The organism is Microcoleus sp. MON2_D5 (assembly GCF_036701905.1).
GTDB lineage: Bacteria > Cyanobacteriota > Cyanobacteriia > Cyanobacteriales > Microcoleaceae > Microcoleus.
In genome coordinates this window covers 1-57,671 of record NZ_JAUBRM010000031.1, presented here as the reverse complement: position 1 = coordinate 57,671, position 57,671 = coordinate 1, and the positions used below count along the sequence as shown (strand labels likewise).

At 46.1% G+C, this 57,671-nt stretch carries 48 protein-coding genes and 2 tRNA genes (1 of these 50 running past the window's edge); 19 read left to right on the top strand and 31 right to left on the bottom strand.

Annotation, left to right across the window (positions count from 1 at the left end; all coding sequences use genetic code 11):
* Together QUA47_RS13495 and QUA47_RS13490 are read left to right on the top strand one after the other, a co-directional pair.
* Positions 1-1,785 carry the 3' end of a response regulator gene (locus tag QUA47_RS13495; RefSeq protein ID WP_333431108.1) on the top strand. The gene continues 3,519 nt to the left of window position 1, outside the view, so the window shows 1,785 of its 5,304 coding nt (coding positions 3,520-5,304); the start codon falls outside the window, past its left edge; it ends in the stop codon at positions 1,783-1,785.
* 268 nt (positions 1,786-2,053) lie between these two features.
* Entirely contained in the window at positions 2,054-3,367 is a 1,314-nt protein-coding gene (locus QUA47_RS13490) for a Rid family detoxifying hydrolase (RefSeq protein WP_333431107.1), read from the top strand.
* Positions 3,368-3,726: 359 nt separating this feature from the next.
* Here the strand turns inward: QUA47_RS13490 and QUA47_RS13485 are convergent, their stop codons facing one another.
* On the bottom strand, positions 3,727-5,880 hold the full coding sequence (locus QUA47_RS13485; RefSeq protein WP_333431106.1) for a polyribonucleotide nucleotidyltransferase: 2,154 nt from the start codon (positions 5,878-5,880) through the stop codon (positions 3,727-3,729).
* A gap of 460 nt (positions 5,881-6,340) precedes the next feature.
* On the opposite strand from QUA47_RS13485, the gene QUA47_RS13480 reads away from it, so the two are divergent.
* Entirely contained in the window at positions 6,341-9,712 is a 3,372-nt protein-coding gene (locus QUA47_RS13480) for a DEAD/DEAH box helicase (protein ID WP_333431105.1), read from the top strand.
* Between the two features lie 57 nt (positions 9,713-9,769).
* Here QUA47_RS13480 and QUA47_RS13475 read toward each other — a convergent pair whose 3' ends face one another.
* Positions 9,770-10,039, bottom strand: coding sequence for a hypothetical protein (locus tag QUA47_RS13475; protein ID WP_333431104.1), 270 nt, complete (start codon positions 10,037-10,039; stop codon positions 9,770-9,772).
* Here QUA47_RS13475 and QUA47_RS13470 point away from each other — a divergent pair.
* A complete protein-coding gene (locus QUA47_RS13470; RefSeq protein WP_333431103.1) occupies positions 10,013-10,840 on the top strand; it encodes an SWIM zinc finger family protein in 828 nt (275 codons plus the stop codon). The two genes, QUA47_RS13475 and QUA47_RS13470, sit on opposite strands and share 27 nt — an antisense overlap.
* A gap of 151 nt (positions 10,841-10,991) precedes the next feature.
* On the opposite strand, the gene QUA47_RS13465 is transcribed toward QUA47_RS13470, so the two are convergent.
* Entirely contained in the window at positions 10,992-11,630 is a 639-nt protein-coding gene (locus tag QUA47_RS13465) for an HAD-IA family hydrolase (RefSeq protein ID WP_333431102.1), read from the bottom strand.
* A 254-nt stretch (positions 11,631-11,884) separates the two neighbouring features.
* On the bottom strand, positions 11,885-12,850 hold the full coding sequence (gene queG, locus QUA47_RS13460; protein ID WP_333431101.1) for a tRNA epoxyqueuosine(34) reductase QueG: 966 nt from the start codon (positions 12,848-12,850) through the stop codon (positions 11,885-11,887).
* A gap of 278 nt (positions 12,851-13,128) precedes the next feature.
* Here queG and QUA47_RS13455 point away from each other — a divergent pair, with 278 nt between their 5' ends.
* Together QUA47_RS13455 and QUA47_RS13450 are read left to right on the top strand one after the other, a co-directional pair.
* A complete protein-coding gene (locus QUA47_RS13455; protein WP_190661835.1) occupies positions 13,129-14,091 on the top strand; it encodes an orange carotenoid protein N-terminal domain-containing protein in 963 nt (320 codons plus the stop codon).
* Positions 14,092-14,445: 354 nt separating this feature from the next.
* On the top strand, positions 14,446-14,871 hold the full coding sequence (locus QUA47_RS13450) for a nuclear transport factor 2 family protein (protein WP_333216749.1): 426 nt from the start codon (positions 14,446-14,448) through the stop codon (positions 14,869-14,871).
* 354 nt (positions 14,872-15,225) lie between these two features.
* On the opposite strand, the gene QUA47_RS13445 is transcribed toward QUA47_RS13450, so the two are convergent.
* The 3 genes from QUA47_RS13445 to rsmH all read right to left on the bottom strand — a co-directional run bounded on the left by QUA47_RS13445 (position 15,226) and on the right by rsmH (position 19,289).
* Positions 15,226-15,648, bottom strand: a complete 423-nt coding sequence (locus QUA47_RS13445; RefSeq protein ID WP_006633914.1) for an ATP-binding protein — start codon at positions 15,646-15,648, stop codon at positions 15,226-15,228.
* A gap of 496 nt (positions 15,649-16,144) precedes the next feature.
* The gene (locus QUA47_RS13440) at positions 16,145-17,818 is read right to left on the bottom strand and encodes a SpoIIE family protein phosphatase (RefSeq protein WP_333287874.1); all 1,674 of its coding nucleotides are present in this window, start codon (positions 17,816-17,818) and stop codon (positions 16,145-16,147) included.
* Positions 17,819-18,386: 568 nt separating this feature from the next.
* Entirely contained in the window at positions 18,387-19,289 is a 903-nt protein-coding gene (gene rsmH, locus QUA47_RS13435) for a 16S rRNA (cytosine(1402)-N(4))-methyltransferase RsmH (protein WP_333431100.1), read from the bottom strand.
* A gap of 58 nt (positions 19,290-19,347) precedes the next feature.
* Here rsmH and QUA47_RS13430 point away from each other — a divergent pair, with 58 nt between their 5' ends.
* Positions 19,348-20,532 (top strand): NAD(P)H-quinone oxidoreductase subunit H, encoded by a 1,185-nt coding sequence (locus QUA47_RS13430; protein WP_006633911.1) that lies wholly within the window; start codon positions 19,348-19,350, stop codon positions 20,530-20,532.
* Positions 20,533-20,764: 232 nt separating this feature from the next.
* Positions 20,765-21,976 carry a class I SAM-dependent methyltransferase gene (locus tag QUA47_RS13425; protein ID WP_333431099.1) on the top strand — a complete coding sequence of 404 codons (1,212 nt, stop codon included), beginning with the start codon at positions 20,765-20,767 and terminating at the stop codon, positions 21,974-21,976.
* A 51-nt stretch (positions 21,977-22,027) separates the two neighbouring features.
* Here the strand turns inward: QUA47_RS13425 and QUA47_RS13420 are convergent, their stop codons facing one another.
* From QUA47_RS13420 to QUA47_RS13395, 6 genes are all read right to left on the bottom strand, one after another.
* On the bottom strand, positions 22,028-22,675 hold the full coding sequence (locus QUA47_RS13420) for a hypothetical protein (protein ID WP_333431098.1): 648 nt from the start codon (positions 22,673-22,675) through the stop codon (positions 22,028-22,030).
* A gap of 79 nt (positions 22,676-22,754) precedes the next feature.
* A complete protein-coding gene (locus QUA47_RS13415) occupies positions 22,755-23,888 on the bottom strand; it encodes a DNA cytosine methyltransferase (RefSeq protein ID WP_333431097.1) in 1,134 nt (377 codons plus the stop codon).
* A 96-nt stretch (positions 23,889-23,984) separates the two neighbouring features.
* Positions 23,985-24,755 (bottom strand): Uma2 family endonuclease, encoded by a 771-nt coding sequence (locus tag QUA47_RS13410; protein ID WP_333431096.1) that lies wholly within the window; start codon positions 24,753-24,755, stop codon positions 23,985-23,987.
* A 170-nt stretch (positions 24,756-24,925) separates the two neighbouring features.
* Entirely contained in the window at positions 24,926-26,203 is a 1,278-nt protein-coding gene (gene hisS, locus QUA47_RS13405) for a histidine--tRNA ligase (protein WP_333431119.1), read from the bottom strand.
* Positions 26,204-26,305: 102 nt separating this feature from the next.
* Entirely contained in the window at positions 26,306-26,587 is a 282-nt protein-coding gene (locus QUA47_RS13400; protein ID WP_190661939.1) for a hypothetical protein, read from the bottom strand.
* 34 nt (positions 26,588-26,621) lie between these two features.
* Positions 26,622-26,897 (bottom strand): photosynthetic electron transport-dependent transcriptional regulator PedR, encoded by a 276-nt coding sequence (locus QUA47_RS13395; protein WP_006633901.1) that lies wholly within the window; start codon positions 26,895-26,897, stop codon positions 26,622-26,624.
* Between the two features lie 60 nt (positions 26,898-26,957).
* Between QUA47_RS13395 and QUA47_RS13390 the strand changes: the two genes are divergently transcribed.
* Together QUA47_RS13390 and QUA47_RS13385 are read left to right on the top strand one after the other, a co-directional pair.
* Positions 26,958-27,158, top strand: a complete 201-nt coding sequence (locus QUA47_RS13390) for a hypothetical protein (protein WP_190734527.1) — start codon at positions 26,958-26,960, stop codon at positions 27,156-27,158.
* A gap of 181 nt (positions 27,159-27,339) precedes the next feature.
* The gene (locus QUA47_RS13385) at positions 27,340-28,317 is read left to right on the top strand and encodes a carbohydrate kinase (protein ID WP_333287888.1); all 978 of its coding nucleotides are present in this window, start codon (positions 27,340-27,342) and stop codon (positions 28,315-28,317) included.
* Between the two features lie 222 nt (positions 28,318-28,539).
* On the opposite strand, the gene QUA47_RS13380 is transcribed toward QUA47_RS13385, so the two are convergent.
* The 3 genes from QUA47_RS13380 to QUA47_RS13370 all read right to left on the bottom strand — a co-directional run bounded on the left by QUA47_RS13380 (position 28,540) and on the right by QUA47_RS13370 (position 32,178).
* Positions 28,540-29,028 (bottom strand): gluconokinase, encoded by a 489-nt coding sequence (locus QUA47_RS13380; protein ID WP_190661941.1) that lies wholly within the window; start codon positions 29,026-29,028, stop codon positions 28,540-28,542.
* A 222-nt stretch (positions 29,029-29,250) separates the two neighbouring features.
* Positions 29,251-30,009, bottom strand: coding sequence for a DNA-binding protein (locus QUA47_RS13375; RefSeq protein ID WP_333431095.1), 759 nt, complete (start codon positions 30,007-30,009; stop codon positions 29,251-29,253).
* A gap of 846 nt (positions 30,010-30,855) precedes the next feature.
* The gene (locus QUA47_RS13370; protein WP_333077709.1) at positions 30,856-32,178 is read right to left on the bottom strand and encodes a 3-isopropylmalate dehydratase large subunit; all 1,323 of its coding nucleotides are present in this window, start codon (positions 32,176-32,178) and stop codon (positions 30,856-30,858) included.
* 512 nt (positions 32,179-32,690) lie between these two features.
* Here QUA47_RS13370 and QUA47_RS13365 point away from each other — a divergent pair.
* The 3 genes from QUA47_RS13365 to QUA47_RS13355 all read left to right on the top strand — a co-directional run bounded on the left by QUA47_RS13365 (position 32,691) and on the right by QUA47_RS13355 (position 35,677).
* Complete coding sequence (locus tag QUA47_RS13365; protein ID WP_333431118.1) at positions 32,691-33,428, top strand: PEP-CTERM sorting domain-containing protein; 738 nt, start codon at positions 32,691-32,693, stop codon at positions 33,426-33,428.
* Between the two features lie 593 nt (positions 33,429-34,021).
* Positions 34,022-35,299, top strand: coding sequence for a S8 family serine peptidase (locus QUA47_RS13360; RefSeq protein ID WP_333287899.1), 1,278 nt, complete (start codon positions 34,022-34,024; stop codon positions 35,297-35,299).
* 123 nt (positions 35,300-35,422) lie between these two features.
* A complete protein-coding gene (locus QUA47_RS13355; protein ID WP_333431094.1) occupies positions 35,423-35,677 on the top strand; it encodes a hypothetical protein in 255 nt (84 codons plus the stop codon).
* Between the two features lies 1 nt (position 35,678).
* On the opposite strand, the gene sfsA is transcribed toward QUA47_RS13355, so the two are convergent.
* Positions 35,679-36,416 carry a DNA/RNA nuclease SfsA gene (gene sfsA, locus QUA47_RS13350; RefSeq protein ID WP_333431093.1) on the bottom strand — a complete coding sequence of 246 codons (738 nt, stop codon included), beginning with the start codon at positions 36,414-36,416 and terminating at the stop codon, positions 35,679-35,681.
* Between the two features lie 407 nt (positions 36,417-36,823).
* On the opposite strand from sfsA, the gene murJ reads away from it, so the two are divergent.
* Positions 36,824-38,437, top strand: coding sequence for a murein biosynthesis integral membrane protein MurJ (murJ, locus tag QUA47_RS13345; protein WP_333431092.1), 1,614 nt, complete (start codon positions 36,824-36,826; stop codon positions 38,435-38,437).
* Between the two features lie 74 nt (positions 38,438-38,511).
* Here the strand turns inward: murJ and QUA47_RS13340 are convergent, their stop codons facing one another.
* From QUA47_RS13340 to moaC, 3 genes are all read right to left on the bottom strand, one after another.
* Positions 38,512-38,814: a DUF3181 family protein gene (locus QUA47_RS13340; RefSeq protein ID WP_333219336.1), complete on the bottom strand. Its 303-nt coding sequence runs from the start codon at positions 38,812-38,814 to the stop codon at positions 38,512-38,514.
* 63 nt (positions 38,815-38,877) lie between these two features.
* The gene (locus QUA47_RS13335) at positions 38,878-39,135 is read right to left on the bottom strand and encodes a 2TM domain-containing protein (protein ID WP_006633890.1); all 258 of its coding nucleotides are present in this window, start codon (positions 39,133-39,135) and stop codon (positions 38,878-38,880) included.
* Between the two features lie 88 nt (positions 39,136-39,223).
* The gene (gene moaC, locus QUA47_RS13330) at positions 39,224-39,745 is read right to left on the bottom strand and encodes a cyclic pyranopterin monophosphate synthase MoaC (RefSeq protein WP_333431091.1); all 522 of its coding nucleotides are present in this window, start codon (positions 39,743-39,745) and stop codon (positions 39,224-39,226) included.
* A 78-nt stretch (positions 39,746-39,823) separates the two neighbouring features.
* Here moaC and QUA47_RS13325 point away from each other — a divergent pair.
* Positions 39,824-39,897, top strand: a tRNA-Arg gene (locus tag QUA47_RS13325).
* 95 nt (positions 39,898-39,992) lie between these two features.
* On the opposite strand, the gene QUA47_RS13320 is transcribed toward QUA47_RS13325, so the two are convergent.
* The 3 genes from QUA47_RS13320 to QUA47_RS13310 all read right to left on the bottom strand — a co-directional run bounded on the left by QUA47_RS13320 (position 39,993) and on the right by QUA47_RS13310 (position 44,555).
* The gene (locus QUA47_RS13320) at positions 39,993-41,237 is read right to left on the bottom strand and encodes an MFS transporter (protein WP_333431090.1); all 1,245 of its coding nucleotides are present in this window, start codon (positions 41,235-41,237) and stop codon (positions 39,993-39,995) included.
* 154 nt (positions 41,238-41,391) lie between these two features.
* The gene (locus tag QUA47_RS13315; RefSeq protein ID WP_190661880.1) at positions 41,392-42,579 is read right to left on the bottom strand and encodes a glycosyltransferase family 4 protein; all 1,188 of its coding nucleotides are present in this window, start codon (positions 42,577-42,579) and stop codon (positions 41,392-41,394) included.
* A 251-nt stretch (positions 42,580-42,830) separates the two neighbouring features.
* On the bottom strand, positions 42,831-44,555 hold the full coding sequence (locus tag QUA47_RS13310) for a DUF2079 domain-containing protein (protein ID WP_333431089.1): 1,725 nt from the start codon (positions 44,553-44,555) through the stop codon (positions 42,831-42,833).
* 53 nt (positions 44,556-44,608) lie between these two features.
* Between QUA47_RS13310 and QUA47_RS13305 the strand changes: the two genes are divergently transcribed.
* Complete coding sequence (locus QUA47_RS13305; RefSeq protein ID WP_333404315.1) at positions 44,609-45,847, top strand: histidine kinase; 1,239 nt, start codon at positions 44,609-44,611, stop codon at positions 45,845-45,847.
* Between the two features lie 54 nt (positions 45,848-45,901).
* Here QUA47_RS13305 and mutT read toward each other — a convergent pair whose 3' ends face one another.
* From mutT to QUA47_RS13270, 7 genes are all read right to left on the bottom strand, one after another.
* Positions 45,902-46,306, bottom strand: coding sequence for an 8-oxo-dGTP diphosphatase MutT (gene mutT, locus QUA47_RS13300; RefSeq protein ID WP_190733181.1), 405 nt, complete (start codon positions 46,304-46,306; stop codon positions 45,902-45,904).
* 160 nt (positions 46,307-46,466) lie between these two features.
* Positions 46,467-46,808: a DUF760 domain-containing protein gene (locus QUA47_RS13295; protein WP_190733183.1), complete on the bottom strand. Its 342-nt coding sequence runs from the start codon at positions 46,806-46,808 to the stop codon at positions 46,467-46,469.
* Positions 46,809-47,029: 221 nt separating this feature from the next.
* A complete protein-coding gene (locus QUA47_RS13290; RefSeq protein WP_333287912.1) occupies positions 47,030-47,989 on the bottom strand; it encodes an RNA polymerase sigma factor, RpoD/SigA family in 960 nt (319 codons plus the stop codon).
* Positions 47,990-48,694: 705 nt separating this feature from the next.
* On the bottom strand, positions 48,695-49,471 hold the full coding sequence (locus QUA47_RS13285; protein ID WP_333431088.1) for an RNA methyltransferase: 777 nt from the start codon (positions 49,469-49,471) through the stop codon (positions 48,695-48,697).
* A 73-nt stretch (positions 49,472-49,544) separates the two neighbouring features.
* Positions 49,545-49,626, bottom strand: a tRNA-Leu gene (locus QUA47_RS13280).
* A 264-nt stretch (positions 49,627-49,890) separates the two neighbouring features.
* Positions 49,891-50,979 carry an alanine dehydrogenase gene (gene ald / locus QUA47_RS13275; RefSeq protein ID WP_333431087.1) on the bottom strand — a complete coding sequence of 363 codons (1,089 nt, stop codon included), beginning with the start codon at positions 50,977-50,979 and terminating at the stop codon, positions 49,891-49,893.
* 103 nt (positions 50,980-51,082) lie between these two features.
* A complete protein-coding gene (locus QUA47_RS13270) occupies positions 51,083-51,928 on the bottom strand; it encodes a class I SAM-dependent methyltransferase (RefSeq protein ID WP_333431086.1) in 846 nt (281 codons plus the stop codon).
* Positions 51,929-52,364: 436 nt separating this feature from the next.
* Between QUA47_RS13270 and QUA47_RS13265 the strand changes: the two genes are divergently transcribed.
* The 3 genes from QUA47_RS13265 to QUA47_RS13255 all read left to right on the top strand — a co-directional run bounded on the left by QUA47_RS13265 (position 52,365) and on the right by QUA47_RS13255 (position 56,167).
* Positions 52,365-53,903 carry a DEAD/DEAH box helicase family protein gene (locus QUA47_RS13265; RefSeq protein WP_333431085.1) on the top strand — a complete coding sequence of 513 codons (1,539 nt, stop codon included), beginning with the start codon at positions 52,365-52,367 and terminating at the stop codon, positions 53,901-53,903.
* Between the two features lie 99 nt (positions 53,904-54,002).
* Positions 54,003-55,217, top strand: a complete 1,215-nt coding sequence (locus tag QUA47_RS13260; RefSeq protein ID WP_333431084.1) for a DUF790 family protein — start codon at positions 54,003-54,005, stop codon at positions 55,215-55,217.
* Between the two features lie 230 nt (positions 55,218-55,447).
* A complete protein-coding gene (locus QUA47_RS13255) occupies positions 55,448-56,167 on the top strand; it encodes a DUF2786 domain-containing protein (RefSeq protein ID WP_333431083.1) in 720 nt (239 codons plus the stop codon).
* 91 nt (positions 56,168-56,258) lie between these two features.
* On the opposite strand, the gene QUA47_RS13250 is transcribed toward QUA47_RS13255, so the two are convergent.
* Complete coding sequence (locus tag QUA47_RS13250; RefSeq protein WP_333431082.1) at positions 56,259-57,554, bottom strand: tetratricopeptide repeat protein; 1,296 nt, start codon at positions 57,552-57,554, stop codon at positions 56,259-56,261.
* Between the last annotated feature and the right edge of the window lie 117 nt (positions 57,555-57,671).

Sequence of the window (57,671 nt, the reverse complement as noted above, 5' to 3'; positions counted from 1 at the left end):
GATGTGAGCCAGCGGACTCAGGATTTCTACGAGCGGAGTCTTTTGGAGATTGCTTTGCTGGCAAACCGCCAGGGACACCGATCGGCCTGGCGCTCTGAGGATTCGGCGCACACTCGGGAAAGTGCCTGGAGACCGGAGGAAATGGACAGGTTTACTCCTTTCCACAGTTTGGCTCAGGAGATTATTGAGCTGATCGTGCGGGTGCGGGAGTCGGCGGCGGACATTGAGTTTTTGGTGGATGAGGCGGATCAGGTGACTCGCCAACTGCGGCAAGTTACTACTCAACTGCAAGAAGGTTTGACTCGCGCCCGGATGAAGCCGTTTGCGGAGACGACGGACAGGCTGTTCCGGGCGGTGCGGGAAATTGCGATTAAGTGCGGGAAGCAGGCTCAGTTGCAGGTTGAGGGTAAGGATATTCAGATCGACAAGATGATTGTGGATCAGCTATATGACCCGATGACTCATTTGGTGAACAATGCGATTACTCACGGGATCGAACCGCCCGAAGTGCGTCTGGCGGCTGGGAAGCCAGCAGTCGGCAGAATTACCATTCGCGCTTTCCACCAAGGGAACCAAACCGTGGTTTCGGTTTCTGACGACGGGGCGGGAATTGACCCGCAACGGGTGAAGGCGAAGGCGATTAAGCAGGGTATGCTGACGGCGGCTCAGGCTCAGAGGATGTCTCGCTCGGAAGTTTACGATTTGCTGTTTATGCCGGGTTTCAGCACTCAGGAACAGGCTACAGAGTATGCCGGCCGGGGAGTCGGTATGAATGTGGTGCAGACTTCCTTGCAGGAGATTCGCGGTACTGTGTCGATCGATTCAACCATCGGCAAGGGGACTGTGTTTACCATCCGTTTACCTCTGGTGTTGAGCATTTCTAAGGCTCTGACTTGCATTAGCGATCGAGCTCGCATTGCTTTCCCGATGGATGGAGTCGAGGATATGATCGATGTGCCTCGCGATCAGGTGACGACCGGGGCCGACGGTTTGCCTTGCATTGAGTGGCGGGGTCAAAGCTTGCCGTTCCGGCCGCTGCGGGATTTGCTGGCTTACAACCGCCATTTGGGCCGGGGCAGTGTTTACGGGTTTAATACTGACGATGACATGATTTCGGTGATCGTGCTGCGGTCTGCTGGCAATTTCTTGGCGGTGCAGGTGGATCAGGTTTCGACGGAACAGGAAATTGTGATCAAGCCGTTGGAAGGGCCGGTGCCGAAGCCGATCGGGATTGCTGGGGCCACGGTGCTCGGGGACGGTCGGATCGTGGCAATTGCGGACGTTCTGGAACTGATCGATTTGGCTACCGGAAGGCTGCGTAAGGACACTGGCGGTACGCTTTGGGATGAGAGCGAGAAGGCTACTAAGGAGGCGGAAATTGAGAAGACTGAGCCGACTGTGCTGATTGTGGATGACTCGATTACAGTGCGATCGCTCTTGTCGATTACTTTCGAGAAGTCTGGCTATCGTGTGGAAGAAGCTCGCGACGGTAAGGAAGCTTGGGAAAAGATGAAATCTGGTCTGCCTTGCGATATCGTTTTCTGCGATATTGAAATGCCGAGAATGGACGGTTTGGAACTACTTTCTCGGATGCAGAAGGATGCCGTTTTGTGTGAATTGCCGATCGCGATGCTAACTTCTCGCGGTGCTGACAGACACCGCCAAATGGCTTACAGTTTGGGCGCCAAAGGCTATTTCACTAAGCCTTATTTGGAGGAGCAATTGCTTGATGCTGCTTCTCGGATGTTGAAAGGTGAGGTTGTTGGTGCTCCGGTTGCTGTGTAATGTGTAAATCGGCGTTTATCTGCGGTTGAAAAAGGAAATTTGTTAACCGCAGATAAGAATTGATAGACGCGGATTAACGCAGATAATCTCTAATTCATCTGCGTTAATCTGTGTTTATCTGCCTATATCTGCGGTTGCAAAATTGGAATTTGTTAACCGCAGATGAAAATGGATTGACGCGGATTGACGCAGATGTTAGATCGCGCTTTCGGTTTTGGTGGTAGGCTGGGAAAGTGGGGTTTAGCGGAAGGGCGATCGAGGTTAATGTATGAAAGCTGAAGAACTTTTAGAAAAATACGCAGCAGGACAGCGCAACTTTCAAAAAGCAGACCTTAGAGAAGAAAACCTCAAAGGTGCGGACTTGAGTGGAATAGACTTATACGGTTCTAATCTATCTGGTGCAGACTTGAGTGAAGCAAATCTAACTCAAGTAAACTTTAATAGTGCCAATCTCATTAAAACATCCCTGACAAATGCTAATTTGAGCAGTTTAGTAGGCGCTTCTTCAGCAAATTTGAGTTGGGCAGACCTGAGTGGTGCAGATTTGAGTTGGGCAAACTTTAGTAGTGTTACTTTAAATTATGCTGACTTACAGCGGGCAAATCTGACAGGAGCAAACCTTAATAACGCTAAATTATTTCGTGCCAATTTAGACCAAGCAAATCTGAGCGGTGCAAGCTTAGATAGTGCTGACATACGTGTAGCTTCTTTGTATAAAGCGAACCTAAGTAAAGCGAATCTGAATAAGGCTGATTTGACTGAGGCATACTTGCTGGAAGCTGACTTAACTCTGGCAAATTTGAGTGAGGCAATATTGACATCGGCCAAACTTCAAAAAGCTAAATTCCAGAAAGCTAATTTGCACAAAGTTAATCTGTCAGAAATGAATTTAACTAATGCGAATCTAGAACAAGCAAAACTTGACAGTGCCGAGCTAAAATATGCTTGTCTTCGAGGTGCCAATTTAGAAAGAGCAAATCTGCGATCTTCTAATTTGATCGGAGCTAATATGATAGAAGCAAACTTAAAAAGGGCCGACTTTACTCTGTGTAACTCTTATGGCTGGAATATCAAAAATGCCGACTTAACTGGTGCTATAATGCCCGATGGAGAACTCTACCAGCCCGAAACCTCTGACGGAGAAATCTATCAGCCAGAAACTTCGGAAAAATTATCTCAAAAAGTGACATCTATGACACGCAAAATTATTCGTACTGACAAAGCACCCGCACCCGTGGGCCCTTACAATCAAGCCATTGCCGCTACGGGCACTATGCTGTTTGTAGCTGGTCAAATTGCGATCGACATTAGACTAAACGATATTGTCTACACTGACGACGTGGCAAAACAAACCGAACAAGTTATGGCAAATCTCGAAGCCATTCTCACAGAAGCCGGCGCTACTTGGTTGGATGTGGTAAAAACTACGGTTTTCCTCAAAGATATGAATGATTTTGCCGCTGTGAATGCGGTTTATGCGAAATATTTTGATGCGGAAACTGCACCGGCGCGCGCTTGTGTGGAGGTTTCGCGTTTGCCGAAAGATGTGTTAGTTGAGATTGACTGTATTGCTGTGATTTGATTTCATCTTCTTTGAGAAACCAGGCTTTTTCAATAAGCCTGGTTTCTGGATATTTGGTTTTTTTTTATGTTTCTGAGTGATTTAACCGCAGAGGGCGCTGAGGGCGCAGAGGAAGAGGGGAGAGAGATGAATAATTTGAAAGTTTATTTATAGCAACCGCCGAGGGTAAAGTGCGCGACTGTATTAACTTCTACAGCCGATCGCACTTTTGTCGATCTGTCGCTGTCGCGCACCTACTCCCAAATCAATCTGAAACTATCAGATTTAATCTCAATTAGCAATTAGCAATTACTAATTACGAGTTAGCAATTAGCAATTAGCAATTACTCTACAAGTAATTACCAATTACCAACTGTAAACTATTTATTCAACGCTTCGCGGGCGGCTACCGCTTCGTCGGGATGAATATTCAAGCGGGTCAAATTAATTCGACCTTTATTGTCAATTTCTCGCACTTTGACAATCACTTCATCGTTTACAGCTAACTCGTCTTCCACTTTGCCAACGCGGTAGTCCGCTAACTGGGAAATGTGAATCATGCCTTCTTTTCCGGGCAAAATTTCCACGAAAGCGCCGATCGGAATAATTCGAGTTACGCGGCCGACATACACGTCTCCTGCATTCAACTTGCGCGTCATGCCTTGGACAATGTTGTAAGCCCGCTGAGCTTTTTCGCTGTCGTTGCCAGCAATTGTCACGGTTCCGTCGTCTTCGATGTCAATTTTGACACCGGTTTCTTCGGTGATGGCTTTGATCGTTTTGCCACCAGGCCCAATTACCAAACCGATAAATTCCGGATCGATTTTCAGGGTTAGCAAACGCGGTGCAAACGGCGACATTTCCTTGCGGGGAGTGTCGATGGTTGCCAGCATTCTTTCTAAAATTTGCAGTCTGGCCGGTTTGGCTTGGCGGATGGCATTGGCAATCACATCTAAGGGCAAACCTTTGATTTTCATGTCCATCTGCAAAGCGGTAATACCGGTGTCGGTACCAGCTACTTTGAAGTCCATGTCGCCTAAAAAGTCTTCAATTGCCTGAATGTCAGTCAAAATTCGGACTTCATCGCCTTCTTTAATTAAGCCCATTGCCGCGCCGCTGACGGGTTGGGAAAGGGGAACGCCTGCATCCATTAATGCTAGCGTTGAGGCGCAAACTGAACCCATTGAGGTGGAACCGTCGGAAGAAAGGACTTCTGAAACTACGCGAATCACGTAGGGGAAATCTTCTTTGGATGGCAAAACCGGCAGCAAAGCGCGTTCTGCGAGGGCTCCGTGACCGATTTCTCGGCGTCCGGGCGATCGCATCGGCTTGGTTTCTCCTACCGAAAACGGCGGGAAATTGTAGTGGTGGAGGTAGCGTTTGTCTTGCTGCGGGTGCAAGTCGTCTCCTAAGTCTTGGGCGTCGCCTGGGGTTCCCAGGGTAGCTGCGGACAAGACTTGAGTCAACCCGCGATTAAACAACCCACTGCCGTGTACTCGCGAGGGCAGCACCCCTACGCGACAAGAAACTTGCCGCACCTCGTCTAGCTTGCGACCGTCTACACGGATGCCATCTTCGAGGATTTGCTGGCGCATGATTTTTTTGGTAACGTCTTTGAAAACGTTGCCGATCGCCTTGCTGTTGGCGGTGGCCGCTACTTTTACCGGGTCCTCTTCCGGGAGTTCGGCGATCGCAGCTTCGACTTCATTTGCCTTAACTTCGTCCAATGCTGCATTGCGCTGATTTTTGTCTGGTTCAAATTTAGACAAAATGGTGCGGATTGGGGCTTGGGCGCGATCGCGAATAAAGTTTTCCAGGGCCGAGTCTAGGGATGGGCGTTCCTCTACCACCAAATCGATCCCCAATTCCGCCATAATTTCGCGCTGCGCTTGAATCAAGTCACAGGCTGCTTCATAGCCGAAGTCGATCGCCTCGATGATATCCTGTTCGGGCAACTGGTTGGCGCCGGCTTCTACCATGATTACTCCGTCAGGAGAACCAGCTACCACGAGATCCAACTCGCCTTCTTTGATTTCGCTGTAAGTTGGGTTGATGATGAAATCGTCCCCTACCAAACCGACTCGCACTGCAGCCATCGGCCCGTAAAACGGCATTTTCGCCAGCAGTATCGCCACCGAAGCCCCCGTCACTGCCAAAACGTCCGGTGGCACTTGTTCGTCCATCGAAACCGTTGTGGCTACAACTTGGATGTCATCTCGCAGCCAGCTTGGAAATAGCGGGCGCAGCGGTCGATCGATCAAACGACCAGTCAAAGTCACTTTTTCTGGGGGACGCCCTTCCCGTCGCAAAAATCCACCGGGAATTTTACCGCCAGCGTAAAGTCTCTCTTCGTAATCCACCAACAGGGGCAGGAAATCAATTCCTTCTCTCCCCTGCGATCGAGTCGCTGTCACTAAAACCGCCGTGTCACCCGACTGAATCAAAACTGCACCGCCTGCTTGAGGCGCTAGTAAACCAATCTTCAGTCTAATATCCCGTCCATCGAAGGATATTGACTTGTCTATCTCTACCATGTAGCACTGCTTCCTTATCTACCACATTCTTTCTCTGTCGGGATCGTAACATTACCACAGGATGTTTGAGAGTCCGACGCCAAAAGACAGGGATAATCGCCTCGCGATCGACTGTCTGCGTCTCGATCGTAAGCATTTATACTGGAAAATTATTTTTTGCGGTCTGGGGTCGATTCTCCGGTCGATTCTCCGGTCGATCGCCCGCTAAACGCCTTCCATAGATGGTACTATGAATTTTCATTTGGGAATTGGGACGTTGAAGGAAGAAGGAAGAAGGATTTAGTTATCTAGGACAGGGAATAAGCCGTAAGGTGGTTAGGGCGCACCCTACATATACAGGTTCTACCTAATTCCTGTCTGGCTCAAAATATCCTTTGTTTGTTAAAAAAAATATTCATAAATCCCATATAAATGCTGTAGTCAACCTCGCAAATAAATAAAAATATCAGGGTAAAAAAAGATGGCAATTTTACACGGCAGTTGGCTACTTGACAATGAGAAAAGTTGCTTATTTATTTGGGGAGAAACTTGGCGAAAATTAGGGGCGATTGACACCACAGCGGGGATAAATATACAGCATCCCTTAGCAATGACCGAAGCTGAATTTAAGACTTTCCTAAATTCCTTGCAGCAGTCGGGAAAACTGGATTGGCAATTACCGGAAACCGCAGAAAATCAACCGGAAAAAAGCAAAAAAACTCGGCGATCGCCCAAAACTCAAAACGCAGAAATTACCGCCCCAAACTCCTCAATTCAAAGGGAAATTCGGGCGATCGCACTTCCCACCCAAATCTCAGAATCGAACGCAAATCTGATGCCGCAGCACTCAGCCGCAGCACTTGAGGAACCCGCTAAAACCGAGGATCTTTACCTTTATCCCTGGCAAGTCGAGGGTTTGTGTCTCAACCCTCAAGCAGCTTTTGTTTTCTTGCAATCACTACCGCTTAACAGTACGGAACCCGACTCTTTTGTCGGCTCAGATTTGCGTTTTTGGTCTCATATTGCTAGGTGGAGTTTGGATTTGTTGGCAAGATGCAAATTTTTGCCTGGATTGGAGAAACAGTCGGACGGTTCTGCTATTGCCAAATGGCAACCCCTGTTAGATAGTTCTACAGATACACTCCGCCTCGCCACTTTTGTCAAGCAAATGCCGACGGCTTGCAGAACATATCAATCGAAGGAAGAAGGAAGTTCGGCAACGGATTCTGTAACGGATGTAACGGATGTCAGGAAGAAGGAAGAAGGAAGAAGGAAGAAGGAAGAAGGAAGAGGGGAAAAGGAAGAAGAATCCAGTCAATTGCCTTTAGCGGTGGATTTGCCGATGGGGGCGGAGGAATTGGTGTTAGGCTTTTTGAGTAGTATTGTAGATAGTCAAGTGCGATCCTCTTCGAGGGCTGCGCTAACGGCTGGTAGCTCTACTTTAGACATCAAAACAGTTTCTCCTGTGCGCGACTGGCTGCAAGCTTTGCAGCAGGAATCTGGGATTGTGCAAGTAGAAACAGCAGCATTGGAAAACTTGGCAACCAAGCTGAGTGCTTGGACTGCACCGCTGCAAAACCAATTATCTCAACAAAGTCAATTTCGCACTTGCTTTCAACTCATACCACCAGCGCCCGGTAAAGCCAACTGGAATTTAAATTATTGCTTGCAAGCAGCAGATGAAACCGAATTTTTGGTAGACGCGACAACGGTTTGGAACAACTCTGTCGAGCGTTTGGCTTATGCGGGGCGGACAATAGAATTACCTCAAGAAACTTTGCTCAGCGGCTTGGGTTTAGCCTCGAAACTTTATCCGTTAATTGAACCGAGTTTGCAAGCACAGCGGCCTCAATCTTGCCAATTAAATCCGCTGCAAGCTTACGAGTTTATTAAGTCTGTAGCTTGGCGGTTTGCTGATAGCGGGTTGGGCGTAGTTTTGCCGCCGAGTTTGACAAAGACGGATGGCTGGGCGAGTCGTTTGGGTTTGAGCATTCAAGCGGAAACTCCGAAAGTGACTCCGGCGAAAGGTGGGTTGGGATTGCAAAGTCTGCTAAATTTTAAGTGGGAATTGACGATCGGCGGACAGCGCATTTCTAAGGCAGAATTTGACAGATTGACCGCTTTGAATTCGCCTTTGGTGGAAATTAACGGCGAGTGGGTGGAGTTGCGCGCGCCGGATGTGAAAGCGGCTCAAACTTTTTTTGCCAGCCGCAAAGAGCAAATGACTCTTTCTTTGGAGGATGCTTTGCGTTTGGCGTCGGGCGATACTCAGATGATCGAAAAATTGCCTGTGGTGAATTTTGAGGCTACGGGTCAACTTCAGGAATTGTTGAATACTTTGAGCGATAATCAAGCGGTAAGTGCGATCGCAACTCCGGCTAGTTTCCGAGGACAATTGCGGCCTTATCAAGCCCTAGGAGCAGGCTGGTTAGCATTTTTAGAACGCTGGGGTTTAGGTGCTTGTCTCGCGGACGATATGGGATTGGGGAAGACGATCGAGCTAATTGCTTTCCTCGTGCACTTACAGGAACAAGATTCTCTAGAAGCGCCAACATTACTGGTTTGTCCGACATCAGTATTGGGGAATTGGGAGCGCGAAGTCAAGAAATTTGGGCCGACGCTAAAAGTGTTAGTTCACCACGGAGACAAGCGCGCTAAAGGCAAAGCATTTGCGGCTGAAATTAAACGAAAGGATTTAATAATTACCAGTTATGCCCTGGTGTTTCGCGATGCGAAGGAATTTCAAGCCATTAAATGGCAAGGATTGGTTTTAGATGAAGCGCAAAATATTAAAAATTCCGAGGCGAAGCAGTCGCAAGCGGTGCGACAAATCGAGGCATCTTTTAGAATTGCGCTGACGGGAACTCCGGTGGAAAATAGACTGCAAGAATTGTGGTCAATTTTAGAATTTCTGAATCCCGGCTATTTGGGACCCCGCAATTTCTTTCAGCGCCGATTTGCAATTCCGATCGAGAAATACGGAGATAGGGAATCTTTGCAGACTTTGCGATCGCTCGTTCGGCCTTTCATCCTCCGCCGCCTGAAAACAGACAAAGAAATCATCCAAGATTTGCCCGAAAAACAGGAGATGACTGTATTTTGTGGGCTGGCGGCTCAACAGGCGGTATTATATCAGAAAATAGTCGAAGAGTCAATAGCGGAATTAGAATCAGCAGAAGGCATTCAGCGCCGGGGAATGATTCTGGCTTTGCTGGTAAAACTCAAGCAACTTTGCAACCATCCGGCACTTGTGAAAGCAGAAGCTAAGCCGAAAGAATTGGAGATTAAGAGTCAGGAATCGGGGAAATTGCAGCGGTTGGTGGAAATGTTAGAAGAGGTGATCGCTGAGGGCGATCGGGCTTTAATTTTTACTCAATTTGCCGAATGGGGAAAACTCCTGAAACCGCATCTAGAACAGCATTTAGGGCGAGAAGTTTTGTTCTTGTACGGAGGAATTCGGCAACAGCAGCGGGAAGAAATGATCGATCGCTTCCAGCACGACCCCCAAGGCCCGCCGATTATGATTTTATCTTTAAAAGCAGGCGGCACAGGTTTGAACCTAACCAGAGCCACCCACGTTTTTCACTATGACAGATGGTGGAATCCCGCAGTAGAAAATCAGGCAACTGACCGCGTATTTCGTATCGGTCAAACTCGCAACGTGCAAGTCCATAAATTTGTCTGCACTGGCACGTTAGAGGAGAAAATACACGATATGATCGAAAGCAAAAAAGCTCTAGCCGAACAAGTTGTCAGCGCCGGCGAAAACTGGCTCACCGAGCTAGATACAGACCAACTTCGGAATTTACTAATCCTCGATCGCAATGCTATCATAGAAACGGAAGAAGAATAATGTGCTTAATTTTCTTCGGTTTCGAGTGAGGACTTTAGTTCTCAACCATCAGAGGAATTACGCACTCTGACCACATAAACCGGGTTTTCTACCAGGATTAAAGGTTATAGTCCTGTTTTTTCGTAAAAAACCCGGTTTCTGACTCTCGCGACGATAACTAAAGCTTTCTTCCTCCTTCCTTCTCTCGCGACGATAACTAAAGCTTTCTTCCTTCTTCCTTCTTCCTTCTCTCGCGACGATAACTAAAGCTTTCTTCCTTCTTCCTTCTTCCTTCTTCCTTCTTCCTTCTTCCTTCGGCTTATGATTGACAGAGAATGGTGGACACAACAGTGGTTAGATTTAATCAATACCTACCGCTTCAAAAAGCGCTTAGAACGTGGCTGGCAGTACGCGCGCGAAGGTAAAGTTCTCAGCATTAAATTTCCCAATCAAGAAGTAATTGCCATAGTTCAAGGAACCGATCCAAAACCCTATCAAGTTTCTTTAGGACTGGATACATTGACTGATGAAGATTGGGATTATGTGATTGAAAATATGTCCCAAAGAGCAGTTTTTTCAGCTAAACTCTTAGCAGGAGAAATGCCGCACAATATTGAAGATGTATTTGCAGCAGCAGGCAAAACGCTATTTCCGTTAAGCTTATCTGATATTCGATCGCGCTGTAGCTGTCCTGACCCCAAAAACCCTTGCAAACACATCAGTGCAGTATATTACTTATTGGGCGATCGCTTCAGCGAAGACCCCTTCGTACTCTTTCAACTGCGGGGGAGAACCAAAGAGCAAATCTTGACAGCACTTCGTCAAAGACGAGGTACGCAAGGAGAGGAAAATTCCCAAATCAACTCCGGCGAAAATTCCCCCACTACGAATCCTAAATTGCCGAAGGTCGATCGCTTTTGGGAATACAATCAGCAGCTAGAATCATCTTTAGTAGTTATTGTACCGCCGCCCAGCAGCGAGACAGTATTAGATATCTTAGGCCCAATTCCCCTCGCAACCGACGGAAAAGGAACCGCTAGCAAATCCTCGCCCGCCTCTGACGCACTCAAGCAGCATTTTAGCAAAATCTACCAAGCCGTTAGCCAGCAAGCAGTTTTAGCAGCACTGAAACGGGGCGAAGGAGAGTAACATAATTTACTCGCAGAGATGATACTAGGGACTCTGGCTGATAACAAATCAGGCTTTTATACCTCTTTTATTCTTTAGTCCCTCTCTGTTGGAACGAGAGTTTGGGTAGAAGAGATTTCAACCGACGAGTCTTACTTTTTGCAATTTCAGTTTACACTTCCCACAAATTACTCATAATCTCTATCAATTCCTGGGGGCGTTTAATCAAAAAATCGGGATTGTGTGCAGCCAAAGCCTCCTGAGAATTAAAACCCCAAGCTACAGCAATTACCTTAATTCCTGTTTTTCGAGCCGCTTCAATATCTCTAATCTCATCTCCCACATAAACGACTTGTTTAGGATTTATATGTTCTGTCTTTAGCCAGCTATTAATAACTTTATGTTTGCCAAAAGTTGAACCCGAGTAAATAAATGTGAAAGTGTCTTGCAAACCATTTGTTTCCAGCGATGCCAAGACATTTTCTCGGGAATTAGATGTGATAATGCCCAGTTGAAAGCCCAGTTTTGTTAGAGCGAGTAAAACTTCTTTAATTCCCGGAAATAATTTAATATTGGGAATTTCACTGCGTAACTCTGCTTTCAACATTCTAATCAACAGCGGGAATTTGAAGATAGAAATGCCCGAATACTGAAGGAGTTGCCAAGAAGTTAAATTGCTCAGTTGAGCGATTTGCTCTTTGGTCGCCGATTTAAAACCTAATTCTACTGACAAACGGTTAGTGATGCTCAGAAGAATATCGATTGTATCTGCTAAAGTACCGTCAAAATCAAAAATAATTACTTTGGTCATTGGACAATAGCAAATAAGGAACGGGGGAGCATAAAATTTTAGATTTTAGATTTTAGATTTTAGATTTTAGATGGGAAGGACTTACTGTATAATGTATTGACTATTGGCGCTCCGTTTTAGATTTTAGATTTTAGATTTTAGATGGGGAATGACTTACTGCATAATATATTGACTATTGGCGCTCCGTAAATACCCTAGAGGTATTATCTATAGGGTAAGGTGCCCCCTAAGCACCCTGACGAACATCTCAACTTTTAAGGGTTAATTTGATTGGCTTTGGCATTGCGCCGCAGCATTTCGGGTTTAATGCGCCGCAGCGCCGAAGCGGTAAATCTGCGGTTCCATTCCTCGTCGGAAATGTCCGCTAATTCTGCAAGTGTCGGCGCTATATTTTCAGGATAAGGCTCAAACTCTGCAACATCAGTTGGTTTAGCAAATCGCTGATTCCAAGGACAAACATCCTGACAAATGTCGCAGCCTGCTACCCAACCTTGTAAATTAGATGCAATTTCGTCGGGCAATGTTTCGGCTCGATTCTCGATCGTGTGATAGGCTATACATCGATCGGCATTCACCACAAAAGGCTCAGTAATTGCCCCCGTCGGACACGCCTCAATGCAGCGAGTGCAAGTACCGCAATGTTCCGTATGGGGTTCATCGGGCGCTAACTCCAAATTAGTCAAGATTTCTCCCAAAAACACCCAAGAACCGTATTCGCGCGAAATTACATTACCATTTTTGGCAATCCAGCCAATCCCTGCACGCTGCGCCCACATTTTATCTTGAATCGGCCCGGTATCAGCATAATACCGCGCTTCAATTCCCTCGCCTTGCGATCGCACCCAATTTGCCAAAACCTTCAGTTTTTTGTGCAGGATTTTGTGATAATCCCTTCCCCAGCCGTAGCGAGAGATTTTAGCATATTCGACCCCTGGCTCGACCCTCCCCTCCAAAGGGGGATTCGGGGGGCGTTGGTGAGGCGTGTAGTAGTTCATGGCGACACATATTAAGGACTGCACCTCTGGCATCACCAATTGAATATCCTGCCGCTTTGGGTTTGCCATCCATGCCATATCCGCCTGATAACCCTTGTCCAGCCAAGCCTGCAATCGTTGTTTTTCTAGATCGAAATCCGCGTCTTTTGAGGCTATCCCGACTTTGTGAAATCCCAACTCAAGGGCTTTTTGCTTCACCAAAATGCTGCTACTTGGCGCTTTCATTTGATATCAGGTAAATATTTACCTTTTGTATTGACTATTTTGATTTTATATGATATTTAAAGCAATTTTTAACGATCGGTTTCCTAAATAAACTAATTCCGCGCACAATCTAGTGACGGCGATCGCAATTTACCAAACCATTCATCATAATTTTATAAGTCAGCTATATGTAATTTATATTTGCAATTTTTAACAAAACGTTACATAATTTAATCAAGGGAGCTTGACGTTTCCTAACTCCAGTAGCTCACTACAACCACAAATCCCACAGCATACACATGGCAGTTAGTATTCAATCAGCTCAATCTATTTTCTCCAACATGGAGATTGCTAGCGCTGTTCCGGCTACCACCGAAGCATTTTACAAACTCAGCGTTGAAGACCAACTAGCCTTGCTCTGGTATGCCTACACCGAAATGGGTATTTCCATCACCCCAGCAGCTCCCGGAGTAGCCAGCATGGCGCTTGTTGAAGGCATACTGAGCGAAATCAAGCAAATGTCGCCGGCTGCTCAAAGCAAAACCATGTTTGACCTAGCCAGCAACGCCGACACAACGATCGGCCGGATTTACACTTCCTTGCGCGTCAACACCAAACTCGGTTTCTGGTACGAGTTGGGACAGTTGATGAAACAGGGCCTTGTCGCTCCGATCCCCGCTGGCTATCAAATGTCTCCCGAAGCCACCACAGTTCTAGAAACCATCAAGAAACTAGATCCCAGTCAGCAAATTACCGTACTTCGCAACACCGTAGTTAACATGGGCTATGACCCTGCTTTTAGCCAAGAGTACGGCAAACGCTCAGCCCCCCGCAGCACTCCCACCGCTCCAGAAGAGCGGGTGAAAACCAAAATTGAGGGTATCAGCGAGCAGACTGTCCTCAACTACATCGACTACATGAACGCCTTCGACTTCACCCCAGCGATCGGTTTATTTGCTGAAGAAGGCGCCCTGCAACCACCTTTCCAAAAGCCGATCGTCGGTCGCGAAGCTATCCTCAACTATATGCGGGAAGAGTGCATCGGACTGAAAATGATGCCCCAGCAAGGCGTATCGGAACCCGCAGAAGATGGCTACCGCCAAGTGAAAGTCACCGGCAAAGTCGAAACTCCCTGGTTCGGCGCGAATGTGGGAATGAACATCGCGTGGCGGTTTTTGTTAGATCCCCAAGGTCAAATTTTCTTTGTGGCGATCGACTTGTTGGCATCTCCTAAGGAATTGCTCAATTTGATCCGCCAATAGAATCATCTTGTTGGCTCTGTTAAACAGGCTGGCTCAGAAACCCAGATGCCATTAGGTGTCTGGGTTTCTATCATTTTAGATTTTAGATTTTAGATTTTAAATTTTATCTTCAAGAATTGAAGGATGGAAAATGACTGATGGTATCAGGGTTTGCAGCTTGGCTACACTGGTATTTTTTGACAGTAGTATTGATTTTGGTCGATCGCTTTGAAAGCTGCACTCGACGCTCTCCGGTTCCCGGTTCCTCCTTTTTTCGGAGAATTATTTTCCTACCCCTACTTATATCTTTTGAGGGATTTGCTGCGACAAAGAGAATGATTACAGTATACTCATTCATTTGAAATCACTTGTTTTATGACCGCAACAACTCGACCTATTTTAACAAGCTCTATAAAGATTCCAGGCATCACAATGCCAGGGATACTGCAATATTTTGAAACTTTAAACGCGGGCGATTTTGAAGCGACGGCTAATTTATTTGCCGATGATGGGGTTCTGCACGCGCCGTTTGAAGAGCCAATTATTGGCAGCATCTCGATCGCCACTTATCTCAAAAAAGAAGCACGAGGAATGCAGCTAGAACCCCAGCAAGGTGTCAGCCAAATTTTAGAAGATGGCAAGGTAGAAGTTCAGGTCAGCGGCCGGGTGCAAACTCCCGCATTTGGTGTTAATGTCGGATGGCTGTTCTTGCTCAATTCTGACCAAAAACTCCTTTCTGTCACCGTCAAACTGTTAGCTTCTCCCCAAGAGTTGCTAAATCTGCGGTCACATAAGAAATAAGATGTTTGATAAGGTGTTTCACATTTAAATTGCCTATTTTGGTTTGACCTGTCGATCGCACGTAATAGCTAAAATCGTGCGATCGACAGGTTAATCGGCTTTTTCTGGCAAGAATGAGGCAGAAACCGGGTTTTTATGCAAATCGTTGGTGAAGTGCCACTCACGGTATAAAAATCCCGTTTCTTCGGTATTTGTGCGATCGGGACTGTATTCCTACAATCTTACAGTCTCGCGTTGGGCCGACGATACGGAACGACAAAGTGGCTGTCACCGCAGCGTGCGACAGACAGCCAAAGCGAGTCAAAAAGTGCATTGCCAATCACTAATCACTCATGACTAATGACTAAGCACTAATTAAGATTTTTCCGGCAAACTCGCTTCCAACTTTAGACAGTTGCGACCGTCTATTTGCAAAGTGTAGTCCACCCGATCCATAAGTCTGCTCATAATCAGCCAGCCGTAGCCGCTTTCCTGTTTAGCTTCCGGCCTCGGGGGATTGTAAGTATCCATTTCGTAACCTTTACCGTAATCCCAAATTTCTAAACCAATATCCCTATTTTTTAAATTCAAACGAATTAACACGGGCAAATTGGGTTGATCTTTGTGAGCATGGCGGATCACGTTAGAATAGGCTTCTGCTAACACCAAGCGCAAACGATTCGACTGACGTGGCCAATCGACGTGCTCTCCTAGCTCTACTTCCAAACTGCTCAGCAACCAATTTTCAACAATTGTTAAAAATCGCAAGTCGCTTGGCACATGAAGCTCAGTATTCATAAAAAAATCCCGTAAGTTTGAAAACCCTGTGTCTTCACACCAGGTATGAAACACGACGCGCCGAATGGATTCGGCCTCAATACTTGTCGCTACTCGGGGGATAACAGCCTTTTCTGTTTAAAAATCAGGCATTCATGATTCGGTAGAAGGCAGAGGTTAAGAGTATATTTGAAAACTTTAGTTATGGGCCTAAAGCCCATTAACAATTGATAATTATACCGATACTGCAAGCAGCGAGGTATAAAAAATCTGTGTTTCAATCCTTGGCTTTTAAGCGTTGGTTTTTTCTCACGAATGCCTTCTACGTTAACCTTTTACAGGTGTTTAATCCCCCAGGAAAGCGATTCAGGAAACTAGCTGCGCCATCGCCGGCTAGGTTTTTTACTGTTGACGATAACGCCGTCCTTTGCAGGACTACTCTATGGGCCGTCAACAAGCAGAGCTTAAGTTTTTTCGGCTCTCACCCCCGACTACGTGTCGGGAGTCGCTGACAGATTCAAAGAACCTCCAGAGAGAGTATGGTTTGGTCGTCTTCCTGAACGGGATTGTCAGCTCGGATGTGAGCCAACAAATTGTCCAAGTTGAAAGAACCAGGTTCCTGAATCAAAAGTTGCCAAAGCCCTTCTTGTTGTAGCATAGAACGGGTTGGTACACCCCCTGCGACCGCTTCAGTGGTCACGCTCGCTTCAGTAATTCCGTCACTCGTCAGCAGAAATACATCTCCTGACTTTAATTCGATCGTACCTGCTTTGCCTCTCCAAACTGGTAGTATCCCCAAGGGAATGCCACGAGCTTTCAGGAAATTCGGCTCGGCTGGCGTTTTACCGCTAGCGGCTTGAGCTTTCACCTCCGAGTGAGACCAAACGATCGGATAAATGTGACCGGCATTAGCAAACGCGAGGTGTCCCGTTGACGGAGTGTAACGAGCTACAACCATTGTAATAAAATGGTTGTTCCCGATCAGGTCGTCAGACATACTGCTATTCATATTGTGCATAACACGCTCGGGTTCGGGAGAAACTTCTTGGGAAAGTTCCCGCCGCATCACCGAAATCGCGCTGGCCATAAATAGAGCAGCCGGAACTCCCTTACCCGAAACATCTCCCACCGCTATCCAAATATCCCCTTGGGAGTGGACGTAGACTTCAAAAAAGTCGCCGCCAACTTCCCGCGCGGGATAGCAGCAAGCTTGCACCCTGACAGTTTCAAAATCCGGCCAACTTTGGCGCAACAAGTTTGTTTGGATTTGGCGAGCCACTTCCAACTCGTTTTGCATCTGCTTGGCTAAATCCAGAGTCCGCTGGTAGAGCTTAGCTTGAGACAGGGCGAGAGCAGCTTGAGCTGCTACACCTTCTATTAACTCTATATCTTCTGCCGACCAAGGGTTAGTGCCGCCAATCTGGCACAAAGCCAGTACCGCCAGCAATTCTTGCTGGTAAGTCAGGGGCACGGCAATCTCAACCGAGTTACCATGCCCCCCACTGTTTGAGTTCACTTGAGTTTGGCGGGTGGCTACAGCTTGAACCAGCAAATTTTCATCAAAAGAAAAGGTACTGGCATCGTCGGTGTGGGCTTGGTAGGGGAAGGTACTCGGCAATAGTCGATCGCTCTCTACCGGCCGCAGCATACAATAGTTGGCCTCAAAAGTTTGACCTACGGTTTGAACAATAGTTTGTACCATACTAGAGTAATCTAGCGACCCGCGAATGACGCTCATTACCTCATTGAAAAGAGATTCCTTGCGTAAAGCGCGGCGCAATGCAACGCTGCGCTGCTTGTAGTATTTGTAAGTTTCTGAGGCTTGATTGATCACCAATTTGAGTTCTTCTGGATTCCACGGTTTGGTGATGTATTTGAAAACTTGACCTGAGTTGATGGCCTCAACCAAATCTTCAACATCGGTGTATCCCGTTAGCAGAATCCGAATCGTATCGGGAAATCGCTCGACTGTTTTCCCCAAAAACTCGGTGCCATTCATTTCTGGCATCCGCTGGTCAGATATAATCACCGCCATCTCGCCCTGTTCGTCTAGAACTTCCAGGGCGCTGAGCGCGCTATCTGCTTTGTAAACCTGAAAGTCGCGTCGAAACGTCCGGTACAATAAATCCAAGTTGTCGGGTTCGTCATCGACTACCATCAGTTTCAGCTTGCTTCCATCTCCCCGACTCATCTTTCTTCCCCCTTGAAAACCCCCACCATAGCTGTAATCAGCAAGGTGGCGGGAGGAAAAGGGGGGCTGGATATATGCAACATATCAGTTACGTCAAGTTGAGTTAAAGAAACCCGTTTTACCTCAAGGTGAGCATTCCTTTCGCACCATCTGTTCGCACAACAGATGAGAGGCTTTCGATACTGTAACCCGCCTCGGTAGGCCGCTTCAATAGGGAAAATTCCCGAGTCAGCTTTCACGCTGTGATACGAGCAATGACCTTGTTAGCAGTCGGTACTTTTCTAAACACACCAGCATTCAAAACGGCTAATTAATGCTCTGATTGCAGAGTTCTTAACTAGCTGGGCACTGTCCTCGGTGTGAATTTTAACACTTACTACTAACGCAGGTATGGCTACCTAAGTCTGGTCAACACCGGCTGTATTTCAGACCGCACTGTACCCGGAGGGTTAGTGGTGGGTTGTTGGCGCTATTCCCTACATCTTTGCCGAATCGCACTTGATTGCTGCATTCAAGTCCCCCTAATCTCTGAACTTTTTGCAGCAAGCATATTACTACGACTGCCGAATCAAGTTAATCTTTCTGCCAGTCTGAGCTTAGCAGAACGAGAGCGGGGATTTCTAGCTACTTCTTCGGATTGTGGCCCGATCGGCTTTTTTGTCAGTACCTGCAAATTGGGTGTTCCTCTGAGTTGGTGCTTGACTGGTCGGTCTTCCAGACTGTGAAATGTAATGATTCCGATTCTCCCACCTGGTTTTAACCACCCTGGCGCTTGGTGGAGGAAAGTTTCTAAAGAAGCGAGTTCAGAGTTGACAGCTATCCTTAAAGCTTGGAAGGTGCGGGTGGCCGGATGGATTCTGCCGTTGCGCTGCTTGGGGGGGAAGCTGGAGGCGATCGCCCCTGCAAGTTCTGTTGTAGTTTGAAAAGGACGCCCTTGCACAATCCGCCTCGCAATGCGCCGCGACAGCCGCTCCTCGCCGTACTTGTAAATAATATCTGCTAGTTTAACTTCTTCCCAGTGGTTGATAATCTCTTCTGCCGTCAAAGATTGCTGCTGGTTCATACGCATATCTAGTTGAGCTGGGTGGCGAAAACTAAATCCTCGTTCCGGTGTATCGAACTGAGCAGAGCTGACGCCCAAGTCTGCTATGATACCATCAAATTCGGCTTCTGAGGACTGATATTCAGCAAAGTTGCCGTGCCAAAACTCAACGGGCGAGTTGGCAAATCTGGCTTGGCAAAAACGGATGGCTTGTTCATCGCGGTCGATCGCCACCACTGTAACATCTGGCGCCGCCGCTAAAATCAAACTCGTGTGTCCGCCGCCTCCAAGCGTCGCGTCCAAATAGTGCCCGCCTGGGCGCACAGCCAAACCCGCAATTAATTCTTGACCCAAAACAGGAACGTGATAGGTGTCAATACTGACATCCGATCCAGGGGTATCCTTCTCACAGAGCTCGATATCCTTCATAATCTATAACAGCCAAACAAAAATCAACAATAGTCAGTAATCATTAATTCATTTAATTATGTCAAGAATTGAGACTAGAACCGAACCGATGGTGCTCAACATGGGGCCGCACCACCCTTCCATGCACGGGGTACTCCGGTTAATTGTCACCCTGGACGGGGAAGATGTGGTGGACTGCGAGCCAGTTTTGGGCTATCTGCACCGGGGGATGGAAAAAATTGCCGAAAATCGCACCAACGTGATGTACGTGCCCTACGTGAGCCGCTGGGACTATGCGGAGGGGATGTTTAACGAAGCGGTGACAGTCAATGCACCGGAAAAGTTGGCGAATATTGCTGTCCCCAGACGGGCGAGTTACATTCGCGTAATCATGCTGGAGTTGAACCGGATTGCTAACCATTTATTGTGGTTGGGGCCGTTTTTGGCGGACGTGGGGGCGCAAACTCCTTTTTTCTATACTATGCGCGATCGCGAGATGATTTTAGACTTGTGGGAAGCAGCCACAGGTTATCGCATGGTGAACAATAACTATTTCCGCATCGGCGGAGTTGCGGCAGATTTGCCCTACGGTTGGGTAGATAAGTGCCAAGATTACTGCGATTATTTCGTTCCCAAAATTGACGAGTACGAACGTTTAATTACCAACAACCCAATCTTCCGCCGCCGGATTGAAGGCCTGGGTACTATTTCTCGCGAAGAAGCGATTAACTGGGGACTTTCCGGCCCGATGTTGCGCGCTTCCGGCGTAAAGTGGGATTTGCGGAAAGTTGATCATTACGAATGTTACGACGACTTCGACTGGGAAGTTTGTACCGAAGCTGCTGGCGATTGTTTGGCCCGGTATGTGGTGCGGATTCGGGAGATGCGCGAGTCGGTTAAGATTATCTATCAAGCCTTGAAAGGACTCCCCGGTGGCTCTTACGAGAATTTGGAAGCCAAGCGCTTAGAAAGCGGGCCCAAATCAGAATGGAATGGTTTTGACTATCAGTTTATTGGCAAAAAAGTTGCGCCGACTTTTAAGATTCCCAAGGGCGAACATTATGTCCGCGTTGAAAGCGGCAAGGGTGAGTTGGGGATTTATATTATCGGGGATGATACTGTGTTTCCCTGGCGCTGGAAGATTCGGACTGCGGATTTTAATAATTTGCAGATTTTGCCTCACATTGTGCGCGGTGTGAAGATTGCGGATTTGGTGGCAATTTTGGGTAGTATCGACATTATTATGGGCTCGGTTGACAGGTAGGTTTTGTCGGTTTTTATTTGAGAATTTAACCCGGTTTTTTTATGGAACCGGGTTGATTTTTTTTAACAGCAGATAAAGGCGGATAGATATCGATTAATTTTGCTGTTAACGTCGCTAAAATGTACCTTATTTCTCTTTTCTCTCTTCCTCTGTGCCCTCTGCGCCCTCTGCGGTTAATAAAAAAAATCTCTACTTCACAAATGAAATAACATCAACTTTGATTCGATAAATTATGAAAGTTCAGCAATCAGATATCAATGACAGCAACTGGGAACTCTGCGCTTTAATCTGCGAAAGAATTGCCGCCAGTCCCCAGCAGCGTATTACTTTTGCTGAATATATGGATTTGGCATTATATCATCCGCAGCACGGATATTATAATAGCGATCGCCCCTCGATTGGCAAACAAGGCGACTTTATCACGTCGCCTCATTGGAGTGCTGATTTTGCGGAGGTTTTGGCAGAGCAGTTTGTGGAAATGTGGGAATTTCTCGATCGCCCTCAAAACTTCGCGATCGTAGAAATGGGCGCTGGGCGGGGAACTTTTGCAGCTAATGTGCTGCAATATCTGCAACGGCAACATCCCGACTTATTTAAAAATTTAACATACATAATTGTTGAAATTTCGCCAAGACTTCAAGCGCAACAACGCCAAAGCTTAAGTGAGATCAAGTGCGTTAAGTGGTGCAACTGGGATGAGATAGTTAATAATTCAATTCTCGGTTGTTTCTTTTCTAACGAGTTAGTGGATGCTTTTCCCGTGCATCAATTTATTCTGGAAGAAGGGCAAGTTAGGGAGATTTACGTTGCCGCAGAAACCCCAAAAAATGAACAAAAAGAGATAAATTTTGTTGAAGTAATTGGCGAAGTTTCCACGCCTAAAATTGCCGAATATTTGGATTTTGTAAGCATCGATTGTTCGGCGAGTGTGTACGGGGATGGTTATCGCAGTGAGGTGAATTTGGCGGCTTTGGACTGGATGAGTACAGTTGCTCAAAAGTTGCAGCGGGGATATTTGTTAACTATTGATTACGGTTATCCGGCGCACCGCTATTACAATCCGAGGCGCAGGGAGGGGACGCTACAGTGTTATTATTTGCACCGACATCACAATAATCCTTATATTAAGGTGGGGCGGCAGGATTTAACGGCTCATGTTAATTTTACGGCGCTGGAAAGGCAGGGGGAATTGTGCGATTTGGATGTGGTAGGGTTTACTCAACAGGCTTTGTTTTTGATGGCGTTGGGTTTGGGCGATCGTATTGCTTCTCTGTCTACAAATGATGCGGAAGTATTGGATTTGGCAACGTTTTTGCGCCGACGGGAGGCTTTGCATCAGTTGATCGATCCGATGGGTTTGGGGGGTTTTGGGGTTTTGGTGCAGTGTAAGGGGTTGAGGGAGGAGGAAAAGGGGAGGATTCTGAAGGGTTTGATGGTGCCTTAAGTTAACTACAATCAGCAACAGGCACTCTTTTCCAATTAGTTTTGTCCTCACTTAAGCGCACTGACTCAGTGGCGGAAATTCCCATTTTCCCGAATATAAAGTAGATGGCAGCTTTAAACAATAGGCAGCAGGAATCACCTCAATTAACCACCAATTAAACATATCTCGTGGAGCCGCAGCAAAACCAGAAATGGCATCCCCAGTAATGGCATTGTACAGAATATCTAAGATGGCATTGTAGGCTATTTTGGTGTTGAGTGTTTGCAGCAAGCCGTAGAAGATATTATAAGCTTCGTCCGTAGCTTGATAGTTTCCGATTTGGTTGATATTAGGGAACAAGGTATCTGCCCAAGTTTCGGGGATTTCACAACCCTCGTTCAGCCAACAAGATACAATTCCTTCAACGATATCAGCTTTGTGTTCTTCAGGAAAGTAATGTTTAATAGTCGGTTTAGCTGCTAATGCTATTCCATAAGCCATATAGACGTATCGCTGATGGGATATGGGATCATGAGGCATTCCAAAGGCTGTCATTACTTCTACAAAGGCTTCTTCTACATTGCACTTTCCACCTGTTTCGTATAAATCACGATACTTTCTATCCCAAACCGTCTGAAGTGTTTGCTGTAATTGGTCTGGAAGAGTTGAGTTGCTGGGCAACTTAAAATCGGTGTAATGACCTATATCAAACTTGATCATTGACTTTCCCTCCTTATGTATCTTCCTTAATCATAAACCAAGAGCCAGTTAATGTTACGCTTCTAATCTACCGCCCATTTCAAATTAACTGCAAACTCTGATCGAATCCCTCGGATTCAGCCCATTTTAAGCGTTGTTGAATTGACATACCCTGCAACTTTTTACTCATTTCATATAAATCAACTTGGGGATAATCCCCCTTAAATAACGGAATCAAAGACTCCACAACAGCAGTGATTCCCTGCGGTGGCACTGCATTGCCAATCTGCCGCCGCACTTCAGTAGTAGAACCTTCAAAAACAAAATCATCTGGAAACGTTTGCAATCTTGCTCTTTCACGATTGGTCAAAGAACGGGGTTCTAAATAATGATAACCCCAAGTCCCGCCACCTCCACCAGCAATGATTGTCGATGATGGTTTATCTGGATGAATTCGCCGATAAACGTGACTGATCATGCCTTTGACATAGTATGGACTATCCTTGGGAATATCAGAGAAATTGCCTCCCGGTTTAATTCGATTTAAAATTTCAACGGTGCGGGCTTGAATTTTATGATGTTTGTTATTGTCAAGAACTGCTTCCACATTTTTGAGTGCTTCGCCCGCAGTTCGATAAGGATTTTTGCAATTTTGACCGTATTCTGGCTGAGGATGCACAAAGTTAAATCCTGTATCCATCCGAATGCCAACTAATAACACTCTTTGGCGAAATTGCGGAACTCCGTAATCAGCAAAGTTGTAGAGTTTAGGCTTAACTAAGTAGCCGGGAGCGATACTTTCAAAATCAGAAATTATTTGTTTTATTGCTTGATAATTATTGGCACTTAATAAGCCTTTGACATTTTCTGCTACAAAAGCTTTGGGCTTTTTTTTATTTACAAATTCGAGAAAATATGTATATAAATTGCCTCTAGTTCCTTCAAGTCCCGGACGTTTCCAAATTAGGGAGAAATCTTGACAGGGGAACCCCCCTATACATATTTCTGCTTCCGGCACTTGTGCAATGTCTATATTTTCTATGCTGTCGTTGATGATGACATTGGCGATGTTTCTGCTGAATGTTTTGCAGGCGTAGTGATTGGAGTCGATCGCCCAAACTACCTCAAATCCGGCTTGGTGGAATGGCAAATCCATGCCGCCGCAACCAGAAAATAAGGATATGAGTCGCGGTTTTTTTGTCCAGGCGATCGGCTGGAGACGTTCGATTAACATAGGAGTGTAAAGTTAGCCAAGGGCGGGCTGGATGCCCGCACCACAAGAGTGTCATCATACCAAAACACGATCAAACTCGACTCATCCATTGATCTTTCACTCTTCATCATCTAACTCCATCCCAGCTTGCCGCAGTTTTTCGGCCACTTTTTCAGCGCGGAGTCTTTCGCGATCGCCCCGTTGACGTTCTTGTTCTACTCGTTCTTCCGACCACAGCAACAACTCGCCTTCAGAATTCCACCACCTCAACCAACAGCCTGTTCTCCCTTCGTGGGTTCCTTCCCAAATGCCTAAAAATAAGTCTAATCCCGGTATCCAATAACGTCCGTTTTCATCAGGTTTTTGCAAGTTGTAGTGATCGGATTCTAAAGCGTAAACTTCTAAATGAGCTGTTTTTGCTCGGAATATGACGTATCTGGGTACTTTGATTACTTGCTCGTAAAAATACCACTTTCCCACCCCCGAGGTAAATTCAACGGAGTATTCTTCTCCATAGGTTTCTGAAAGAAACTCCATCACGATTTGGGGGATGGTTCCTTCTGTGTGTGGCGTGTAACTACGGCGTACTGGAGAGACATTTTTTGGATTGACGGGTTTCACGTACATCCAATCTGGCGCTTTGCAGATAATACGCTGTTCGTCGCTGGTTGAACCTGCGAAACTAATTCCCGCACACAAGGCAAAGTTGGAAACAATTAAGGCATCCTGCATTAATTCAGGAGATCCTGTTAGCGGCTGGCGCAAAGCTGCTGCTAATAATGGTTGGCTTTCGTCTTCTACGGGGTCGTCTGGTAGCTGAAAATCTTCTGGTAGTAGCGGCCAGGTGATTGTAAGTTTTGTTTCTAGGTTTTTAGCAGCTACAGACATAGTTTATCAGAGGTTAAATGTTTTAATGCTTAAATTATATCTCTTGGTTTTTGGGATTAATATTAAGGGCTTAATGAGGAGGCAGAGCCTCTGGATATGGGTTGCCAAGCAGAGCCAATTAGTAACGACTTAAGCCACCCGTCCGCCAGGGGTTTCAACCCCTGCCGGACTTAATATGCAGCTACGATCTTCTGCTGTAGCTCGTTTGTCATTGCTAGTAGTTCTGATTGCGCGATCGCACTTTGTTCACCACTCGCCAACCACTTCAATTGTACCGTCTCGTTTTCAGCTTCCGCATCTCCCAAAACTAAACACCCAACTGCACCGCTTCTGTCAGCTCTTTTAAACTGTTTCCCGAAAGCACTAGCACTCAAATCTATCTCTACACTAAAGCCCGCACTTCGCAATTTTTGAGCTAACAATACCGATTGCTGTTCAGCTTTCTCGCCCCTGGAGACTAAATAAAAATCCAACTTCGGCACGGGCAAAGGTTGTAACTTTTGCAGCAGGATAATCAACCGTTCTATACCCATTGCCCAACCGACTGCCGCCGTATCTGGGCCGCCCAATTCCTTGACTAAACCGTCGTAGCGACCGCCTCCGCAAACAGTTGCTTGCGCTCCCAAATCGTCGGATATAATTTCAAAAGCGGTGTAGGTATAGTAATCTAAACCGCGCACTAATCGGGGATTTAACTGATAGCTAATTCCTAAATTTGTGAGCATAAGCTGCACTTGCTCGAAGTGCGAGCGCGATTCCTCTCCCAAATATTCTAAAATGCTAGGCGCACCAGCTACAATTTCTTGAGTACGCTGATTTTTGCTGTCCAATATCCGCAGCGGATTGCGAGTCAAGCGATCTTGAGAATCCGCGTCTAATTCGTCTTTGTGCGGTGTAAAATAATCGATCAAAGCTTGCCGATAATTTTGTCTGTCTTGCTTATTTCCGACAGAATTAATATCGAGGCGCAAATTTTTTAAACCGAGGGTTTGCAGGATGTCGCAGGCGATCGCAATTACTTCGACATCCGCACGAGGATTCGCACTCCCCAAGACTTCCACGCCAATTTGATTGAACTGCCGCTGTCTTCCTTCTTGCGCGCGTTCGTAGCGAAACATCGGCCCAGCATACCACAGACGCTGCACGTCTCCTGCTGCGTACAAACTATTTTGAATAAAAGCTCGGACTACTCCGGCGGTGCCTTCTGGACGCAAAGTAGCCGATCGATCGCCCTTATCCTTAAAAGTGTACATTTCTTTGCCCACGACATCGGTAGCTTCGCCGATGCCGCGTTCAAATAAAGATGTCTGTTCAAAAATAGGCGTCCGAATTTCTCGATAAGCCGCTTTTTTTAAAATGGTTCTAGCGACTTCTTCTATATTTTGCCAATATTGAATTTCAGCGGGCAAAATATCCCGCGTTCCCGGTAAAGTTTTAATTGCACTCATTTTGTTAGTCAGTTGTCTGTTGGCAGTTGTCATTAGTAATTAGTCATTAGTTCTTAGTTATTAGTTAACAGTCAACAGTTAACAGTTAACAATTCCCAATAACTAATGACTTAATAATTCCCACGCTCCGTAACGATCGCCATAATAAGCCAAAATGCGATCGACCCGCTGGCGACCTGCCAAATCGAACCCTTCAGGATACTGTATCCACAAACCCCCAATTTGGCTGTCGCCGTAATCAAACCGCTGCGACTGCTGCGGAATTAAACCGGTTTGCACCCCTTCAACTTGACGCAAATGGACCGCCACTTCGCGATACACCGCCAGCGGCAATCCAGGGCTTTGAATTTGATAGCGGAGTTGTTTTTCTTGTGCCGTTTGCATCATTTCTTTGCCTGTACCCAACCTGATCCCCTACTTAAGATACTTCTTTATCGATCGGCCGCGGTAAAGGGCAGCAGTTAATATTGTCCAAACATACCTTTCCCCACTGCAACGCCCAGCGTACAAGCGTAACTCGATTGTCAGCGCGCGTCTTGTTCAAGATATTGCTAATGTGGTTGTCAACAGTACGCTTGCTAATCTCTAACTTTTCGGCGATTTTCTCATTAGTCAATCCGGCCGCTACTAACTCTACCACTTGCAATTCTCTGTCCGACAGGGTGACAGGGGTCCCAGAGACAATCCCACTCATAAACTTTTCCTATGTCTGCATATTTACCTATCTACAATTCTAAAGGATGAGGGATCGAGTATGAAGAGAAAATTAAATTTGCTGTGCTACTCTTTCGGGCCCGAAGCACCAACTCGCTTGCAGAATCGCCAAAAGTGTCAACCCCGCGCTGACACAGCAAGACGCACAGCCACTTGCACTGCTTGTGCGTCGGGTGGCGGATGCTGCCTTTACCTACGCCCATCTGACATCCGGGTCAAACCCGCAGATGTTTTCAGGTAAAACAACTGATACGCCCGCACTGCACTTGTGCGTTGAGCGAGTAACTGCCAGTATCAATAAGTCTGATATTATAGGATCAGCCATAAAAAAATAGCTTGCAATTTTTCTGGGATGGGTTAAAAATCATTATTGACCTGTCTACTGCTGGTCTAAAATCTCAAATCTCAAATCTCAAATTTCTATGACTTATCCTCGCGTTCTGTGTCTGGGTGAAGTTTTATTTGATTGTTTAGCAGACCAACCAGGAGTATCTCTCGAAGAGGTAGAATCTTGGACGGCATATCCCGGTGGTGCTCCTGCTAATGTTGCCTGTGCTTTGGTTAAATTGGGGACGGCGGCGGGATTTATCGGTGCTGTAGGTGGGGATGAATTGGGGGATTCCCTAGTGGAGGTATTGCAAGAAGTAGGGGTTGATATCGCTGGAGTGCAGCGCCATCCGAGTGCACCGACGCGGCAAGTTTATGTCTTGCGGAATCAAGCGGGCGATCGATCTTTTGCCGGTTTTGGCGAATTCGATACTGCGGATTTTGCCGACACCCACCTCCTCGCGGCACAACTACCCCAGGTGCTGTTTGAAAATGCGGATTTTTTAGTGCTAGGCACTTTAGAATTAGCTTATCCTGAGAGTCGAGAGGCGATCGCCAGAGCGATCGAACTAGCAGAACAGTACGACGTTAAAATTATACTTGACATCAATTGGCGTCCGGTGTTTTGGTCCAATCCAGACGAAGCCAAAGCGCACATTAGAAAACTATTAAAAAAAGTTGATTTTGTCAAGTTATCTGAGGAAGAAGCCGAATGGTTGTTTGACACTAGCGACGCTGGAGCTATTACCTACCGCCTCGATTCCGTAGAAGGCGTTTTGGTGACTGCGGGCGAGAAAGGTTGCGCCTATTGTATGTCGGAAAATGAAGGAAAAATCCCCGCATTTAAAGTAGATGTTGAGGATACAAATGGTGCCGGCGACGCATTTTTGGCGGGTTTTGTCAGCCAATTGTGCAAGGTGGGAATTAAGAGTTTAGCCGATCCAGAAATAACAAAAAAAGTTGTAACTTATGCGAATGCGGTAGGTTCGATGACAGCGATGAAACCCGGGGCAATTAAAGCTCAACCAACCGCTGCTGAAGTAGAAGCTTTCTTGTATTTGTACAAACATTAGCACGCCACACCTCTCCCCCGGAAACGGAGAGGGAACTAAATTTGTTTCAGAAACCCGGGAGCTGAAAAAAAATAATTCTTATACTAAACCTCCGGTAAAAAGCGTCGATAAGACTCGGCGTTTGGAATCCCTACTATACAAACTCTCGTCCTAGCTGACAGGGACTAAAAAATAAACAGGTATTTAAGCCAGATTTGGTATTAGAGGTTTTATTGTGAGCCATTAACCGCACTTCAGATGATTTCTAATTTGGCGCAAGATTACCTCTAGCGGTTGCGAAGCATCTATGATAATTGCATCTTCTGGTTCTTCGAGAGTGTCTAACTGACTTAACAACAAGTCTGCTTTCATGTAGTGATTTTCGCGACTTGTTAACCGGGCTGCCAATATCTGAAAAGAACATTTGAGATAAACAATTTTCACCCCCTGTTGGTCGCGGCAGAGCATTTCGCGGTAAGATGCTTTTAAAGCAGAACAAGCCAAAACCACATTTTGATTTTCTAACAGCCACCTGTCTATTGCCGCTTGCAATTGTAATAGCCAAGGAAGGCGATCCGCATCTTCTAAAGGAAGGCCGCGACTCATTTTCTCGATATTAGCTGATGGGTGAAAATCGTCGGCATCGCGGAAATCCCAGTTGAGAGATTGCGCCAGCAACTTGCCAACAGTAGTTTTGCCAGAACCTGAGACTCCCATCACGATTGTAATCATCACGTTTATTTACCGAATACTTGCAATTTTATCGAGTTGTGCGATCGAGAAACCGGGCTTCTTAAGTGGTTCGATGAATCATACAATTATAAACAATTCAACAAACCCAGTCTATTTCTAATTCTAGAGCAATTTTATTCCCGAGTGGGTCTAAGGAATTCACAATAATTAACTTGGGTTCTTCCCTAACTTTGTGAGGAGAATTTTACTTATTGTGGCTGGTTATCCGATCGCACTTGCAGCTAAAATATCGCTGCTAACCGACTGGTACATCGCACTGGAGAAGGGGCGAAAGTCTCGCCAATCGACGGTAATCTTGCACAGCAAGCGAAACTGTAGCGGCGCTGGGGGTTGATTGAGGCGATCGACTTCTACGCGAACCACTTCTGGGTGCTGCGACATAATTTCAAAAATATCCTCCACAAGATAGCGCTGACAATAGCCGACAATCCAGTGATCTTTAGTACACAGAAGGAGACGGGAAACGCCCGGATTTTGAAATTCGTGGGCTAAGTACAAAAATTCGCCCACTTGAAGCCGATTAATCCGTTCAATTGCCGACTTTGATAGGTATCGCAGTCCATCTGCCAAAAAATGGATACAGTAACGTCCATTTTCATCTGGTTCGGGACAAGGGAACACCTCAAATTTATCAGTTGCCCGTTTGCCTCCGCTGCGCGCCAATAAAGCAATTGGGTCATGTTCGTGTTCAGAGATATTCAACCACTGTACAAATTCAGGGTAGTCAGGGCGCGATCGCGACATCACTCGATTAGAAAACAACGAAAACACTTTCTCTGAAGTGTAAACATTATTGAAATTTGGGAAAGATGGCAAGGGCTGAAACCCGCACTTAAGTTTAGCTTCTAGAACACCATTTGTATAATTGAACTGATATTCTTTACCGTTAAATGTCAATCGACCAATCGGAAACCAAGAACCGCTGCGCGGGCTTTGCCAAGCCAAAAATAGTGTCTTCAAAGCAAATCTCCTGTCAATTCAAGCAGTGCACACCTTACACAATGATAGGGTTGCGCTCTGCGGCGCACCTTACCGCTATAAGTAGCCTGTCAAACCAATTTTTACGTAAGCCCTGTGAATGTATTCTCTTAGTCTATAGGAAATGGCATCAAAATTTGCTATTTTTGGATTTCTGCCAGAACGACAGCAGCACCAACCAACTGAATAAACATCTTTTTTAACCAGAAGCTAAAGCTAAAATAATACCACAAATGCGGACAACAAATTAAATTGTACTTAACAGGATTGTAGTGAATATCGTTTAAATGCCGTTCACAATCATCTTGTTGGCAAATAGTATCTCCCCAAAAGCGCCGAGACCAAACCTCACTTTCTCGACTCTGGTCACCAGAAAATGAGATATTTTGAACCCAAGTTCCTTGACCTCGCAAAGATTGTGTAAATATAACTTTTATCTCTCCAATATGCTTGGGATAGGGAGTATGATTAGGAGGTAATTTTCACAAAAAATGAATGTAGTCTGGCATTACAACGGCCCAATAATTTCAAAAGGTTATTTTGATTTAATCGCCCATACAGCATTGCGGAGTCGCAAGACATTTTCTAACTCGGAAAATAGCGGTGTGCGATTCTAGGTAACAAGCGTTAGGGATAAACTTCCCCTAGGAAGCTAAAATCGGCGAGAGTTTGGCATTAATATCGTCATCCTACTTTTTTATAGGTCATTTTACACTCATTTTTGCGGGTGCGCCGAAGAACACCTTACATTCATCTCGTAGGGTAATCTGCGGCGCACCTTCCAGGGGCCTCCGGGTGCGCCACAGAACACCTTACATCAGCTACTTTCTAACACAGGAATTCGCGCGGATCGGTGACGTACCCAGTCAGGGCAGAAGCCGCCGCCGTATAAGGCGAAGCCAGATAAACTTGCGCTTCTTTATTCCCCATGCGGCCGGGGAAATTGCGGTTAGTTGTAGATACACAAATTTCTGGTTCGTTCATCCGCCCAAAAGTGTCTTTCGGGCCACCCAAACAAGCGGCGCAAGAAGGCGCTGCAGGTTCGATGCAGCCTGCAGCTAAGAAGATTTCCGAAAGCGTTTGACCTTCGTATTTTGTGACAAACAAATCTTCGTAAACTTTCTGAGTTGCTGGTACTAAATAAGTCGGAACTTTGACTTGATTTCCTTTCAAAATGCGGGCGGCATTCAGAAAGTCGGAGGTTTTGCCGCCGGTGCAGGAACCGATGTAAACTCGATCGATCTTGACATCGCGGCAGTTGCGGGCTAAGTCGCGGTTGTCGGGAGAGTGCGGTTTGGCGACGACTGGTTCTAATTTGCTGACATCGTAGGTGCGATCGCTATAAAATTTAGCATCCCCATCGCTGTAAAATGAATCGAAGGGTTTGTCCGTCCGAGAAGTAACGTAATCAAACGTAGTTTTGTCGGGCGCAACCGTGCCGTTTTTACCGCCAGCTTCAATCACCATATTGCACAGCGTCATCCGTTCTTCCATCGTCAAACGCTCAACTGTATCGCCCGCAAATTCCATTGTCCGGTAGTTAGCACCGGCCACGCTAATATCACCAATAATCTGCAAAATCAGATCTTTTGCTAACAAATAATCCGGCAGTTCACCGTTGAACACAAAGCGCATGGTTGCGGGAACTTTGATTAACAGTTTGCCGGTTCCCATGATAAAAGCCGCGTCTGTATTGCCGATACCGGTGGCAAATTGTCCGAAAGCGCCGGCATTGCAGGTGTGGGAATCGGTGCCGAAGAGCACTTCGCCCGGTCTGGTGTGGCCTTCTTGTGCTAAGGCGATGTGGCAAACTCCTTTGTAGTCGGGATTTGCTTTGAAGTCCGATCGATCCGTGATGTCGTAAAAGTATTTTATCCCTTGTTCTTTGGCAAAATCGCGGAGAATATCGACGTTGCGGTTAGCGCGTTCGTCGTTGGTGAAAATGTAGTGGTCGGGAATGAGGACGATTTTGTCTGGGTTCCAGACTTTCGCATTCTCACCGAATTCGCGTTTGAAAACGCCGATGGTGCCGGGCCCGCAGACATCGTGGGTCATTAATACATCTGTTTCTACCCAGATATTTTCTCCGGGCTCGACTTTAGTGCGGCCTGATGCTTTGGCTAATATTTTTTCGGTCAGAGTCATTCCCATAGTGCGATCGCTCTTTTTTATTAGATGCTACAAGTGTATTGTAAGCGAAACATTCCCTGTTACCCAAGATACTGAGGCAGGAAAATGTCTGGGATGTACTTCCAACTTTAGGAAACTGTCCAGCTTTATAGCAATTTTCAATTGCATTGAACATCAATTGTAGGGTGGGGAATCGCCACATTACGAATTTATGCGTAATGCTATGTGTTGTTAAATAATTAGAGGGAATTATCAAAATGTAAAGTATATGGGACGGTAATTTAATTTAAACATTCAGTTTGGGTATGACCAAAATTTGGTAATAATTTATCGAGAGGTCGAAGGGAGAAATTACTAGGATTGGCGAAAAAGTTCAACCTTTCAAAGTGCAGCTATTACAAAGCGCTCGCACTTCGGAATTCCCAGCGATCGCCCCAAAAACCCGATCGCTAAAACTATCTGCTGCGGGAACAGTGATCGGCACTCTGCTAATCCTATGAACACCGCCGGTTGAAGCTGTTAATCTTACATTGGTGAGCGATCGCGCCGCCTTGGGAGGGAGCGATCGCGTTGATTGGCCGATTTTAGGGCCAGTCCAGCCGCCGTTTAAAGTATTGCCCAACTCCTTCTCAGTCACCTCGGAACAAGGACTCGGAATTAATCTCAATATTGCTCCGGCTACAACTCCAGGAGTGACGCCTCCTTTACTTTTTCAAACCTTGCCTTCACCAGGCATTCCCACCAACTTTGCCAGCGGCGATTTCATTTTGTTTACAGGTTTAAGGCCAGGCCCGCCGCCAGCGCTGGGAAACCCAGCTCCGCTAACCATTACTTGCGATCGCCCCGTAGCGGCCGCCGGGACGCAAATAGCGGTAGATGATACATTTTTATTCACTGCATCGAGCTCGGCATTTGACAGTAATAATAATTTGTTAGGCAGTTTTTCAACACCAGGAACATCCTCATTAGCACTTGATAATTCAGCACAGTTTCTCGGAGTTCGCAGCGATACTGCCAACATTTCGCGACTCGTCTATAGCAGTTCTGAGGGAGCTCAGGCTTTGGGCATCAATTCTCTCAGTATTGCCGAAGCAGTGCCGGAACCCAGCAATATTGCTGCCCTTGCTGTTGCAGGATTAGGATTGTTTGTATTCAAGATTAAGAAACGCCTAGGTGAGGGTTTTTTTACAGGGCTAGGTGTTGAAAGCGATCGCATTTTTCCAATAAGCGCGATCGCCTCCCATGTAGAAATTTATATTTTGCGGATTTAATAGTAAAATTTTGTCCTGACTAAAAACAACCACGGTACAAGCCCCCGGATAAATCCTTGGGGTCGCTTTCTTCAATCTAAAATCTAAAATCGATTAACTATCACTTTATTTTCCGCCACTAATCTCTACAATAGCCTCTACTTCGATTAACACAAAAATAAAAATTATGCAAGTCACTCGATTATGCGACTGGTAACTAACAGCTAGCGACTGTTATTATACGACTTATGCAAAAACTGTACTTTTAGGGTGCTCTGCGGCGCACCATACAAGTACCCATAGTGTCAAAATTGAAGGAATGCAGCGTAAGTCCTACAAATGAGAATTTCGCCGCAATCAGATTAAGTCAGTTTTGTCAGTTGCTTTTGCAAGCTTAGATTTGGAAAATGAAACAGCCTTGGGATTAAATAACTCTCTTTTGCAACTAAACGCATTATCCAAAGCTAATTGACTTAACAAAAAAATACGGGGTTTCATCAGGAGCAAGACAGCTTAATTTCGGCAATTAAACCTGAATAGGAATCAATGTCAGGAAAGCTGTGAGAGATTGCTCATCACAGTCAAACCGTCCAACACTCAATAAGAGGTATTTTATGTCTGAACAACCTAGTTTTCCCATCCCAGGAACTGCCCGGGGCGATGAAACAACAGGGCGTTACATTGTTACTTTCCGCGATGATTCGGTGAGAGAAGGGTTAGACCTCTTGAGCGACCAAGCTGGTATCAGAGGACTGGCAAATGCTGCCGATTTCCCGGAATCTGCTTTAGACTTGGGCCAAATTTCGGCAGCAGGAGGAGCGGTGTTCCCAACTCTCGGCGTGGCTGTCGTCTCCCTAGAGGAAGGGGCTTTTAGCAGCATTATGACATCAGCGGGAGAGGATTCCGCCATCCTGGCGATCGAACCCGAGCGCACTTTCTACGCCATTGGCGATGGATTGTCCCTAGACTATTTGCGCGGCTATCGCGATGCGGTGAATAACCTGTATGAGAAAGCCACTACTACAGAGGTAGAAGGAATCAACAAACAAGGATGTTTTGCTGATGATATCGAATCTACTTGGGGTCTGAAGGCAACGAAGGTCATGAACTCTGTCTTGACTGGTAAAGGAATGAAAGTTGCGGTGCTGGATACGGGGATGGATCTATTACATCCCGACTTCGTAGGCCGATCGATCGTATCGAAGTCCTTCGTGCCTGGGGAGGACGTACAAGATGAGAACGGTCACGGTACGCACTGCATTGGGACAGCGTGCGGGTTTAAGGATCTGAACGGCCGGCGGTACGGGATCGCTTACGAATCGACCATTTATGTCGGTAAAGTGTTGAGCAATGCTGGTAGCGGCGCTAGTGCCTGGATTCTCGCTGCGATGGAATGGGCGATCGTCAACGGCTGTCAAGTGATCTCGATGTCCTTAGGAAATGAGACTCCAACACCGTCTACTGCCTACGAAACTGTCGGCCGTCGGGCACTCGAAAATGGGTGTCTCATCGTGGCAGCCGCGGGCAACAACGGGCCAACCGGAAAAGTCGGACAACCAGCGAATAGCCCGTCGATTATGGCTGTTGCAGCCGTCGATCAATGCCTCCAAGTGGCTACGTTCTCGGCTACCTCTGGCGGATCTCTAGGAGCTAAAGTTAATATTGCCGCTCCAGGAGTGGAAGTATACTCATCAGTGCCTGTGAATCAAGGGCGTTATGATGCTTTCAATGGCACCAGCATGGCTACCCCTCACGTAGCTGGGCTCGCTGCTCTGTATGCCCAATGGACTGGTAAACGAGGTTCTCAACTTTGGCAATTGCTAACTTCCCGTGCTATGGCACTACCATTACCAAATGCTCGTGTCGGAAGTGGGTTGCTACAAGCTCCGTAATCACGACAGCGATCGAAATTAGGGAGCACTTCCTATCGGTAGAAGGAGGTTATCTGTGTTGAGAAACCTCCTTCTACAAACATAATTCACTGAATTTAACTATACAGTAGGGACAATAGCTCAATGGATTTAGCCCAAAGGAGGCTGAATATGTCTGATGAACAAGTAGAGCGCATCATAGTAACTGTTGATGACCAAAACTTATCGGTAATTCAATCTGTTGTGACTGCCTTACAATCGGCGGGAATGAAAGTGGAGCAGGTGCTAGCTGTTACTGGCATCATTACTGGAGAAGTTTCTCAATCGAAGCTAGAAGGATTAAGAAGCGTACCCGGTGTCGCTGGTGTCGAGGTCGATCGAGAAATGCAGGCAATTTAAACTAATCATTTAGGGTTAGCAGATCCAGTTTTGCTAACCCCAAATAGCGAATCCCTTCCGGCGTCACGTCAAACCGACAAGGCAAAACTTCGACACCTTCACTCATAGCCTGTCTGAACAATTCTCCGTAAAGGCGATCGGCACTATCCCCAGGAGCAAAATCTGTACAATCTCCGCGATTAATAAAATACAGCATTACAGCCCTCGAACCCTGCCGCACCACTTCTATCAATTCTCTCAAATGTTTCTGTCCCCTCTCCGTCACTGTATCGGGAAATAGAGCCAACTCCTCTTTTACCCAAGTTGTATTTTTCACTTCCAGAAAAATCGGTTTTTCCTCACCAGTCAGCCAAAAATCCACTCTACTTTTTTTATCAGTACCATAAACAACCTCCGGTTGAATTAAACTGTAATTGCCCAACTGGGGAAACAATTTTAACTCCAAAGCTAATTTAACTACTCGATTTGGCAGCCCAGTATTAACTCCCACCCAAGTTGGCACAGTGTCGCAAACTTTAATTAATTCCCAAGTATAAGCTAACTTGCGTTTAGGATTGTCGCTGGGAGATACTAGCACTGGATTGCCCGGAATGTAAACACCAGTCATCGGGCCAGTATTCGGACAGTGCGCGGTGATTATTTCTCCCGAATCTAGTTCAATTTCGGCAAAAAATCGCTTGTAACGTTTGATGAGAATTCCGGGTAAAAGAGGAGGATATTTGTAAATTAAGCCACTCATTAGATTTTAGATTTTAGAGTTTAGATTTTAGATTCTTGAGTTTAAATTTAAACTATAACCCAATCCCGGGTTCCGAACTTTTGAAATAAGTCTGGGAGCTAACACAATCGGTCATCAGTTATCAACTATATGTTATTTATCTGCTTTTATCAACTCACTTGTTTCATCATTTTTAAATGGTAGATTGTAGATTGTAGATTTTAGATTGACGCATCATACCACGAAACGGCGGTTTGTAGTTATGGCGAATAGTCCCGATCGATTATTGAATTTCCGCAAGTCAGTAATATCGATAAAATTGGTATAAGCGCAATTCCCCCTAGAAGTTTTATGAGTTCATGATATGATTCTCCCGATTCGCGATTAAAATAAGTGAATCCTTTTAGCGTTAGCGTTTGTAACCATTTGTGTCCCAATTACAGAAGCCCTCTCGTTCCCTCGCAGGGATTGCCGGCATTGTCGCACTCGCCACTCTAATTAGCAAAGTCTTCGGCATGGTGCGCCAAATTGCGATCGCCGCAGCCTTTGGAGTCGGTGTCGCCGTCGATGCCTACAACTACGCCTACGTCATCCCCGGTTTCTTATTTATTTTGCTCGGAGGGATTAACGGGCCATTTCACAGCGCCATAGTCAGTGTTTTAGCCCGCCGAGATAAAAAAGAAGCAGCACCTTTAGTCGAGACTATCACCACCTTAGTCGGTGGCTTGTTGCTGTTGGTGACGATCGCTTTAATTATTTTTGCCGATCCGCTGATCGATTTGGTAGCACCGGGATTAAATAGAACAGCAGAAGGTTTAGAAATCAAAGCAATTGCCGTCCAGCAATTTCGGATTATGGCGCCGATGGCATTACTTTCAGGCTTGATCGGCATTGGTTTCGGCACTCTCAACGCGGCCGATATGTATTGGTTGCCTTCGATTAGCCCTTTATTTTCCAGCGTTGCACTTGTCGGCGGTTTGGGGTTTCTCGCACTGCAACTCGGAGACAAAATTATTCAACCAGAATACGCACTAATTGGCGGCTTAGTGTTAGCTTGGGGAACTTTAGCGGGCGCAGTTTTGCAGTGGTTGGTGCAACTGGTGGCGCAGTGGCGTGCGGGCCTGGGAACATTGCGCTTGCGGTTTAATTTTAAACGCCCCGGAGTGCAAGAAGTAATTAAGGTGATGGTTCCTGCTACCTTATCATCGGGAATGCTGCAAATTAACGTCTATACTGACCTATTTTTTGCATCCTACATCCCTCAAGCTGCCTCTGCGCTGGGTTACAGCGGCTTGTTAGTTATGACTCCTTTAGGCATCATTTCTAATGTAATTTTAGTGCCATTTTTGCCGATCTTTTCTCGCCTCACCGAACCCAAAGACTGGCCGGAATTAAAAGATAAAATTCGTCAATCTTTAGTTTTGACCGGGATTACGATGCTGCCGCTGAGCGCTTTAATGGTAACGCTGGCTGGGCCAATCGTCCGCGTGGTTTACGAACGCTATGCTTTTGATCGGTCAGCATCGCAGTTTGTCACGCCGATATTGATGGCTTACAGTATTGGAATGTTTGTGTATTTGGGACGCGACGTTGTGGTACGGGTATTTTACGCTTTGGGAGACGGAGAAACCCCTTTTCGTGTCAGTATTATCAATATCTTTTTGAACGGACTACTGGATTATTTATTAGTAGGAGCTTTTGGCGCGCCCGGATTAGTTTTGGCGACGGTGGGAGTGAATCTTACTTCGATGGTTATGCTTTTGTACTTATTAGATAAAAAGCTGGGTGGCCTGCCTTGGGGGGAGTGGAGTTTGACTTTTCTGGGGTTAACTTCTGGCAGTTCTCTAACTGCATTCGTTACCTTGGCTACTCTGCAAGCCTGTCAAAGAGTTTTGGGTACTGAAGGTTTGGTAATTCAATTAGTGCAGTTGAGTGTGGCAAGTTTTGTAGGGTTAGGAGTTTTTGCCCTGTTTGTCAGTCAGATGAAGTTGCCGGAAGTTGATATGTTTGTCGATCGCATTCGGGGGCGTTTTCGCAAATAAAATTGTCGGGGCGGGTTAAGGGCGAACTACCAGACACAACGCCCACAATCTGCGTACAAAACCCGCCCTTTACTTTACATTTTGCGCTGAAATTCCTCAAGAACATCCATCAATTGAACTTGACACTGCATCGGAATTAAATCTGCCAGTGGCACTTCCCGCTTGCCGCCGCCCAACTTGACTGGAATTCCTTGCAAAACTCGTTCAACTTGGTCAGCATCTAAATTGCCATCTTCCAGCATTGAATAAAGTTGTTGGGCAACAACGGTATGCAGGTGGGCGTCATTGAGATACAAATGCCACTTGGCAATGTCAATGTAGACATTTTCGCCGATTTCGGCTGCTAAGGATTCGATCGCCTGTGTAGTATTAGCCATATCAAAAAGCCGAAAGTTATTTGTTATCAATCAAAAGACTTAACAAATCGCCGCCAACTGCCTTCAGCCAGAATCTTTGGTGAGTGGCGAATAATCGGCGATCGCAAAATGGTAAATCGCGTGGGCCAAAACTACTAGAGCCCATCCACCCGTTACCGAAATTGCCCAAGGCCAATCAGCCTTTTGCAAATTGTGAACAAACCACAAACCTGAATTGGTAGCAGAAAAAAGACCGACGTGGATAGCAAAATTCATCCGGTCATCTAAGCGGCGGTACTCGGGATCATTGCGATCGGGTTTGCGGGGCCAACGAGGAGGCATAGTTTTTCACTTGATATTAGTAGTTCAGTGCCTATTTTAATCATAAGTGCAGCTTTTTTAATGCTGCATCCCTCTTTCGGCAGGAAACTTATGCCTCTACATTTTCATAGTCTCCAGACTTGCCACCACTTTTACTCACCAGTCGAATTGACTCAATGGCGATCGACTTTTCCAATCCTTTAGCCATATCGTACAAAGTCAGCGCCGCCACCGAAACCGCCGTCAGCGCCTCCATTTCCACCCCTGTTTCCGCCTTAATTTTCACCGTCGCCCGAATTTGATACCCCGGCAACCCAGCATCCGGCGTCACCTGCACCTCCACGCTACTCAGCGGCAGAGGGTGACACAGAGGAATCAAATGTGCAGTCTGTTTCGCCGCCATAATTCCAGCCAGCCTTGCAGTACCCAACACATCACCTTTCGGCGCATTCCCCGCTTCAATCGCTGCAAAAGTCTCCGGCAACATCCGCACCCGGCCTGCAGCTACAGCTTGTCGCACAGTCGGCACCTTCGCTGAAACGTCCACCATTTGGGATTCCCCGCTGTTGTCGAGGTGAGTTAGCTGTGCCACATCGGGCAATTTAGAAAAAGTTTGGGAAAGGTCTTGCATTATTTTGGTAATGGTGTTACTGTTAGATTCTGTGAGAAAAGAACTTAATCAATTTTAGATTAAATCTCAACTCAACAGGGGCTTGTAGCTTAGTTGGATAGAGTGCATGGCTACGAACCATGAGGTCGGGGGTTCGAATCCCTCCAAGCCCACTACTAAAAGTTATGAATTTTGAGTTTTGAGTTTTGAATTAAGAAATTAATTCAACTCACCACTTAAAACTCATAACTTTTTTAATTTGGTACGTTTACTGATTCAAAGCATAAATATCTTTGCCTCGACCGATCGCAAATTTCATCGAATTAGATAAGCCCTTGCTAGACTGAGTAATAAAAACCAGCAAAGCCAAACCAGCGAGTCCAGCCGCAAAACCAAACATATTTCTGTAGCCAACTTGTTCAGCAACAAAGCCTAAAGTCGGCCCTGCAACCGCAATCCCCAAATCAAATCCGCCAATACAAAGCGAAAACAAGCGGCCCCTTTCATAAGGTTCGCACCTGTCCGACATCAGCGTTACCATCATCGGCAAAACCGTACCGCCCGCGCAACCTTCAACTAAAGCTGCTATTAAAAAAGCACTGCTGTTGTTAGCAAAATACAACAATAACATAGATACGGCATAACAGATTAAGCCGCCAGAAATAAACAAGCCGCGGCCGTATTTGTCCGAAGCCCGTCCCGTGAGCAACCGTATACCGAAACTGGCGATAGCCGCCGTAGAATAAAATAATCCAGGATTCAAATTAGCCTTGGTTTCTTGGATAAACAAAGGCATAAAAGTGCTCAAAGTTCCAAATACTAAACCAACCACCAATAACACTAAAGCCGGAATCCGCACTCTCGGATTCCAGAGCATTTCCCAGTATTTTTGGCTATTTTTGTCCTCAGATAGCGAGTCCGAGAGTGTTAAATCTTCAAAATTAGGTTCGGCAATTTTGCAGGTAAAAAATACAGCCATTGCAGCGAACGCCGCCGACATCGCAAACAAAGGAGTATAACCAACCCAAGCTTGCACAAATCCGCCAATAGCTGGCCCAACTGCTAAACCAATAGGATTCACCAAGCTCATGTAACCAATTAATTCGCCCCGCTTTCCTGGCGGCGATAAATCTGTTACCAAAGCGCTGTAAGCTGTAGTAAAAGCGGCGATACTAATGCCGTGAAAAACGCGAATAAGTAACAGTAAGGGGATAGATTGAGCTAGCAGGTAGCCCAAAGGGGCGATCGCAGCGACTGACGCACCTAGAAGCAAAACTTGTTTTCGTCCCCTGCTGTCGGCTATTTTGCCCAATTGCGGCCTCGATAGCAAAAGTCCGATCGCAAATGCACCCATCACAAAGCCAATTTGCTGTTTTGTACCGCCCACAAATTGAACGTACAGCGGCAAAGTTGGCAGCAGCGAAGCCAAACTTGACCAGAATAGCAGCCCTGCGGTGAATAAAGTCAGCAAGCTGCGTCTGGGTTGGGGATCGATGTCCCTAAAAATATTCAAGATGCTAATTCCCTTTAAATCTTCTGAGTGCGCTCAAGCTGAGGTCGAGTGTATCTATATCATTGTGTTACAATTTCTTAATATTTGCAACAAAAAAACTTGATATTCTACTCACAGTCAACCGTGAACAGTCAAGAGTCAACAGTCAGCATTCTTACCAATCAACCTCAGCCCTTTCCTCCACAACCCGGTGATAAACCCACTCGGTTTCCATCGCCAACTTCTGCCAACTAAATCGGCGTTCCAAATCCTCATAAGCATTGTCAACCAACCACCGCGCGTAACCCGGATTTTTCAAAACCTCCAAAATTCCCCAGGCCAAAGAATCCTGATTGTTTGCCTCAGTAACAACGCCAGTTTTACTGTGCACCACCACCTCTGGAAGTCCGCCCGCATTCGACACAACCACCGGCACCCTTGCAGCAAAGCTTTCTAATGCTACAATCCCAAAAGGTTCGTAAAGACTCGGGAAAACCGCGCAGTCAGCCACCGTCTGGAATTTGTCGAGATGTTCCTCAAACATGAAGCCAGTAAAATAACACTTATTCCAAATTCCTAAATTCCAAGCTAAGTGTTTGAGATGGTCTGTATTGCCGCCGCCAACAATTACAATTTTCGCTTTACCTCCCATTTCCCAAATTACTTTAGGTGCAGCATTCAGAAATACAGCAATGCCTTTTTCGTAGCTAATTCTTCCTACATAATAGACTATTTTTTCGTCGTCTGCCGCAAACTGGCGGCGGAAGTTCATCGCGTCAAATTCGTGCCAGCGGGGCTTTTTTTCCGACCTGATTCCGTTGTAAATTACCTCTATTTTGTTCCACGGAGTCGATAGTACCCGTTCGGCTTCCCGCCGCATATAATCGCTGCAAACAATTACCCGCCAAGCGTTGTAAGCTAGGTCGTTTTCCTTGGCGTTAATATAGCGCTGCCCTTCGTTGTGGATGCCGTTGAAGCGCCCGTATTCCGTGGCGTGGATGGTGGCAATTAGCGGTACTTTAAAAGTATGCTTCAGGGCGATCGCCGCATCTCCCACTAACCAATCGTGAGCGTGGATGATATCAAAGGGGCCTTCCTCAAGCATCAGTTTTCCGCCTTGGTGACCCATGCTTTGGTTGAGGTTCGCCACCCAGTGAAAAAAGTCCTTGGCGTGCCCCACAACCACCCGATGCACACGTATTCCTTCCACCACTTCGTACATCGGCGCATGGCCGAACTCTACTGTAATTAAGTGAATGTCGTGCCCCAGCTTCACCAATTCTGGATATAGTTCCGATACGTGGCGGGCGATACCGCCTACGATTCTGGGAGGAAACTCCCATGCCAATACCAAAATTTTCATCTTTCTCCCTCCAAATAATTTATATATCTTAATGTTTAGGATTAACAGATTTATTGTATAATAATCAGCCTCAAATTTGAGGAGATCGTAAGTTGATGCCCAATGCCTGACTTTTGGCAGCAAGCAAGACAGAAAATCATGCCTAAACCTGGTTTTTGCACGAAATTGCTCGATCGCCATTGCTGCCAAAAAAACAGGTTTCCTCAAGATTTGAGCCACTGAAGCAAGCAATGGCGAGCTCGTCTACCCGCTTACCCTTTCTTCAAAATCGGCTCCAATTCGCGGCGAAAACTGGTCCAAGCAGCAACCGATGCAGAATTAGAAACAGCACCCTGACGCATCAAAATCGCGCCGTCTTCAAAGCCAACAATTCCGTAATCTCCCGATTTGGACATTCGATCGATCGCCGGTACGATCTCCCGCAACTGTCCCCGTTCCGCGCGAAATGCAGCCTGATACTGCTGCAACTGCCAGAGATCGGCAATTACATATTCCATCTTCACTGCCTTCCCCGCATCATTGCGGAGTTCAAACATCGGAAACCTGAGAATTTCCCGGCGACTTGACAAAATCGGCACAATAGTATTCGTTGCTGCCACGCTAGCATCAGCAGGAATTTGAGCCAACAGCGGCCGCACTTGCAAAACGTGCTGCCATTGTCTGACGAGAGGAACCTGCACCCAAGGATCGATCGCATCGGGCAAAATCAAAGAAAAAGTCCGATTTGGGTTAGAAGTGAAGGTAAAAAATAGCGACAAACAGATGCAAAACGCCCAAAAGCGGCGAAACTTTGAAGATGAAGGCAGAGGAAATAAAGCAGAAGGAAAACGCAAAAACATTCTTTCCTCTTTCACCATTCTATCTTCTTCCTTTTGACGCTGGGCCCACCACAGAATCGCCCCATAAAAAAGCCCTGGAACCACAGTCATCGCATAGCGAATATTAATCGCCAGCACTGACTCTCCTTTCGCTAAAAATAGCTTCAGCAGCGGAAATCCAGCAATCATCCAAGACGCAGGCGCGAAAGCTGGAACCAAAGCTAATGGCAACCACTGGCCAAGGAGGTATCTAATCTTACCAAAAAACGGCGTAAATAATTGAGCCAGCAACCGCCCGGGATTGCTCACCATTCCCCAAATAATTTCTAGAGTAGAAGCTTCATCTCCATCGGCATATTGACCGAAGCGTTCCATCATAAACCGCTGGGATATATCAGCAGAAAACAAAGGCATAATCAGATTGGTCAGGACGATCATATAACCAAAACTGAGTATGCAGACGGCTAAACCAGTCCTCGGGTAGCGCCGGCTCAAAATCAGGTAAACTCCGACGCCAAATAAAACAACTCCCCCATCTTCTCGCACGGCCAAAATTAAAGTTGCCAGAATCCCAAACAGCGGCCACCAGCGCTTCTCCATCGCCAGCAGCAAGCTAAAGACATAAAGTGGCATTTGACAAATATCGTGAAAATTGCCCAAAGTCGGGCCGATAACCGCGTTAGCGCAGTAATAGCTCACAACAATTGTCGCCGACAGCCTCGGTTCCAGATAGTGTCTGGCGAGAGCATAGAGCACTCCTCCCGCCGCCGTAATTAAAGTCACCTGCAACACAGTCAAAGTGACGGGCGAGGGAAACAGCGAGTAAATTGGCAACCACAGCATTAGCGCCGGGGTGAAATGCTGCCCCAACCGATAGTAAGATACTTCCGGGAGCTGGTTTTGGTGAACCACATTAGTGGACAAAGCCGAAGAGAGGGAACTCTCAAACAAGTGACCCCGAGTGCCGTTCCAAAAAAGTTGATTGAAAATGCCTTGGTCGTAAGTAGCGTAAAAGCTGTAGTAGCGGTGCAGCGTCAGCAACAGGCACAGCACAAAAAAGGCGGCCGCTACTTGAACCACCACCCGCAGCGACTCATTTTTCTTCCATCTCAAAAATATCATCTGCCCGCTTGTAATGAAATTATCGGACAATAGCATAAATCTAAAGTAAGTATTAAATTAAAGTAGAAGTGAAATAACTCGGCTCGGCAATGCTCAATTATTTTCACCCGATCGAAAAGCTCAACAGCGTCCATCCAACACCCGGCACCAGTGGCACTGACTGTTCTCCCGAACAGCAGGTCAATTCCGCACCGCTTTTACAGCTTTTGCTGTTTGTAGACAAGCGTTCCTCTTCCCGGGAACAGACCAGACACATCCGCAAGTCCCTAAAGGATTTGAAGGCAGAGTGCGACTTTGAGCTTCAAATCATCGACGTAGGAGAACAGCCCGATTTAGCCGAACACTTTAAACTTGTAGCCACTCCCTCGCTGCTCAAAATTCATCCCGAGCCGCGACAAACTCTCGCCGGCAGCAATTTGATCGCCCAACTCGAACACTGGTGGCCCCGCTGGAAGCGTTCTGTAGAAGAATACGCAGCTCAGCAGCAGTCAGCCCCAGCACTTGCTGAAAGCCTGACTAACCCAAAACCCATCTATTCCGTTGCTTGCGCCGCCGAACTTGTGCAGCTTTCTGATGAAGTTTTTCGCCTCAAACAGGAAAAAGAACACCTGCAAGAGCAGTTGCAGTTGAAAGACCGGATTATTGCGATGCTAGCTCACGACTTGCGTAATCCCTTGACGGCAGCATCTTTGGCTTTGGAGACTTTGGAGTCAAGTCAGAAGGTGAAAGAGGGGGAAAAGTCGCGTTTGACACCGAGTCTGGCGGCTCATTTGATGAAACAAGCCCGCCGCCAAATCCAAATTGTCGATCGTATGATTACAGATATCCTGCAAGCAGCCCGGGGTACAAACGCTCAACTCCACATTGAACCAAAAAGAATCGAACTGGGGGAGATTTGTCAAGATGTAATCTTGCAGTTTCAAGACAAATTTCAGGCGAAAAGTCTAAACTTAGAAACAGACATTCCCGCAGATTTGCCCTTGGTTTATGCCGATCCCGATCGCATCAAACAAGTCATGGTCAACCTGCTTGACAACGCCAGCAAGTACACCCCAGACCGAGGAACTGTTAATCTTTCAATTCTCCACCGCACCGCTTACAAAGTTCAAGTCAGCATTTGCAACAGCGGCCCGGGAATTCCTGAAGAAGATTGCGCGAGCATTTTTGAAGACAGCTTTCGCTTGCAGCGAGATAAATCAACAGACGGTTACGGCATTGGACTGTCTCTGTGTCAAGGCATCATCCGCGCCCACTACGGTCAAATTTGGGTAGATTCTGTACCCGATAGAGGCAGTTGTTTTCACTTTACTCTGCCCGTCCAAAAATAAAAGTTAGCTGTCATTTGTGAGTTGTTCAGTAGCAACCGAATTTTATATTACAGCTCAACTTTTCCGCAGTGCAGTAATAATCTGTGCGTTTGCCTTGGGAAAAGTAAATTGGTCAATTTCGTCCAGTGTCACCCAGCGAATTTCATCGCATTCAATCGTTTGCGGTTCACCGCTGACGTGGCGGCAGTGGTGCACGTATAGTCTAACTGTAAATTTAGTGTAGTCGTGGTCAATTGTAATCAAGCGATCGCCAACTTCTACGACAATCCCCAACTCCTCCATAATTTCCCGTTTTATGCAAGCTTCGATTGTTTCCCCAGGCTCTATTTTTCCGCCCGGAAACTCCCAGAAACCCCCGTGCAGTCCATGTTGTCGGCGCTTGTCAATCAAAATTTGTTGGCGATCGTTCCAGATTGCAGCAACGCCGATAACTTTGTGGGCCAAAGGAGGAAGAGACATATTAATTGGGAATTGGGTATTGGGAATTTAAGAATAATATCAATAATTATTCAATTATTTAATCTAAAATCTAAAATCTAAAATCTAAAATCTAAAATATTAAGCCCCCATCTTGCGAGGGGGGGCTTGACACTTGGATCACTTAAATGTTCAAAATCTACTAATCGTCCGAGCCGTGTCTCTCGCTGGCTTGTAGGGACTTTTCAAAAGTCATTCGCTGTTCGGCATTTTTCAGAAAATAACCGCTAATCATAGCCGAGGCGAGCAATCTACCCAAATGTTCGCGACTGGTAGTCACTGTCACCCCGAAGTGTTCCGAAGGCAAATTCCCCAAAAGTCCAACAATATTTCGCTCCATTACTTGAAACACTTCGTGAGAAGTCGGCTTAGACAACTGAGAAACTGTGTCGGGAGCCATTGACTGCACGTATTGCCATAATAAGTTGGTATTTTCTCCGTCTTCTTCAAAGAATTCTGGGGATTTATTAGATGAGTTGCTCACGAGTACCTCCGTTTCAGACACAGCTTGTTATGTTAGACGCGGGCGGTTAAATTAAATAACCCTTATCTGATCGCTGCTGATCTTTATTACTAAGTAATTACTAATGTAGCAGGACAGTCATAGCAACCAAGTGGGCACAACCGAATTAAAAGCGGCGGTTTTTACGATTTTAGATTGGGGATTGCAAGTGGGGGGGACCCGATCGCCAATCCCCAATCTACCTAGCTGGCTAGATAATCGTTGATATCTTGCTTGCGCTTGCGGAGTTTGGTCAAAGCTTCCCGTTCTATTTGCCGCACTCGTTCCCGACTGATGTTGAGACGATCGCCTATTTTTGCCAAAGTTAGGGTTTGTCCGTCTTCTAAACCGAACCGCAAGGCGAGCACTTCTCGCTGTTGCTGAGTCAGTTCCGCCATCAGGTGGTCTAAGTCAGTCCGCAGGGAAGATTGCAGGGCAAAATCTTCTGGCGTAGTACCCGTATCTTCCAACAAATCGCCCAACTCTGTATCTTGATTGTCTCCCACGCGCAAGTCCAGGGAAAGTGGCAGGCGCGCGCGATCGAGATATTCGCGAATCTGTTTGGGAGTCAATTCTAGCTCTGATGCCAATTCAGCAGCCGTGGCCGCGCGACCGAGCTGTTGAGCAAGTTGGCGCTGAGCCTTTTTAATTTTGTTGAGCTTTTCGGTAATGTGGATCGGTAAGCGGATGGTGCGGCCTTTTTCGGCGATGGCCCGAGTAATTGCCTGACGAATCCACCAATAAGCATAAGTAGAAAATCTGTAGCCCTTAGTGGGGTCAAATTTTTCTACTCCCCGCTGCATCCCGATCGTGCCTTCCTGAATTAGATCCAGTAAATCTACGTTGCGCTTGATATATTTCTTGGCAACAGACACTACCAGGCGGAGATTCGCTTCCACCATTTGGCGCTTTGCCCTTTCCCCCTGCTCGATCGTCCGCTGCAACTGTGCCTCAGACAGCCCAACTGCCTGTGCCCATTCAGCCGCCGTCGGGTCGCGGCCTAACTCTTCGGCTAAAATATCTTTCTCCTGATGCAGTGCGGTTGAGCGCTGTACCTGTTTCCCGAAGAGTATTTCTTGCTCATGGGTCAACAAGGGAACGCGGCCGATTTCCCGCAAGTAAGCGCGAACAGAATCTGTATCTGAGGACTTAAGAGTTTTCATGAGCTTTTCCCGCTGAGGATCTGTGCCTCTAAAGGTTTGCGGTAGTCGCAAACCCCTAGCTTTAGCTGGGAAGGAAAGCGGGCGGGGACTTGCGCTTTCCTTCCATTTAAAGAGGCTTAATTTTATGGTAGCGAGCTACTACTCCCAGTCAGCACCATCTCAGGTTAGGTTTTGGTTGGGGCGTGCACAATACTACGTTATGTTAAGAATCTTAACATTTGTGAGAACACTTGGCTACACTTCTTCATATTTATTTCATACCAGCCAGGACTGTTGATACGAGAGTACCCCCTTTCCTGGCTTTACAGTTTGCATCAATATAAACAACATCCGCCACATCTCAGAGGGGTAGATGGGGAGAGGGGGAGGAAACGCTGGGGCAGAGCGAAGTGAAAAATACAATTTAAATGCCCGGCAGCTTCATTTGGCGATCGCACTCGGACCCAAGAAACCGGGCTTTTTACCGAATCTGCGGGCTGTAAGGAGGTATTTTGGTGAAAAAACCAGATTTCAGGCCACCCGTCTGTCCAAGGGTATAAATCTGAAGTTACACATATTGATGAACCCGTCCTACAGATAAGGATTAATTAACAATTAAATAACAGATTTGAATTGCAGGCATTCGCTCTCCTATCTGGAAATGAATCTGCGTTTATCTGCGTTTATCTGCGGTTTCCCTATCAATCAAAAATTTATGCAATAAGTCTAATCAGTTCTTTGCCGTTGAGCTTCGTACAACATGAGGGCTGCGGCGATCGACACATTTAAAGATTCTACGCCACGACTCAGGGGAATTTGGATTTGTCGATCGGCCAAACTCCTCAATTCTTCCGACAAACCAGAGCCTTCGTTGCCCAAAACTATCAGAGTCGGCACTCGCAAATCTACTTCCCAATAACTTAAACTGGCCCCGGCGACAGTTGCTAAAATTTGCATTCCTCGATTTTTATAGGCCGAGACTTCGGCGGTTAAATCTGGACTGACTGCCATTGGCAGCTTAAACCAAGCTCCTGCCGAGGCGCGCAGCACTTTGGGATGGTCTAAATCGGCGCTGTCTGCGCTCAGCAGTAAACCGTCGGCATTAGCAGCCGCAGCCGTGCGGACGATCGCCCCCAAGTTGCCGGGATCTTGGATTGTTTCTAGGGCTATTCCTAAAGTTGACAATTTTGCGGGCTCTGTTGCGGTGCGGGGTGCAGTGGCGACAATGCCGTCGGGTTGGACTGTAGTGGCGATCGACTCTAAGACTTTTGCACTTACTAATTGTCTGCGATCGGCTAAATTACCAACTTGCTCCCAAAGTTCCCCGTGCTGCTCCAGCCATTCTGGAGTGCAGCAAACCGTTGCTAGCGGGTATTTTGCCGCGCAAGCTTCTTCGAGTAAGTGCGTCCCTTCGAGTAAAAATAATTGTTGTTCCCTGCGTCCCTTCGAGCTGTGCAGCTTGCGGATTTCTTTAACTAGGGGGTTTTGAATACTTGTCAGCATTGTTTAATTCAGCAGAGCGAATGGGGTTATTGCCTTTACCGGGTTAACCCCAAACTTCCTTCTGCCTTTGGAATGCGGAACCCGGGACTTGAACCCGGAAGGCTTGCACCACATGAACCTGAATCATGCGCGTCTACCAATTCCGCCAGTTCCGCATCGGTCACGAATTACTACTATGCCATACCTCCGCGAATCTGTCAAGTGTTTTAGGGAATTTATTTTTTTTCTGGGCGCCGAGTAATATTTTGCACAAATTACTGTTCGGGTTGAGAAATGCTTTAGTTTCGAGGATTTACTGTTAGCCAAACATGGCAAAACGCTGTGTAGTTGAGTAGGGTGCGTCAGATCGCGTCCGGTTATTAATAATCCACAAGCTTTGCTCTGACGCACCCTACGGGATTTGCTGAAAAAATGGGAATCTAATCGGCAAAATCGGGGAAAACCTCGCGCACGGCCGGATGCACCAATCGGTGATTCTGCACGTTCAATCCCTTCGCCAAACTCGGATTCATTTCCAAAGCTTTAATCCCGCTATTTGCCAACTGCAAAACATAAGGCAAAGTGCTGTTATTCAAAGCTTGAGTCGCAGTCCAAGGCACGGCACCGGGCATATTGGGCACGCCGTAATGCACAACTCCTTCCTCCACATAAGTAGGATTTGTGTGAGAAGTTACCCGCAAAGTTTCCACGCAGCCACCTTGGTCAACGGCTACGTCAACAATCACAGAACCGGGGTGCATCTTCGCAACAAATTCGCGAGAAACTAGCACCGGAGCTTTTTTACCTAAGACCAAAACCGCACCGATTAACAAATCAGCATCGGGGATAACAGCTTCAATTTGCAAAGGACTGCTGTAGAGGTATTCTACTCTGGAACCGAACAGAGTTTCCAAGTAGGCTAAGCGATCGACATTTACGTCCAAAATTTGCACTCTCGCGCCCATTCCTACAGCAATTCGCGCTGCTTCTGTGCCGACAATTCCGCCGCCCAAAATCACAACTTTACCCGGTCTCACTCCCGGTACGCCGCCCAAAAGTACGCCCCTGCCACCTTGCTGCCGTTCCAGAAACCGAGCTCCGAACTGCACGGCCAAACGCCCTGCAATAATGCTCATCGGCGTCAGCAGCGGCAATTTTCTGTCCGGGAGTTCGACGGTTTCGTAGGCGATGGCCTGGACTCCGCTGCTGATTAAATGCTCGGTTAATGTGCGATCGGCCGCCAAGTGCAAATATGTAAACAGCAACTGTTCTTTTTGCATCAGCGGATACTCAGCAGGCAGCGGTTCTTTAACTTTAACAATTAGTTCGCGATTCCAGACATCTGAAGCCTTTAAAACAATCTTAGCCCCTGCTTCAACGTAGTCCTCGTCGGCGAAACCAGCCCCAGCACCAGCATTCGTTTCCACAAAAACTGTGTGGCCTTTGTCCGAACAAGCCCGGACACTTGTGGGACTGAGCCCGACCCGAAACTCTAAATCCTTGATTTCCTTGGGGACGCCTATTTCCATCTATAACCTCTAATCTCAGGCATACATAGATCGAATCTAACCTAAAAACCATCCCCAGCGGGACAATACCATTGTAGATTTTAGATTTGGCAATCCGGCTGGGCTAGGATAATTTTTGTTGGATTTTCCGCCAGATCGATCGCAATTTCCCAGATTGATTGTTTTCCATCAAATCGATCGTCTTTTTAGCTTGTTCCAACTGTAACTGTAGCTGTTGAATTTGATATTGGTAATTCTGCAATTCGGAATTGGATTCCTCCACCGGAATTCGCAGTGCCGTTTCCCCAGTATTTTTCCTGATTGCAACATCGTGATAGCCTAGGGACTGAAAGGCAAAAAATACGAGTTCCCAGTTATTCGCAATACAAAACTCATTGACTGCTTTCGCCACACCGTAAGGCATCACCTCGCATACCGACCAATTCGTGTAATCGTTAAAAACCATCATTCCTTCGGCTTTAACTTTAGTATAACCTTGCTGAATATCTTTGCATACACCTTGATATTCGTGGTCGGCATCGATATATATCCAGTCAAAATACTCGTCACGAAAGCTCCTTAAAATTGTCGAAGAATCCCCTTCGTGAAGCTCTACCGTTCCATTTTCTATCCCTTCTTGAACTAGACTTTTTTGTTTTTTGCTGATTTCTGCTTTGAATAAATCAAAATTATAATCGATCAAATGCAGCTTTTTGGGCTTGGCAATAGCAAGAATTTTTTCCGCAAAGCGCCCGTATTGAGTTCCCACCTCAGCCACCACACTATCTTTCGGCACATATTCCAATATCTTTAATCGACTTTCAACAAAGCGACAATTCTTAACGTGACAATCTTGAAGCTTTGGGGCCGAAAGCACCAATGGATTGTCATCCAAATTATTCCATTTCTCGTTATTCCAGTCCTTAGTCGCTTGTAAAAATCTTTTTTTGTATTCGATAAAATCAAACATATTATTCCGATGATAATTGAACTCGAAGCCCTGGCGAAAATCTCTAATCAATACCAAGCATTTTATAGTCAGTGTCTACGTTTTTTTGCCAATTCAGAAACAGTGACTAAAGTCCCTACTACATTTTTTTGACCTTTTTGATATTTGGGAAATTTGATCGGCTACAAAAAATGTTATGGTAATCCTATTTGATTTTTGAACGAGATTTTTTGTAGAGGAACATCTGATGCTGTAGAGAAGGAGAAAGAAAGAAATATTGACCTTGACAAATCCTGAAAGGATTACTATTTAATTTTAAGTTAACCCTATTTTAGATTAAAATACATTAGGGTTTAATAGATGTGATTAGATAATAGCTGATAGAGAGTCTGCTGTCAATATATTTTATCGGTCACTTATAATTTAACAGGCTTGCACTCAGGGGGTCTCAAAACAAATGCCACGGATACCTACCTTAACATTCGATCGCGGAACGCTGCTGCTACACCCGCCGCCCAAAGGCAGAGACTGGGTGGACTTTGCGACCTGGGACGATCGCGTGGAAAAATACCGCATTCGAGCCATTCACTACCGCCCGCTGGTAGAATGCCTCCAAGCCGAGTGCATTCACTTCACCGACGAAGCAAGGGGATACGAACTACTCGAACTCTTACCCAGCGTGGAAATGCAGCCTTACCCACATCAAGAACAGGCCCTCGTAGCTTGGCAGGAAGCAGGAAGCCAAGGAGTAGTCGTCCTCCCCACCGCTTCCGGCAAAACTTATCTGGCACAATTAGCGATGCAAGTCACTGGTCGCAGTACATTAATTGTAGTACCAACTCTCGATTTAATGCACCAGTGGTATGCTAATTTAAAAGCAGCTTTTCCCGACATCGAAATCGGATTGTTGGGCGGAGGTTCGCGGGACAAAACGCCAATTTTAGTCGCAACCTACGACAGTGCAAGTATTCATGCAGAAACCTTGGGCAATAAATATGGTTTGCTGGTTTTTGACGAATGCCACCATTTGCCAACAGACTTTTATCGAGTAATTTCCGAATATGCGATCGCGCCTTTTCGACTCGGACTGACAGCCACACCCGATCGCACAGATGGCCGCCACAGCGATTTACATTTTCTCATCGGCCCCACAGTATTTAGTAAAAGACCCGAAGATTTGGCAGGCGATGCTTTAGCCGACCATAAAATAGTTCAAATTATGGTAAAACTCTCAACAGAAGAAACCGACCGCTACGCCGAATTAATCAACATTCGCAACGACTTCTTAAAACAGTCTAACATCAGAATATCCAGCCTCGAAGGTTGGAAACAGTTTATCATGGCAAGCGCGCGATCGCCCCTGGGACGGCGCGCCATGCTAGCCCACCGCCAAGCCAAAGAAATCGCCCTTTGTACCGAAGGCAAACTGCGAATCTTAGCCAAAATACTAGCAGAGCACTCTCCCCAGCGCACGCTAATTTTCACGGGTGACAACGCCACAGTTTACCGAATTTCCCAAGAATTTCTCATCCCCACAATTACCCACCAAACCCCAGTCAAAGAACGCCACGAAATCCTCGATCGCTTTCGCAGTGGCGAATACAAAACCCTCGTCGCCTCCCACGTCCTCAACGAAGGAGTGGACGTTCCAGACGCCAGAATTGCTATCATATTGTCAGGAACCGGCAGCGAACGCGAATACATCCAGCGATTGGGTCGAGTTCTCCGCAAAAGCAGCGATGTAAATAAGTTAGCAATTCTCTACGAAGTCGTCACCGAAGACACCAGCGAAGAAAGAACTTCTCAACGCCGCCGAGGAGGAATGCAGCCTCAACAACCGCAACCACAAACACAAATAGAACCGCCAAAGCCAGAATATCAGAAATTAGAAATTGTCAAACCGACACCGATTTACGGAGTCAACCGAGAGACAACCAAAAAAGCAGCAGAATCACCCGCAAAATGGGGAGAAGACAATGATGAAATTCCCTGGTAGCAAGCCCAAACTATTTCTAAACACTCTCTTTCTTACTCTCTCTTCCCTTCGCGTTCTTCGCCTCTTCGCGGTTCGTTAAAAATAAAAAACTATTAACAAATGCTACCCACTGATTTATTAAGTCACCGCCAAAACGGAGAATCAATTATTCCACTCCGCCTCAAGATAGATGCTAAAAACTTAGAAATAGCTAGGGAAATGATCGACTGCTTCCAAGAGTCGATCGGCAAAACCCAAGGCGAACTCGACGGACGCTTGCTAGAATTAGAAGGCGACAGCCCGGATTATCGGCTGAAACGGGGATTAGCGCACCTGCTAAAAAGCGGTTTCTGCACCTTGGAAGTCATCAGTCCCCTAGAACCCTCAGAGTTGAGACAGCGGGTTTTTGCATTGTCGGCCCGATCGACTCCCAGCCCTCAATCCACCCAATTAACCCTCGAAAAAGTAGCAAGTGAACTCAGCCAAGAGTTAAACAGAGAAGTTTTACCCAGCGAAATCACTACAGGTTTATACGCGGATTTAAACGAAAACAAAATCCTCACTGAGTTTAATGCACCAACACCCGAAAACTTGCTTCACAAATACAATCTTTCTCAAGTTCAAGGCATATTTTACCGAGCAAGTCAAGTCCAATTAACCGCCCACCGCAACGATCCAGGAGAATACAAACTCTTATTTCGCTATCTGAAACTATTTCAATTAATGACTTACATCGAAGGCGATGCAGACCACGGTTTTACACTGACAATAGACGGCCCTACAAGCTTATTCAAACCGAGTACCCGCTACGGCTTAGCCCTGGCGAAAATGCTGCCGGCACTGCTGCACGTCACCAAATGGAGTATGCACTCGACTCTGCACACAAAAGACCCTTTTAGTGGCGTTTTGAAAACAGGTAAATTCACCCTAGATTCCGACTGCGGTTTAGTCAGCCACTATCCCCCTGGCAAGCCTTATGATAGTATGTTAGAAGCCGCATTTGCTGAAAGATGGAATTCCACAAAAACCGAGTGGCAACTAGAGCGAGAAGTTGATTTAATTCCGATTCCAGGTAGTGTGATGATTCCCGACTTTCGGTTGGTGCATCCCGACGGGCGAGTATTTTTATTAGAAATAGTTGGCTATTGGCGCCCGGAGTATTTGCAAAAGAAATTTGCACAAGTACAGAAGTCTGAATGCGATAACTTGATTTTAGCTATTTCCGAACGCCTGAATTTAGAAAAAGCCGGGGTGAATGTAAATGATGTGCCAGCAAAAGTAGTCTGGTTTAAAGATAAATTGCTGCCCAAATCAGTCCTGGAAGTCCTCGAATAGTTAAGTTATTCTGCATTTAAAATTAACTTTTAGGGCGGGCTAGAAGCCCACCCCACAAGAGTTTAAAGAAAAATAAATCTACTGTTTTGTTTCTCTCTCTGCGCCCTCTGCGCCCTCTGCGGTTCAAAAAAATCCTCCTCAAAAAACCTCGCACATTCCCAGCTATACTAAAATGAGAATATCGCCGAATCCTTGCCACCGCTTACTCTCACCCTAAAATTGATTGAAAAATGGCAGACACAAGTATTGTCGAAAGAATCAAAAAGCTTTTAGCCCTCGCCACCTCATCCAATGAAAACGAATCGACTGCGGCAGCCGAAAAAGCTTCCCTTTTACTGGCACAGTACAATCTTAGCCTCGCGGATTTAGGGCCAAATCACCAAGAAGAGATTGACGAAAACTCAGTTGAAACAACCTCGAAATTTGTCACTTGGAAAATGATGCTGCTTTCGGGAATTGCCGACGCTAACGGTTGCAATGCCATGCGAAATACTTATACGGGCAGTATGTTTTTGGTGGGAACTTCTACTAACCTGATTGTTTGCAAACACCTGTACGAGTATTTGAGTTCGGCAATTGAAAAAAGAGCAAATTACCGCAAAGGAAACGGCAGGGGGTTGGCGTATCTGAATGCTTTTCGGGTTGGATGCGCGACAAGGTTGAGACAAAGATTGTTGGAACAAAAACAGGAGATGGAAGAGTCGGGGATTCCGGGTTCGGCGGATGTGGCGGCGACTCCAGGGATTGTAGTGCGATCGATGTTTGAGAAAAATCAACAGGCGATCGCGGATTATCTAGAGGGCCGAGGGGTTAAAATCAAAACTAGAACAGATTCTCAAGTCAGCAGCGCGGCGGGTTTTTATTCGGGGTATGAAGTGGGCGACAAAATTAGTTTGCACAAGCAAGTGCAGCCGCAAGGGGATATGAAGCAACTTAATGAAAGTCTTTGAGTTCTCGATAGTAAGTGATGGATAATCAAAACTGGGATAAAATTAAAGCCAATTACAAATTAGGTCAATTTGTGCACTAAAAAGTTGCGTATCATCCACCTTGGTCCTGACTATTCTTAATGGTTTGGAAAAATTGCCACAATATAAATGTAACAATTACGCTGAGGAAAAGTGCAGCCAATCCCCAGATTATCGCTGATATAATAACATAAAATATTCCTATTAAGGCTAAGGCAAAGAATAATCCCATAAATATTGGTATAACTAACCAATGTTTAAATGCCAGCCGAATTAAAGATTTAAATAACTTGGAATATCTTTCCTGTTCTAAATACAAAAAAACCAATTTAATCAGTATTAATATCTCTCGTTTATATTCCCCAAGTTCCTTGGCAATTGGTAATGTCTGCTCGTATAACTCAATAGCTTGTGGTTTGTATCCTAGTTTTAAATTGGTAGATCCTAAACGAGCCAATGCTACCATTTCCATGTCACGAGTGCCTGTTGTTTGTGCCAATAATATAATCTGCTCGTAACAACTTTTTGCTTTTACGTAATCTTCTTGCTGAGAGTAAATCTCTCCCACACTAACCAGAGCCAAGATTTCGGCTTCACTGTTATTGACTTCACTTAGAAGAATTAATATTAGCTGATAATACTCTATAGCCTTAGGATAACTTTTTAGTTCCTTATAAGCTTCCGCAATACCCAATAATACAGCTATTTCTATCGGGTTGCCAATCTGTCGCACAATTGGTAAAGCCTGCTGGTAGCACTCAATTGCTTTGATATAATTTTTTAAAGCTGTGTAAGTTATTCCCAAACCAAACAAGGCCAAAAACTCTCCTTCAATGTCACTTTTTGTTTGTCGCGCAATGCTCAAACTTTGCTGGTAAAAGTTAATAGCTCGATTGTAATCTTCTTGTCGGTAATAAATCCATGCCAAATCTGCTAGTGCCTGTCTCTGACCCAATGGGTCTTGTATTTCTTTTGCTATTGATAAATGCTGATTGTGACACTCAACCGCATTAGTATAATCTTTGAGACGACGGTAAACTGCACCCACATTCATAAAAGACTTTTCCACACCTTTACTGTATTGAATGTCTTGCATAAGATTCAAGCTTTTCAGTAGGCATTGCATAGCTGTAGCATATTCTTTACGAGAGCGGTAAACCACTCCTAAACCTCCTAATGCGGCTCCTTCAAGTTGGCGATCGTAAATTTCTTGTGCAATGAGCAAACCTTGCTTTAAATACTCTATTGCTTGAGTAGAGTTACCCTGGATATGGTAAAAACCGCCCAAATTTGTTAGTGCCACGCCTTCCATACGACGGTCTGGGATTTGCTGTGCAATAGCTAAACTATCCTGATATAGCAATTCCATTTGAGATGTAAATATGAATTTCTATGGTAAAATAGGAAAGTTTGATAATAAATGAAAGGGGAGAAAGCAAATGGAAGCCAATCAAAATGAAAAAGAAAGACAAATAGAAGGTTTAAT

What these genes read in the sequence shown, in the direction of transcription:
- QUA47_RS13380 (WP_190661941.1), bottom strand. Translation starts at nt 29,028, where the DNA reads ATGATTACAATCGTGATGGGAGTCTCAGGTTCTGGCAAAACTACTGTT.
- QUA47_RS13445 (WP_006633914.1), bottom strand. Translation starts at nt 15,648, where the DNA reads ATGAATACTGAGCTTCATGTGCCAAGCGACTTGCGATTTTTAACAATT.
- QUA47_RS13310 (WP_333431089.1), bottom strand. Translation starts at nt 44,555, where the DNA reads ATGCTATTGTCCGATAATTTCATTACAAGCGGGCAGATGATATTTTTG.
- hisS (WP_333431119.1), bottom strand. Translation starts at nt 26,203, where the DNA reads ATGAGTGCAATTAAAACTTTACCGGGAACGCGGGATATTTTGCCCGCT.
- rsmH (WP_333431100.1), bottom strand. Translation starts at nt 19,289, where the DNA reads ATGAAGGATATCGAGCTCTGTGAGAAGGATACCCCTGGATCGGATGTC.
- QUA47_RS13410 (WP_333431096.1), bottom strand. Translation starts at nt 24,755, where the DNA reads ATGTCTGTAGCTGCTAAAAACCTAGAAACAAAACTTACAATCACCTGG.
- moaC (WP_333431091.1), bottom strand. Translation starts at nt 39,745, where the DNA reads ATGCAAGACCTTTCCCAAACTTTTTCTAAATTGCCCGATGTGGCACAG.
- QUA47_RS13250 (WP_333431082.1), bottom strand. Translation starts at nt 57,554, where the DNA reads ATGGAATTGCTATATCAGGATAGTTTAGCTATTGCACAGCAAATCCCA.
- QUA47_RS13355 (WP_333431094.1), top strand. Translation starts at nt 35,423, where the DNA reads ATGGATTTAGCCCAAAGGAGGCTGAATATGTCTGATGAACAAGTAGAG.
- QUA47_RS13270 (WP_333431086.1), bottom strand. Translation starts at nt 51,928, where the DNA reads ATGTTTGATTTTATCGAATACAAAAAAAGATTTTTACAAGCGACTAAG.
- QUA47_RS13470 (WP_333431103.1), top strand. Translation starts at nt 10,013, where the DNA reads ATGATTGACAGAGAATGGTGGACACAACAGTGGTTAGATTTAATCAAT.
- QUA47_RS13340 (WP_333219336.1), bottom strand. Translation starts at nt 38,814, where the DNA reads ATGGCTAATACTACACAGGCGATCGAATCCTTAGCAGCCGAAATCGGC.
- ald (WP_333431087.1), bottom strand. Translation starts at nt 50,979, where the DNA reads ATGGAAATAGGCGTCCCCAAGGAAATCAAGGATTTAGAGTTTCGGGTC.
- QUA47_RS13385 (WP_333287888.1), top strand. Translation starts at nt 27,340, where the DNA reads ATGACTTATCCTCGCGTTCTGTGTCTGGGTGAAGTTTTATTTGATTGT.
- QUA47_RS13305 (WP_333404315.1), top strand. Translation starts at nt 44,609, where the DNA reads ATGCTCAATTATTTTCACCCGATCGAAAAGCTCAACAGCGTCCATCCA.
- mutT (WP_190733181.1), bottom strand. Translation starts at nt 46,306, where the DNA reads ATGTCTCTTCCTCCTTTGGCCCACAAAGTTATCGGCGTTGCTGCAATC.
- QUA47_RS13440 (WP_333287874.1), bottom strand. Translation starts at nt 17,818, where the DNA reads ATGAGTCGGGGAGATGGAAGCAAGCTGAAACTGATGGTAGTCGATGAC.
- QUA47_RS13290 (WP_333287912.1), bottom strand. Translation starts at nt 47,989, where the DNA reads ATGAAAACTCTTAAGTCCTCAGATACAGATTCTGTTCGCGCTTACTTG.
- QUA47_RS13285 (WP_333431088.1), bottom strand. Translation starts at nt 49,471, where the DNA reads ATGCTGACAAGTATTCAAAACCCCCTAGTTAAAGAAATCCGCAAGCTG.
- QUA47_RS13395 (WP_006633901.1), bottom strand. Translation starts at nt 26,897, where the DNA reads ATGAGTGGGATTGTCTCTGGGACCCCTGTCACCCTGTCGGACAGAGAA.
- queG (WP_333431101.1), bottom strand. Translation starts at nt 12,850, where the DNA reads ATGAAAGCGCCAAGTAGCAGCATTTTGGTGAAGCAAAAAGCCCTTGAG.
- QUA47_RS13485 (WP_333431106.1), bottom strand. Translation starts at nt 5,880, where the DNA reads ATGGTAGAGATAGACAAGTCAATATCCTTCGATGGACGGGATATTAGA.
- QUA47_RS13420 (WP_333431098.1), bottom strand. Translation starts at nt 22,675, where the DNA reads ATGATCAAGTTTGATATAGGTCATTACACCGATTTTAAGTTGCCCAGC.
- QUA47_RS13315 (WP_190661880.1), bottom strand. Translation starts at nt 42,579, where the DNA reads ATGAAAATTTTGGTATTGGCATGGGAGTTTCCTCCCAGAATCGTAGGC.
- QUA47_RS13465 (WP_333431102.1), bottom strand. Translation starts at nt 11,630, where the DNA reads ATGACCAAAGTAATTATTTTTGATTTTGACGGTACTTTAGCAGATACA.
- QUA47_RS13255 (WP_333431083.1), top strand. Translation starts at nt 55,448, where the DNA reads ATGGCAGACACAAGTATTGTCGAAAGAATCAAAAAGCTTTTAGCCCTC.
- QUA47_RS13370 (WP_333077709.1), bottom strand. Translation starts at nt 32,178, where the DNA reads ATGGGAATGACTCTGACCGAAAAAATATTAGCCAAAGCATCAGGCCGC.
- QUA47_RS13415 (WP_333431097.1), bottom strand. Translation starts at nt 23,888, where the DNA reads ATGTTAATCGAACGTCTCCAGCCGATCGCCTGGACAAAAAAACCGCGA.
- QUA47_RS13390 (WP_190734527.1), top strand. Translation starts at nt 26,958, where the DNA reads ATGAAGAGAAAATTAAATTTGCTGTGCTACTCTTTCGGGCCCGAAGCA.
- QUA47_RS13260 (WP_333431084.1), top strand. Translation starts at nt 54,003, where the DNA reads ATGCTACCCACTGATTTATTAAGTCACCGCCAAAACGGAGAATCAATT.
- QUA47_RS13265 (WP_333431085.1), top strand. Translation starts at nt 52,365, where the DNA reads ATGCCACGGATACCTACCTTAACATTCGATCGCGGAACGCTGCTGCTA.
- QUA47_RS13480 (WP_333431105.1), top strand. Translation starts at nt 6,341, where the DNA reads ATGGCAATTTTACACGGCAGTTGGCTACTTGACAATGAGAAAAGTTGC.
- QUA47_RS13425 (WP_333431099.1), top strand. Translation starts at nt 20,765, where the DNA reads ATGAAAGTTCAGCAATCAGATATCAATGACAGCAACTGGGAACTCTGC.
- sfsA (WP_333431093.1), bottom strand. Translation starts at nt 36,416, where the DNA reads ATGAGTGGCTTAATTTACAAATATCCTCCTCTTTTACCCGGAATTCTC.
- QUA47_RS13430 (WP_006633911.1), top strand. Translation starts at nt 19,348, where the DNA reads ATGTCAAGAATTGAGACTAGAACCGAACCGATGGTGCTCAACATGGGG.
- QUA47_RS13490 (WP_333431107.1), top strand. Translation starts at nt 2,054, where the DNA reads ATGAAAGCTGAAGAACTTTTAGAAAAATACGCAGCAGGACAGCGCAAC.
- QUA47_RS13455 (WP_190661835.1), top strand. Translation starts at nt 13,129, where the DNA reads ATGGCAGTTAGTATTCAATCAGCTCAATCTATTTTCTCCAACATGGAG.
- QUA47_RS13335 (WP_006633890.1), bottom strand. Translation starts at nt 39,135, where the DNA reads ATGCCTCCTCGTTGGCCCCGCAAACCCGATCGCAATGATCCCGAGTAC.
- QUA47_RS13450 (WP_333216749.1), top strand. Translation starts at nt 14,446, where the DNA reads ATGACCGCAACAACTCGACCTATTTTAACAAGCTCTATAAAGATTCCA.
- QUA47_RS13360 (WP_333287899.1), top strand. Translation starts at nt 34,022, where the DNA reads ATGTCTGAACAACCTAGTTTTCCCATCCCAGGAACTGCCCGGGGCGAT.
- QUA47_RS13400 (WP_190661939.1), bottom strand. Translation starts at nt 26,587, where the DNA reads ATGCAAACGGCACAAGAAAAACAACTCCGCTATCAAATTCAAAGCCCT.